The organism is Streptococcus sanguinis, from assembly GCF_001078705.1.
GTDB lineage: Bacteria > Bacillota > Bacilli > Lactobacillales > Streptococcaceae > Streptococcus > Streptococcus sanguinis_D.
This window is the reverse complement of record NZ_CDMW01000001.1, coordinates 481,774-537,954: the sequence shown is the minus strand read 5'-3', so window position 1 is coordinate 537,954 and position 56,181 is coordinate 481,774. Positions and strand designations below refer to the sequence as shown.

The following is a 56,181-nucleotide window of genomic DNA, read 5'->3' as shown; positions in this document are numbered from 1 at the left end:
CCCGCTCATCCTGTCTGAGCTTCCAAGCCAGCTGATTAGTACCGACATCTACTGCATAGACCAGCTTAGCTCCGTGCTGTAGCATGACATCTGTAAAACCGCCGGTCGAAGCTCCGATATCCAAGGTCACTCGATCAGTGACCGAAATATCAAAGACTTGCAAAGCCTTTTCTAGCTTGAGGCCACCTCGGCTGACATATCTGAGTTTCTCGCCTTTTAAGCGCAGCTCTGTGATTGTGTCAATCTTTTCACCTGGCTTGTCAAAACGCTGGCCATTGGCCGCAGCAATAACCAATCCAGCCATTACACCACGCTTAGCCTGCTCTCTGGTCTCAAAGAGCCCTTGTCTGTAGGCCAGCACATCTACTCTTTCCTTAGCCATTCATTCTCAAACTTTCTATTATCTTTTGAATTTCTTCGCCTGAAAACTCTGTCTTTTCTTCCAAGTCTTTCAGAATGTCCACAGCTTCATCAAGGGTCTGATTGAAAAAGTTCTTAGCTCCATCCAGTCCTAGAAAAGCTGGATAAGTCGACTTGGCTGCAGCTAAATCTTTCTGCGGGGTTTTACCCAGCTCTTCAAAGCTGGCTGTCACATCCAAAATATCATCCCGCACTTGAAAGGCCAAGCCCAAGAGCTCTCCAATCCTACGAAGCTTGTCTTGAACAGACTGCTCAGCCTGAGCAATCAAACTAGCTGCAACAAAAGGAAACGTTAGAAGTTTTCCAGTCTTATTGGCATGGATAGTTTTTAAATCTTCTAGACTAATTGCTTGTCCTTCGCCTTGCATGTCCAGAACTTGTCCTGCGACCATACCAAAGCTCCCTGCTGCCAGAGACAACTCAGAAATCAAGTCCACCTTGACCTGACTAGGCAGCTCGGCCCTTGCCAATAGTCCATAGGGGTCCAAAAAGAGAGAATCACCTGCCAAAATAGCCATATCCTCTCCAAACTTCTTATGGCTAGTCAAGCGGCCTCGGCGATAGTCGTCATCATCCATAGCCGGCAAATCATCATGGATAAGGCTGCCAGTGTGAATCATCTCAAGAGCCGCCGCAACCTGATAGTGGGCCTCAGCTAGCTCTAGGCCAAAAGCTTGAATCAATTCCAATAGCAGTAAGGGACGAATCCGCTTGCCGCCAGCCTGGACCGAGTACAAAATAACTTCTGATAAATCCGACGAAACTTGCTGAGACCTATAAAAATCCTCAATCGTCAGACCAATTTTTTCCAGTTTCTCGTTTCTTGTCATTCCATTTCCGTTTCTGTGCCGTCTGCCTGCATGACCTTAACTAAGGTCTTTTCTGCCTTATCCAGACTAGCCTGGAGTTCCTTTGAAAGTTTCATCCCCTTTTGGAATTCCGCAATCGCCTCTTCCAGCGCTACATCACCATTTTCCAGCTTTTGGACAATGGCTTCCAAGTCTGCTAAATTTTCTTCAAATTTCTTTTCTTTGGACATGTTTTACCTCTACTTCCAGCTGCCCATCCCGCATAAGCAGGGTCAGCTCATCTTTTTCTTCAATGCCTGCGCTTGACTCGACAACCTTTTGATTCTTTTGGACAATAGCATAGCCACGCGCCACGATTCGACTGGTATCCAGCATAAGCAAGGCCTCGGATAATCTCCTGACTTGAGCCACCTTGTTATCATAAATGACCGCCATGTTGCTGCGCAGCAAACGCTCCAGCTGGGCAGTCTGCTCTTGAAAACGCTGAACGCGACTGATCGGATTCAATGCTTCCAAACGATGCTGTAAGATTCTAACTCGCTGCAGCTCTTCACTATAATATTCGCGAATTTTTTGCTTGAGTCGCAGGTTGAGCTGATCCAACTTCTGCAGATGACCATCGTAAAGCCGCTCTGGCTGTCGGAAGATAACCGACTGGGTCAGTTTATTCAGTCGCTCCCGATAAAAGCTCAGACGATTAGAAATCGCGCGTGACATGCGATTTTCCTGCTGCTGCAAATGTCCCAGCAGGTCTAGCTTGGTGACCGGTGTTGCTAGTTCAGCCGCAGCCGTCGGAGTCGCAGCCCTGCGATCTGCCACAAAGTCGGCTAAAGTCGTATCTGTCTCATGGCCGACACTAGAAATAACAGGAATCCTAGACTCAAAAATAGCCCGAACTGTTTCCTCTTCGTTGAAAGCCCAGAGATCTTCGATAGAACCGCCACCTCGACCAATAATCAGTACATCCAAATCCGACCTCTCATTGGCCAGTCTGATGTGGTCAGCAACCTGAGCTGCAGCCCCATCTCCCTGTACCTTGGTCGGATAAAGGACAATCTCCACTCCCGGAAAGCGACGGCTGACCGTCGTGATAATGTCTCGGATGACCGCTCCGCTAAGACTGGTTACAACCCCAATTTTCTTAGGAAATTGGGGTAAGGCTTGCTTGAATTTCTCTTGAAAAAGCCCTTCTTCTCCCAGTTTTTTCTTGAGCTGTTCAAACTGGATAGCCAAGGCTCCGATACCATCCGGTTCTGCCTTTTCAATGATAATAGAATAGGAACCGCTCGGCTCATAGAGCTGCACCCGGCCAATGACATTGATTTTCATGCCTTCTTCCAGCTCAAAACCTAGCTTCTGGTAGACACCAGACCAAATCGTAACCTGAATGACAGCCTTTTCATCTTTCAATGAGAAATACTGATGGTTGGGGCGCCGGCGGAAATTGGACACCTGGCCAGTCAGATAGACCCGCTCCAAATAAGGATCCCGTTCAAACTTCATCTTCAGATACTTGGTCAAGGTCGAAACCGACAAATACTCTGGCATGTCCTTTTCCTTTCATTTCTAGTTTTTCCGTAACTTTTATTATAACAAAAAACTGCATAAAAAACCGATTACAAAGTCTAAAAATTCCCTGAAAAGCAAGAAAAAAAACTGGGCTTCATCAAAAGAACCCCAGCTGACTTAAAACCCAAGAAAAAGTCTACTGACTCATCTCCTTCATCCACCTTGGAATGGCCCTACTGATTGCCGTTGGCAGGACGACATAAGCTTCCCGACTTAATTCATCTGCGATAAGGGAGTGAAGAAGGGTTGCAGCCGCCACTCGCTCAAAGAGGCTGCTTGATTTAAACTGACCCGCAAAAGCAGCAATCATACCGGCCAGCGTATCCCCCATTCCACCAGTTGCCTGATAAGGTCCGCCTACTGTCAGCTCAAAGACCTGCTCTTGCCCACTTTGATAGATGGTCGTCCCATGCTTTTTCTGTACGACAATACTGCCCAGAGGCAGTTGATTGACCGCCGCCTGATTGGCTGCCGCTGTCTGATCTGACAAGCTCAAACCCGATAAGCCTTCCCACTCCTTCTGGTGAGGGGTAAAAACTGTTTGGGCTTTTGGAAATGGCAAAGCTCCTTTGCTAAAAAGTGAAATGGCGCCGCCATCCATGATAAGTATCTGCTGTTCTGCCACAGTCTGGATTACCTTTTGTAGGATATCTAGGCCTAGTTGATTCTCCGCCAAGCCAGGACCAATCAAGACAACATCTGATTTGGTCAGCTGCTCTGTCAATCGAACTTGCTCCTCTAGGTCAAAGGCCATGGCCTCCGGTAAATGGCTGTGCAGAGGGGCGATATTTTCTCTATCTGTAGCAACAGTCACCAGACCGGCCCCACTATTGACTGCTGCCAAAGCTGCCATGATAATGGCACCCCCATAAGGATAGGTCCCCCCAATCAATAAGAGACGGCCGTAGTCGCCCTTGTGGCTATCCAAGGGACGTTCCCTAATGACTCTTTTTAAAATATTTTCAGCATTTTTTGACATGATATTCTCCTAGATTAACTCCATCCTGCACTTGTCTCAAGATGACCAAACCTATCTTCATTATACACCAAAAGGCACCTAAACAGGTGCCTCGTATCGCAAGAAAGTTATTTTCTTCGGAAATCTGCAAATTTTTGTAAGATTCTTGCTGCGACTGCCTTGGGTAAATTTTCCTGAAAGGCAACCTGCTCATCCGCATAATCGCTCAAGCCTGGGAAATCCCCAACCTGCACAGCGTAGAGAGAATTCTTAAAGAGCTGGATATCATTTTGATCATTACCAAAAGCCACATAATCCGAACCGCAGAGTTCCTTTACAGTTGAAGCTTTATTGGTTTCAGCCGGATTGACATAAAAACATTTCTCATGTTCATGATAGTCTAGACTCAAGTTAGGCAAGCTTGCAAAACGAGCCTGTACATCATCTAAGAGCTGCTCATGATTCCCCATGTAAATAACAAGCTTAATAGGATGCTGGAGTTCAGTCAATTCCAGCCGTCTTGCCCGCTTGAGAGGATCTACACTGGCAATGAAAGGGATTTTTTCTAAAATCTGGCCGCTGTAATCAAAAGTATTATCAACGAAAAAAGGCAAATTATAGGTCAAACAAGTGTCTAGAATGGCTTGATAACTTGACTGATGCAGCTGACGCTCAAACATCAGCTGTCCCTTCTGATAAGCTACTCCGCCGTTCAGGCCAATCACTATCTGCTGGCTCAATTCCGGGCCTAATAGTCCCAGACAATCTCGATAGGAACGCGCCGAAGCAAACAGAACTTCATGCCCAAACTGAGGAGCCGTCAGCAGAACCTGCTTAATCTCCTCATCAATCGTCATATAATCAAAGGACAAGGTCCCATCCAAATCAAAAACAAATTTCATGATTCAAGACTCCGTTTAAAGGCTTGGTAAGTCTGCTCCATCAGCATAGTAATGGTCATAGGGCCAACACCTCCAGGTACAGGTGTAATCAGGCTGGCAAGTTCAGACACTTCATCAAACTTAACATCGCCAATCAGCTTGCCATTTTCATCTCGGTTCATACCGACATCAATGACCACAGCCCCCTCCTTGACAAAGTCCTTGGTCACAAAATGTCCACGACCGATAGCCACCACCAAAATATCTGCCCGCTTAGCAGTCTTGGCTAGATTGTGAGTCCGCGAATGTGTCAGAGTTACCGTCGCATTCTTAGCTAAAAGGAGCTGAGCCATGGGCTTACCGACAATATTACTCCGCCCGATGACGACTGCTCGCTTACCTTCCAGTTCAACGCCATATTCATGGAACATTGCCATAATGCCTGCAGGAGTAGCCGGAATCATAACAGGATGGCCGCTCCATAGCTTGCCCATATTAAGGGGATGAAAGCCATCAACATCCTTGTCTGGATCAATAGCCAACAGCACAGCTTCATCATCGATATGATCTGGCAAGGGCAGCTGGACTAAAATGCCATGCCAGTCAGGATTTTGATTATAAGTTTCAATCAAGCTCAAGAGCTCTTCTTGGCTGGTTTCTTCTGGCAGACGTTCTACCTTACTCCGAAAGCCAGCGGCCAAGGCTGAGCGCTCTTTATTACGCACGTAGATTTGACTGGCTGGATTATTTCCCACCACAATCACTACCAAGCCTGGTACCTGACCTGTCTTTTCTTTGAGGCGAGCCGTTTTTTCGGCTAATGTTTTCTGAAGCTTCTCTGCCAAACCTCTACCATCAATAATCTGCGCCATGTCATTCTCATTTCTTTTTCATTATCTTTTTCATTATACCAAAAAAATCTGTGCCCAGCCTATAACTTTTTCTTATACAAGGTTATAAGACGAGGATTCATTGGCAGCTAGTGGTATAATTTTCAGACCTACTAAATCTTTTTCAAAATAAGATAAAAAGGGTAAAAATAAAAAGCAGCTAAGTGCTTTTTAGTAGAGTAATTCATAAATTTCCATTGCAATCAAATCGATGCTGTCGAAAGTATAGGTCTCACGCGCTGCAACGTCACGCAAGGTGAAGACAGAGCCGTTTTCTTCGTCGTAACTGTAAGCTACTTCTGCTACAACCACTCCTTCACGCTCAAAATTACGTTTTAAATTTCCGCCATCCTTAGTCATAGCTTCTAAGCGGTTGATAATTCTAACTAAATGTGATTCCATTTTGTTTCTCCTATTTACTTAGTTCCCTCTTATTTTACCATAAATAGCGACTGAAATACCACTAAAAGCCAATTTTTTGTAATTTTTCAAGAATTTGTTTTCATTCTGCTCGGTCTAAGGGAGGATTTTGTAGTAAATTCTTGCAAAGTTCGAGAATACTGATATAATGAAACTATAAAACTTTGACTATTTTTGACCTTTAATTATTTCTATAAATAGCTTGCAAACTAAAAGAAAAGAGGTATCTGCATGCTTTGCCAAAATTGTAAAATCAATGAATCCACGATTCACCTTTATACCAACGTAAATGGCCATAAACAGCAGGTGGATTTGTGCCAAAACTGCTACCAAATCATGAAAACAGACCCCGAACATTCCTTGTTCGGTGGAATTGCTAATGCCAACAATCACGGAACAGATCCTATCGATGACTTCTTCAACAGTCTCAGCAATTTCCAACAGCCTCAGGAACCAACTACTCCTCCTACCCAATCTGGCGGAGCCTATGGGGGCGGTGGCGGCTACGGCTCCAATCCTAGCAAGGGTGGTCAGCCTCAGTCAAGTCCTCAAAAGCCAAAAGGCCTGCTGGAAGAGTTTGGTATCAACGTGACTGAATTGGCTCGCCGAGGCGAGATTGACCCTGTTATTGGCCGTGATGAAGAAATCGTCCGTGTCATTAAAATCCTCAACCGCCGCACCAAAAACAATCCTGTTCTCATAGGAGAGCCAGGAGTCGGAAAAACAGCCGTGGTGGAAGGCCTGGCCCAGAAGATTGTTGATGGTGATGTGCCTCATAAACTCCAAGGCAAAGAAGTTATCCGCCTAGACGTTGTCAGCTTAGTACAGGGAACTGGTATCCGTGGCCAATTTGAGGAGAGGATGCAGAAGCTCATTGATGAAATTCGTTCTCGTCAGGATGTCATTCTCTTTATTGATGAAATCCATGAAATTGTCGGAGCAGGCTCTGCTGGCGATGGCAATATGGACGCTGGGAACATTCTCAAACCAGCTCTGGCTCGCGGAGAACTCCAGATGGTCGGAGCGACCACCCTAAACGAATATCGTATCATCGAGAAGGATGCTGCACTGGAGCGCCGCATGCAGCCCGTTAAGGTAGATGAGCCAACGGTAGAGGAAACGATTACCATACTCAAAGGAATTCAGAAAAAATACGAAGACTACCATCACGTCAAGTACACAGATGCGGCCATCGAAGCTGCTGCGCTTCTCTCCAATCGCTACATCCAAGATCGCTTCTTGCCAGACAAGGCTATTGACCTCTTGGATGAGGCTGGTTCTAAGATGAATCTGACCCTCAACTTTGTCGATCCCAAGATCATTGACCAACGTCTGATTGAGGCCGAAAACCTCAAGGCTCAGGCGACTCGTGACGAAGATTTCGAGAAAGCGGCTTACTTCCGCGACCAGATTGCCAAGTACAAGGAACTCCAGCAGACAAGTGTGCTAGACAAGGACACTCCGATTATCAGCGAGAAAACGATTGAGCACATCGTAGAGCAAAAGACCAATATCCCAGTTGGCGACCTCAAAGAAAAGGAACAGTCTCAACTAGTCAATCTTGCCAGTGACTTAAAGGCTCATGTCATCGGTCAAGACGATGCCGTAGATAAGATTGCCAAGGCTATCCGCCGCAACCGGGTCGGACTAGGAAGTCCTAATCGCCCAATCGGCAGCTTCCTCTTTGTCGGACCAACTGGTGTCGGTAAGACCGAGCTGTCTAAGCAACTAGCCATTGAGCTATTTGGCTCGGCTAACAGCATGATTCGCTTTGATATGAGTGAATATATGGAAAAACACAGCGTGGCCAAGCTGGTTGGCGCCCCTCCGGGCTATGTTGGCTATGATGAAGCTGGTCAATTGACTGAGCGCGTCCGTCGTAATCCCTACTCGCTCATTCTGCTGGATGAGGTGGAAAAGGCCCATCCCGATGTTATGCACATGTTCCTGCAGGTTCTCGATGATGGCCGCCTGACCGATGGTCAAGGCCGGACTGTCAGCTTCAAAGACACCATTATCATCATGACATCCAATGCCGGAACTGGCAAAGCTGAAGCTAGCGTTGGCTTTGGAGCAGCGCGTGAAGGCCGCACCAACTCCGTCTTAGGTGAATTGGGCAACTTCTTCAGTCCTGAGTTTATGAACCGCTTTGACGGTATTATCGAATTCCAGGCGCTCAGCAAGGACAACCTGCTGCAAATCGTCAACCTTATGCTGGACGATGTTAATCAACGTTTGGCAACCAATGACATTCATCTGGATGTTACGGAGAAGGTCAAGGAAAAATTGGTTGACCTGGGCTACGATCCAAAAATGGGCGCTCGCCCACTGCGCCGTACCATTCAGGACCATATCGAAGATGCTATTACTGACTTTTATCTGGAAAATCCAAGCGAAAAAGAGCTCAAAGCTATCATGACCAGCAATGGCAAGATTCTCATCAAGTCAGCCAAGAAAACTGAAAGCACAGAGTCCGTTCATTCATCTCAAGAAGAAAAATGAATTTCGACAAAATAGAGCAGAAAACTAACTGTTTTCTGCTCTATTTCTTTATTTATCCTTCTGAACCTTGTAGCGCAGAATTGTTTTCAGCTTGCTAGGTTCTGTCCGATTCAGATTATTGAGATAGATTTCCCTATGAGTGTTTGAAATCCGTGTCAGCTGGTGATTCTGGCAAAAGGCATCCATTTTAGCGAAGGATTGAGGTTCTTCGTCAAAAGGTCCTAGGTGCAGCATGGCGACACACACTCCTTCCGTCATTTCTTCAAAACGAATCTCATCATAGAGAGGATTAGGCTTTTTGACACGAACTTGTTCTAGGGCCTTTTTCACCATCTCTCCAGTGATAAAGTCCGGCTGCCCAATCATAATAGTATAAATCAATTCTTCTTTAATGAGTTCTCCTGCTTGCTCTTGCTGCCAAAGTCCTTCCAAGGGATAAACTGTAAAATCAGTAAATTCTTGCTCAGACGCTGTCTTTTTGTAGTTCATCTTGATAGCATAGGCTAAGCTGTACAGAGCACCAACTCGTTCCGAAAAGTCAGCAGCATTAGGATTGCCCTTGCCGTCAATCATGATAAAAGACTGGGCAGGAAGATTTATGAGACAAGGTACAGACTTGATTTGATAGATTTCTCGATTGGTTTTTCTCCATTCATATTTCATGAGAGAGCCCTCCTTTCTTTACTACAAACAGTATAGCAAAGAAAAGCTGACAACCTCTGTCAGCTTTTATAAATATCGGCAATAGCTTTTAACTTTTCTTTGAATTCTTCCCGTAACCGAGGCGGCTCCATGATTTCAACTCCATCCAAAAAGGATAGCAAGTAGGTATAAAGACTATCGTGACTCGGTAAATGCGTTTGGACAGAAAGGCTCCCATCAGTCTCCTCTATCTCTGCTTCTGAAAACTCCTCGTACACTCTAAAGGCATGCTTCCGGTCAAATTTCAAGAGGACTTTTACAGTGCCTCCTAGCCGCTCTTCAGGACTAAATTTCTCATCCAAGACTCTCTGCTTAAATCGTTCCTCTAACATCTGACAGTCTCTCATTCTGTTGAGTTTAAAAAATCGCGGAGCTTGTCTTAAACGACAAAAGCCAGCAACATACCAATCTTGACTTTTAAATACTAACTTCAGTGCCTCTATCTTGCGCTGCTCTCTTTCTCCCCGCCCATTCAAGTAAAAAAACGACAAGACTCTTCTTTGCAAGATCGCCTGCTTAATCATATCAAACAGTTCTTTCTGATCTGCTTTCTTGCGCCAGTCAGTGAAATCCACCTCCAGCCAGAAAGTTGCCTGAACTTGAAACAAGGACTGCAGCTTAGACAAGGTCTCTACTTGCTCGCCATCTGTTAGAATCTGGAAGCCTTGAAGAGCAGCTAATAGCTCATCCCTCTCAGACTCTGAAAACAAGGCTTTGTCTAAGACAAAATCCTTCATCAGAAAAATGCCCCCGCCCTTGCCTGGGCTGCAGTATATGGGGATTCCTACCAAACTCAGCTTGTCTACATCTCGATAGATGGTCCGAATAGATACTTCAAATAGTGAGGCCAATTCGGGAGCTGTTGTGCTGCCTTGCTCTAAAAGAAGATATAAGATTTTAAAAAGTCTGCTTTCTGTCATAAAACCACCTCGCTACTATTATAACAATTTCTTCTATAAATGTTTTACCATTCCTATAAAGAGGAGTTTTTTTAAACGGTCGGAGGAAGGAATTTATCATTTGAAAGAGATTTCTTTCAAAGACTATCATTCTTTTTCTGTCCAATAAACTGAGTAAATTCTTGACAGCTGGTCCTTAGTCCATTATGATAGATAGTAAACTGACTAGAGATTGAGGATATTAGAATGACAAATCCAACCTTTGGTGAAAAGGAAGCAAATGTAGAATATGTGACCCGCTACGGAGTTTATGCCGTTATCCCAGACGAAAAGAAAGAAAAGATTATTTTGGTCCAGGCGCCTAACGGGGCTTGGTTTCTGCCCGGTGGAGAGATTGAAGATGGGGAAAACCATCAGACTGCCCTTGAACGCGAGCTGATGGAAGAACTTGGGTTCACAGCCCAGCTTGGACGCTATCTTGGACAAGCTGATGAATATTTTTACTCCCGCCATCGCGACACCTATTTTTACAACCCAGCCTACCTGTATGAGGTCACCTCTTTCCAAGAAGTCCAAAAACCGCTGGAAGATTTCAATCAGCTTGCCTGGTTCCCAGTCGAAGAAGCTATTGAAACACTCAAACGCGGCAGCCATAAATGGGGTATCCAAGCTTGGAAAAATGCGCTTAAAGCTTAAAGAAATCATTCACAATTTATAGCAAACATGTTATAATAATAGCAGGTATAAAGCAGGAGGAAATCGTATGAAGCTTATTAATACAACAAACAGTCATGCTGACCTTGTCAAAAGCCAATTGGAAAGCACCGATGCGATATTAGTCGAAGTTTATTCTGCTGGAAACAGCGATGTTGTTTTTACACAAGCTCCTCTTCACTATGAAATTTTGATTTCAAACATGCACCGTGCTGTACGCGAACAGGAAATCGAAAAAATTAGAGAATTTTTCTTGAAGAGAAAAATTGATGCAAATGCTATTGATAAAGCTGCTATCCGAACGATTTACGCTAATAATCTAATCGAAATTTCCATCCCTGTTAAACAGTAAAAACTAAGGCCTGGCCTTAGTTTTTTTATTGTTTATAGATCATGGTAATGTGAGGTGTGGATTCAAAAATAAAGGGTTGGCCAACTGACTTGAAGCCATACTTTTCATAGAGAGCAGCCACCTGCTCCTGAGCCTCTATTTCAATTTCCTTTCTTGGCCATTTTTCAGCACATAATTGTAAAATCTCTCTGATAAGCTGTCCCCCAAGCCCTGTCCTCGTACAGACCGAGCTGTAACCACTCGACCAAAGACTAAATGCACTCCCTCTTCAAAGACCCGAGCATAAGCATCAATTTCCCCTTTTCCATTAGCATGGTAAACATGCACTGCTTCTAGGTCTTTCTCATCCAGTTCATGATAGAGGCGCTCCTGCTCCACCACAAAGGTGTCAATGCGCAATTTTAAGATTTGATAAAATTCTATCGGGTTCAGCTCAGTTAATTTTTTCCTAGACCACATACTTGTTTCCTCTATCTTTTTAATGTATAATAAGTGTAAATGCAACTATCAAGGAGTTCCTATGGATTACCGTCAACTTTTCCGTCAAATGGGCTTTATTTCCAGACAGGCCATGATGAAAATGAATCAGAAAGCCGGTAACTATGGCCTAGACAATAATTTGTTTCTACTGCTCATTCGCATCGTCGAAAATGAAGGTCTCAGCCAATCACAACTGGCAGAGATGGTGCAGATTGACAAGACCACGCTCAGTCGATCCCTAGGAAAGCTGGAAGATAGGGGCTTGATTACCAAAAAGACCAAAGCTCAAAATAAGAAGTTCAAAGAGCTCTATCCTAGCAATCAGGCTCTCAAACTCTATGACCAGCTGATTGGCTTTGAAAATACCTACGCCAGTCAGGCGCTGCAGCAACTGACTTCCTCTGAGCTCTTTCAGCTCCAAAACATTCTAGCTAAAATAGACACTCCTAAGGTATAACTAGTATAACAAGAAACAGTTGTAAATGCAACTGTTTCTTTCTTCTAATCTAGCTCCAAACCAAAACATCCTCAAATCTATCTAAAAAATGGCTTACCACTAAAGGGCAAAGCCATTTTTTATTTTGGAAACTTACTTGCTCTCAAAGCCTTCTGAGACAGTTTGAGCAAAATTTTCTTCTAAAATTTCTGCACAGTGGTCACAGACAAGGGCTTGATAACTGCGCTCTTTAACTGTTGTGTCATTGCGACGGCAACGTTCACAGACTTGCCCCTGCGCATGCTCTACGACAAAAGCCACATCTTCAAAGACTAGAGCGCCTTCTGGAGCAGGTCCTTCAGCAATCGTTAATTGAGAAACGATAAGAAGCTGAGCCACATCGCTGTTGACCGCTTCCAGCAAGGTCTTGATGACTTCATTCGGATAGACAGTCAGGTGTGCTTCCAATGATTTCCCGATAAACTTCTCATTGCGGGCTTCTTCCAAGGCTTTCTGAGCCTGACTGCGGAAATCCATAAAGGCGGCCCAAGTGTCCAAGATTTCTTCTTGATTTGGGAAAGTCTGAGCTTCTGGCAATTCGGATAACTGAACAAATTCTTCCTTTTCGTGCTCTAGGTAAGACCAGATTTCTTCTGCTGTGTGCGGCAGAATTGGTGTCAACAGCTTAGTAATCTTGACCAAAATATCATAGAAGACAGTCTGCATCTGACGACGTTCCAATGATTTAGCTGCTTCGATATAGACGACATCTTTGGCAAAGTCCAGATAGAAAGCGGACAAATCAACGGTCACAAAGTTGACAATCGCTTTATAAATTGTCAGAAACTCAAAGTCTGCGTAAGCCTTGCGAATAGTGTCTACTAATTGATTGAAGCGGATAGTCATGTATTTATCAACAGAACGAAGCTCTTGGTAAGCTACAGCATCCTCAACTGGATTAAAGTCAGAGGTATTAGCAATCAAGAAACGCAAGGTATTCCGAATCTTACGGTAGGTTTCAGAAACTTGGCTCAAGATATCCATAGAGATACGAACGTCGTTGCTAGAGTCTACACTGGTTACCCAGAGACGCAAGATTTCCGCACCAAATTGTTTTTCCACATCACTTGGAGCAATTGTATTTCCAAGGGATTTAGACATCTTTTCACCCTTACCATCTAGGGCAAATCCTTGTGACAAGATTTGTTTGTAAGGAGCCACGCCATGGTTAGCAACTGATGTGATAAGAGATGAGTTAAACCAACCACGGTATTGGTCAGAGCCTTCTAGGTAAAGATCAGCCGGATAAGTCAATTCTGGACGGTTAACCAAAACCCCATTCCATGATGAACCTGAGTCAAACCAAACGTCCATGATATCCGTTTCCTTAGTAAACTCGCCGTTTGGAGAACCTGGATGAGTAAAGCCAGTTGGAAGTAAGTCCTTGGCTTCACGCTTCCACCAGACGATAGAGCCGTGCTCCTCAAAGAGCTGAGCCACGTGTTCGATGGTTTCTGCCGTCATGATTGGCGTTCCGTCTTCGGCATAGAAGATTGGCAATGGCACTCCCCAAGCTCGCTGACGAGAGATAACCCAGTCACCACGGTCACGAATCATATTGTAGAGGCGTACTTTCCCCCATTCAGAATGGAATTTAACCTTTTCAATTTCATCTAAAATTTCTTGACGGAATTTAGAAACAGATGCAAACCACTGTGGTACTGCCCGCCAGATGATTGGCTTCTTAGTACGCCAGTCAAATGGATAAGAGTGAGAAATTTCTTCCTGAGCAAGGAGCAAATCACCAAGCTTTTCAATAACCGTTGGCACAACCTTATCATAGAACTGGCCTTCAAAGTCAGGACCGGCATTTTCCATCATGATACCACGCTCGTTGACGGTTACAGCAACTTCCAGTCCATTGGCTACACCGACATGGTAGTCATCCTCACCAAAACCAGGCGCTGTATGAACGATACCAGTACCAGAGTCTGTCGTAACGTGGTCACCCAAAATGACCAACTCATCTACAGCAGTATCCCATGGGTGAGCCGTCACGATCTGGTTCAATTCTTGACCACGGTAGGTAGCTAAAACTTGAACATCGGCCCAGCTAAATTTCTCAGATAGGCTATTCAACAATTCAGACGCTACAATAAACTTGCGACTTTCACCCGCAGGCTGGACCAAAACATAGTCAATATCTGCTCCAACTGTCAAACCACGGGAAGCTGTAATGGTAAATGGAGTTGTTGTCCATACGACGATGTAAGTATCTGTGTCCAGTACCCCTTTTCCGTCTTTAACTCGGTTGGCATAGTAAAGAGATGTGGAAACCAAATCATGGTATTCAATTTCCGCTTCAGCCAAAGCTGACTCAGAAGACCAAGACCAGTAAACGGGCTTAGCGCCACGATAGATATAACCTTTTTTAGCCATTTCGCCAAAGACGCGGATCTGAGCGGCTTCATAATCGGGAGTTAAGGTCACATATAGATTTTCCCAATCACCTGACATACCTAAGCGCTTGAAATCATCACGTTGTTTGTACACTTGAGAAAGAGCGTATTCATGGCAAAGTTTCAAGTACTCAACCAAGTCCATTTCTTTACGTTTGACACCTTGCTTTGCCAAGACTTGCTCGATTGGCAAACCATGTGTATCCCAACCTGGAATATACGGTGCATAAAAACCAGTCATGGATTTTGAACGAATGATAATATCTTTAGAAATATGGTTCATGGCGTGGCCAACGTGAATATTCCCGTTAGCATAAGGAGGGCCATCATGTAGGACAAAATGTGGCTTGCCTTCATTCAATTCCTGACGGCGTTGATACAGCTTAGCTTGTTCCCATTCCTTTTGCCAGATTGGCTCCTTATTTGGAAGACCGGCCCGCATAGGGAAAGCAGTTTTCCCAAGATTGAGTGTTTCTTTCAGTTTCATTCTATTCCTCTTTATTTTTAAAATTACAAATTAAAAACCGCAAACTTCTCCAAAAAGGACGAAAATTCGCGGTACCACCTTTGTTTAGGCAAGACAATAGCATAATGCTCCTCTTGCCCCTCTTTGTCCGTAACGTGGACTGCCGTCTCATCCTACTGATTTCAGACGAAAGTTCTGTAAAATGATAGCCCAAGCAAGATGGACTGCAGATCTCTCACCATCATCTGCTCGCTGAAAGTATTTTGCTTGGTCTGTGTTTTTACAATCTTAGCTTCTTTAAAAATTATAAAATATTTACTGGAACTTTTTGTTCCCCATTTGTATCATCATCGTGATGGTCAGCTTCTGAGTTTTCCTCAGCTGCGTGAGCTTCTATATCTTCATCACTGAGCGGAGAAAAAGCTTGGGTCTCAGCTAATTCACGGTTAGCAGCTTCAATGCGCTCTTGCAACTCAGCCATTTCCTCTGGAGAAAATTGACGAGTAACATCCACTTCTTCCTCACGAACAACTGCTTCTTCTCCCAGAACCTCAGATACAACTTCCTTGAAAGCTTCATCGCTGGTTTGCAGATAAGTAGCTGTCGGACGAAGGATTTCTTCCCATTCAGACGAATCCACAATGCTGAGTTGGCTCTCAATGGTTGATTTCAAACGTTGATGGAAGACACGTGTTTTGTTTTTCAGTTCTTCTGTTTCAATGGCTACTTTCTTAGCATTGTCCGCTGCCTGACGCAAAATTTCATCAGCCTTATACTTAGCTCCATCCAACAAATGCTGTGCATCCTGCTCTGCCTGACGAACAATATTTGTAGATCGCTCATTGGCAGCAACCTTAACGCGCTCAGCCGTATCTTGAGCAATCAAAACAGACTGGCTGAGAGAGTCTTTCATCTCATCAAAATATGTCAGACGCTCTTCCAGATTGCGAATTTTTGCTTCTTTTTCGTGGTTTTCACGAACCAAGTCCTCATAATCGCGGACAACGATGTCAAGGAATTCATCTACCTCTTCAACATCATAGCCTCTAAATTTGGTTCCAAAGGATTTATCTTTAATTTCTAATGCTGTAAGTGTCATAGTTCCTCCTCATTTACTAGCTAATAATTCAACGGTTAACTTATGTTTTCCATTCTTGGAAAGGCCATTTTCTCTTAAAACCTTAAATCTTCCAAATCGTCTAACGCTAATCAAGTCTTCAAGCCCGACCTGCTGGCTGGGATTGTCATTAACAGCATAGTTCATTTTCACATGCTTGCCAGAAATCAGCTGAACAGCCTGGCTCCTTGATAACTTAAAAGTGCTGGCTACCAACTTATCCAAGCGAAGACTAGAGGCCAAAATATCTCTGGTAACAGCTTGCCTCTGCTCTTTCAACTGCTCTGCAAAGGAAACTTCCTTTAGTCTAACAGGCATCTTTGCTATTTTAGTGACATGATCTATAAAATACTGGGCCAGTCTTTTATCTACAAAGAACTGAGCACGGTCTCCAACCACAAGAATATCGCCAAAGGTCCGTCTTTCAATCCCTAATTGATTGAGAAGAGTGCCCATAATCTGCGAATGACTGATTTTATAAAATTTGCTTGCATAGGAAATTTCCAGCAAGCTCAATTCAAAATCATCCATATTCAGTTGATAATAAGAAGGCGCCACAAGAACTCTTGCCAGTTCACTTGGAAAATAATCCGAACTAGCAAAGACTTGCACATCATATTGCTTGCCAATATTCTTCAGGATTGAGACCTGATGGGGATTCAGAAAAGGCGTTGTTTCAAACGCATAGGTATCTTGAACCCGCTGAAGCAGCTCTATACTCCTATCAATAAACTCTCGATCCTCATGCGAAAAGTGTTGATATAAATCTTTCATCATAATAACATTAGTAAGACGCTTATTAAATAAAAGACCACACGATTTAAAAGGTTTAAAGCCAGAATTGCAACCCAAACGGTAAAGTCCAGCCCTGCAAACTGCAAGGGAAGACGGCGGAAAAGTTTTAAATACGGTTCTACAATTCGTGTTAGAAACTCTCCGAATTTGGTTTGATAGGCTCCTGGAAACCAAGATAGAAGTGCATAGACAATCAAGGCAATGCTATAAAGATCGAAAAGATTAGAGATGGCACGAATTACAAAATATAACATATCTCTTATCTACTGCGCTTCATATCAAAGTCGAATTCGCTGATTTCAACATCGTTTGGCAGGCGGATATCTTCCACATTTACCACTACATTAATCGGAGTCAGCAAATACATAGTGCTTGCAACTTTTTTCAAATTTCCAGCCAAGACATAACGCGCACCGTCTAAGTAGTCTAAACAGCGACGAGCCTGCACCTCAGTCATATACTGGAAGTCAATCAGGATGCTTTCATTGGCCAAAAGCAGGTCAACAATTTCAGTCGCTTCCTCATATCTCCTCGGATAACGAACATCAATCGTAATCTTTTCATCCGCATTTGCACGGTGCTGAGCCAATTCCTGCTGACGTGCATGCAGTCTGGTAATATTCTCTGTCGAAGATTTCTGTTGTGGCTGTGGTTTAGGCTGTGGCTTGGCTGCAGCAACCGGACGAGGAGCTGGCTTGCTCTCTCTGACTGGCTTAGGCTGAACCAATTCAGGCTTCTGCTTAACAGGCGCTGCAGGTCTGCTGACAGTTTGCTCCTGAACCTCAGTCTCATCTCCATCTTCTGTAAAATAATCTATAAATTTATCAAATCTATCTTTTAATGACATATTTCTTTCCTATTTAAAAAATGCTGTACCGATTCTGACATAGGTCGAGCCATGGGCAATTGCTTCTGGATAATCACGGCTCATTCCCATGCTTAATTCAGAAAAGGGCATATTATTTAACTGTTTCTTTTTTAATTCTTTTTGTAGTTGATGAGCCTTTTCAAAAATTTGGTTCAGCTCCTCATGACTAGCTTCAAACGGAGCCATTGTCATCAATCCCACAATTTGAATGTTTTCTAATTTTTCAAGCTCAGGCAGGACAATTTCTAAATCTTCAACTAAAAAGCCATGCTTGCTTTCTTCTTTAGAAATATTCACCTGCAGGAAACATTTAATCACATGTTGGGCTCGTTTGTCAATCTCCTTGGCCAATTTTACAGAATCTAAAGCATGAAAGTAATCAACATAGTTAATCACATCCTTGACTTTTCTCCTCTGCAAACTACCAATCAGGTGCCAGGTCAGATTCTCATCTTTCAGAGCATGGTATTTTTCTAGAAATTTATCTACCCGATTTTCTCCGATATGCTGAATACCTGTAAGGGCAAGCTCCTGAGTTGTTTCGCAGTCAACGTATTTAGTGACTGCAATGATATTTACCGAATCTTTCAAACGCTGGGCTTGCTCCGCCGCATGAGCGACGGATTGAAAGACCAACTCTTTATTATTCTGCAAATTCATGATCTAGATTAACGATTTCTGAAGAACGGAGGTGTTTCCAATTCATCATCATCTTCATTAGTTTCTGCATAGCGCTCCACGCGGGCTGAGGAACTTGGTTCTGCCTGACGAACAATCGCTTCGCGGCGAAGATCCCAATCACCAAAGGCTGAACCTTTAGGTGTATCCGTTCTTTGACGGCTTGGAGCAGGAATATCAACTGTTTCGGTCATATCAAAGTTTCGTTCAAACTGTCCTGAGCGAACTTCGCGATTTGGCTCAACTTGCTGCGGACGGCTTGGGCCAGTAGGCTGCTGGGTATGACGAATACCGCTGACCTTTTCAACCTTGTCCTGACGGACACCAGTAGCCACAACAGTCACGCGGATTTCATCCTTCATAGACTCATCAATCGCAGTACCGAGCCAGATGTTCACACCATGACCTGCTGCTTGGTTGACAATTTCTGAAGCTTCTTCAGCTTCAATCAAGGTCATATCTAGGCCACCAGTAACGTTGACAATTACGTCCTCTGCACCATCAATAGTTGTTTCCAAAAGAGGTGAGTAAATAGCTTTGCGAGCAGCTTCGATAACGCGTTCTTCACCGCTACCAACACCAATTCCCATCAAAGCATTACCCTTGTCTGCCATAACTGTTTTCACGTCGGCAAAGTCAAGGTTAATCAGTCCTGGGCTGGTAATTAAGTCAGTAATCCCTTGAACACCTTGGCGAAGAACATTATCTGCTTCACTGAGTGCTTCAAGAAGCGGAGTCTTCTTGTCTACAATCTCAAGCAGGTTGTTATTTGAGATAATCAAGAGTGTGTCTACATGCTCTCGAAGTTCGTTGATTCCTTCTACTGCAAATGTTCCACGCTTGCTTCCTTCAAAACCGAAAGGACGTGTAACTACAGCAACAGTCAGAGCACCAACATTCTTTGCGATACGAGCGATTACTGGAGCAGCACCTGTCCCAGATCCACCACCCATACCAGCAGTGATGAAGACCATATCTGCTCCTTGCAGAGCTTCAGTCAGGACTTCTTCGCTTTCTTCAGCAGCCTTGCGGCCAACTTCAGGCTGACCTCCGGCACCGAGTCCGCGAGTCAGCTTAGGACCGAGCTGAATAACTGTTTCAGCTTTGGCACTGCTAAGAGCTTGAACATCTGTATTTGCTGCGATGAATTCAACACCAGCAACACCTTCATCAATCATTCGGTTGATGGCATTACCGCCACCTCCACCGACACCAATAACTTTAATTACTGCGCCTTGTGCAGCAGCAGCGTCAAATGAAAATGTCATATTCTCTGTATTCTCCTTAATCAAACATTTTGCCAATTAGGTTGCGCATCCGATCTGTAATACCGGTTTTTGGTTCTTGGTTTGGCACATCAGTACTGGCAACTGGAACTTCTTGGACCGGCTCCTCAGGGATCTCATCAGCTGGTTGAGGTTCAAAGCGTGGTACTGACTGAGCAGGACGGTCAAAGGATACAGGTCGATGGCGCAGTTGCTCATCACCATGAACAGCAACCTGAGCCAGCATATCCACATCTGTTAAGTTTCCGGCATACTCTGACAAGCTGATAACATGTGCAAAGGCTGGATTGCGAATGCCGATTTGATTTGGCACATAAAGCTTGACATTCACGCCAAATACTTCCTGAGCCAGCTCAACCACTCCTGGAAGAATAGCTGCTCCACCAATAATCACAATGCCGCCTGGCAACTCGAGAAGATGCCTTCTATCCAAATCACGTTTGATTTGCTCAAAAATGTGTTGGATACGAGCAGAAATAATCTCAGCCAGATACTTTTCAGTTACTTCAACCGGCTCAATCTCGCCAATCACTTCTACTTGGAAGGACTCTGTGCCAGCTTCTGGAACATAAGCAGATCCATAGTTAAACTTGAGACTTTCAGCCAACTTTTGTGAAGTCTTCAAAACCTTGGAGATATCCTTGGTTACGTAGTCGCCGCCTTCTTGGTATATATTCGTATATTGAAGCTCTTGACCTCTAACAGAAGCCACTGTAGTTTGGCCGCCGCCCATATCAATAACAGTTGCACCAAACTCACGTTCCCCTTCGTTCAAGATTGATTTAGTCATAGCCAATGGGGAGATAATAACGTTCTCAAGCTGAACTCCCGCACGCTCCACTGTCTTGCGGAGGTTGTGGAGAATAGTCCGTGGTCCAGTGTAGAGAAGTCCCCGCATTTCTAAGCGAATCCCCATCATACCACGCGGATCACGAATCCCTTGGAAACCATCCACTACAAACTCTTCTGGGATGAAAGTAATCACTTCGCGGTCAGGAGTCATACTCTTAGTCAGAGCAGATCTAACAACATTCTCTACATCTGTATCTGTGATTTCCTTAGAATCACTAGTCACAGGAATCATACCCTGAGTAGGCTCAATCTGTAAGAGATTAGCCGGAAGTCCGACGTTAACTAAACCAATTGAAATGCCTGCCTTTTCTTCTGCTTGAGAAATAGCTGTCTTAATGGCAGCAGCAGCAGCCTCAATATCAACAATAATTCCATCTTTAACGCCAGCACTTTTTGCGTTGCTGACCCCAATAACATTCATTTCATCGTTGATGTGCTCTGCCACCAACACTTTAATTGAGCTAGTTCCTATATCTAATCCAGTAAAAAAGCCGTCTCTAGCCATTACACCAGTCCTCTCTATCTTCCATGTTTCCGGTCTATACTAATAACGCTAAAAATTAGAGTTATCCAAGCTTTATTATAACATAAAGAAAATGAAAATGCGCAGTTTTTCTACATATAATTTAGCGATTTTCGTTATTTACCGGGTTTTCTGTCGAATTTTGCGGCTCTGCAGGTTCTTCTTCCTGACTTTCTGTCACCTGCTCAGCCGCTTGCTCTGTTTGCTGTCCCGTCGGCTCCTCTTCTGTTTTCTGCTTTTCTTCGTCAGAAGAAGACGACTCGTTTTGAGCTCCTTCAACATAACTAAAAATCCCTGCTTCCATATCTACAACACTAGGTACATCCTCTTCCAGCTGTGATTGGATTCCCTTGTAATATGGCAGTTTCTTAGCAATATGCGAAATTGGTACCAAGACTTTGTTGCCATCATGCATGGTCAGCGTAACCAAGTCCGGTGTCACCTTGCTTGGAGTCAGCTGAACTGTCTTAATATTTTTCTTAACCGAAGCCGGTACCTTTTCAATTTGAAGGGCAAATTCCTTAATCAATTTTTTATCTGAAAACTCTATCGAAATATGGGTTTCTGGCAAAGAATCTGCAGCAGTCGGGTCCGAAATAACCTGCCCATTTGTCAGAATAGGATAATACTGACCACCCTCATGCAGATAGGCCAGAACTCCGTACTCCTTGACCTTTACCTGAAAAGTAATCGGAAACTGATAAGCCATCTCCAGATTGTTAATCCAAGGACTAGATGCTTTCATATTGCGGATATGATTGCCGCCATTGATAAAGGTTGTTAAAGTATAGTCCTTCTCATCAATCTTACTGCTTTTGAGCAGGTCTTCCTGACTGACCATTTGGTTCCCTGAAAATTTGATTGTCTTTATGGTCGCCAGTGGTGTCAAAAAATAGACTGACAGGAGAAAAATCAAGCCACTGCCAAGCAAAACCGGCAGCGCTCGATAAATATGAATCCTCGAGATATGCACCTTAGCAGCTTCTTTTTCTGCCTTTTTCTGAAGTTTCTCCAGTTTTTTGCGTTCTTTCTCGCTCAATTCGGTCTCTAGCTCAGGTTTAGATGAGTCATCTTCCAAATATTCTGTTTCTTCCTCTTCATAAAATGAGTCATCTTCTTCCGTCTCTTCAGCTATTTCTCCGCCTTCGATTGAGTCTTCAGCTTCTTTTGCTTCCTCTTCTTCCAGCTCCTTTTGTTTGCTGGCCTCTTCCTGAGCCTTCTTTTCAAGATATTCTTTGTTTCGTTTCTGCCATTCAGAGAGAGGCTCACTTACCTCTTCCTTTGGCTCATCGTGGTTTTTCTTGCTCATTTCTTTCCTTTGTCAATATCCGCTTTCAATAAAGCATAAAATTCATCTACAGACTTGATTTCCTGAGAATTTTGCATAGCTTGATGATAAGAAGCTTGATTAGCCAAAAGGTCATCAAGGGCTGTCTGTAAATTGCTCATATCCAGCTCTTCCTCTGCCAATTGCTTGGCATATCCCTTTTTTACAAAATAATCAGCATTTTCAATCTGATCACCGCGGCTGGCTTCGCGTCCCAGAGGAACGATAATATGCAGCTTAGCCATAGCCAAGAGCTCAAAGATTGTATTGGAACCGCCGCGTGTCACCACTACATCTGCCAAGTCCATCAAAGGCTGGTAGATGTCGGTCACATAGGCTCTGCGAAAGAGACGGTCAGACAAAACATCCAAACTTGCATCACCTGTCAGATTGATAACGTTGTAGCGTTCGGTCAGCGCAGCTTGATTCTGGCTGACAAAGTCATTAAAGACCTTAGCACCAGCAGAACCTCCGATAAAAAGCAGAGTAGGCAGCTCTTTATCAAAATACTGACGGATTTCTTCTAACTTCTGCGGTGCGACTGACTCTTGGTTGCCGACCTTAGTCACAGCTCCAATATGCTCAATCTTGGTCAGACTAGAACTTTGCTCAAAGGTCGCATACATCTTGGTCGCACACTTATAAGCGATTTTATTGGCCAAACCAATGGATAGATCCGACTCATGAACATAGACGGGAACTCCTGACAGCCGGGCTGCAATCACAGGCGGAACGGATACAAAGCCTCCCTTAGAAAAGAGGGCCTGCGGCCGTACCTTGAGCATGATGCCCAGCGACTGGAAAATGCCCCAAATAACCTTAAAGCCATCCAACAGATTCTGCCATGAAAAATAGCGACGAAGCTTGCCCGTAGCTACCGAATGGAAGGTCACGTCCAGTCCTGACTTTTGGATTTCCTGATACTCAATACCATGCTTATCGCCAATATAGTGGACCTGCCAGCCTTCTTTGATAAATTTCGGAATCAGGAGAAGGTTGAGGGTTACATGCCCAACTGTTCCTCCGCCTGTAAATACAATCTTTTTCATTTTAACCTTTTAATTCTTCAAATGCAGCGAGAAACTCATCGCCACGGACTTCAAAATTACTATACATATCCCAGCTGGCATTGGCAGGACTAAGCAAGACGATGTCTCCTGGCTTCGCTTGAGAAAAGGCCTTATGAGCTGCATCCCGGACATCAGTCGCATCTAGATAAGAAACGCCAGCCTGATCAGCCGCTCTCTTTACACGCGGAGCTGATTGGCCTAAGATTACCATCTTCTTGAGTCCTTTGAGGTCAGGCACTAACTCGTCAAATTCATTGCCACGATCCAAGCCGCCAGCAATCAGAATCACCTTGCTATTGTCAAAACCAGATAGGGCTTTCTGCGTTGCTAATATATTGGTAGACTTGCTGTCATTGTAAAAGGCAACCTCATTCACCTGCCCCACATACTGGAGGCGGTGCTTAACACCCCCAAAAGCTGACAAGACTTCTTTGATCGTCTGATTGTCAATACCACGCAGCTTGGCTACTGCAATCGTAGCCAGAGCGTTTTCAATATTGTGACTGCCAGGAACGCCGATTTCAGCCGCTTGCATAATCGCCTCTCCGCGGAAGGTCAAGACATCACCCTCTAGATAGGCACCATCCACCTTTTCAGTCGTTGAAAAAGGCACAACAGTAGCCTGAGCCTGGCTAGCCATTTCCTTGGCCCAGTCTTGATTGAAATTCAAAACCAGATAATCATCAGCTGTCATGTTTTTCTGGATATTCCACTTGGCAGCTGCATATTCCTCAACAGAGCCGTGATAATCCAAATGAGTCGGCATGAGATTAGTAATAACAGCGATTTGCGGATGAAAAGCTTCAATTCCCATCAACTGGAAGGAAGACAGTTCCATGACCAGTGTATCCTTGCTGCTGGCTGTTTGAGCTACTTGACTGGAAGGAAAGCCGATATTACCAGACAAGAGACCATTTTGACCGCCAGCTGTCAAGACTTGCGCAATCATGGTTGTGGTCGTCGTCTTACCATTTGAACCCGTAATACCAATAATCGGTGCTTCAGAAATCAGATAAGCCAACTCGACTTCAGTAATGACTGGAATCTTCTTCTCCAGAGCTCGAACGACCATGGCATTGTCATAAGGAATACCTGGATTTTTCACCATCAGTTCAAAATCTTCGTCCAGCAACTCCAAGGGATGACCTCCTGTCACCACTTTTATACCTTCTTCTAGCAAGGATTGGGCAGCAGGATTTTCCTCGAAAGCCTTCCCATCGTTAACTGTCACGATAGCTCCTAATTTATCTAAAAGGCGAGCAGCTGACTCACCCGACTTGGCCAATCCCAGAACCAAGACCTTTTTATTGGCAAAATTTGCTATATTTTTCATAAGCAACCTCTTCCATTCATACTTCATTCTATTTTACCTTTTTTTGTGGAAATAAAAAAGTCATAGGAGTCTTTTATTTTCGACTGTAAGCAAGTTTTGAAAAAAATGATATGTTTTCATCTATTTGAAATATTTTGTAACATAAGCCTATTGTTTTTGTAAAGAAAAAGAGCAAAAACTCAAAACGTCTATCCGACTTTCTAAGCTCTTGCTCATTTATTATTCTTCATCAAAATTCTTTTTTGATTTCTTAGGCGGCTTGAGACGATTAATATCCCGCAAAGCCAAGACGGTCACTACGGATAGGCCAAATCCTACAAAATATTCAGCTGGCAATTGGAAAATCTGAAAAATGCCTAAGCCAAATAAGATAATCAAGGTCACAATCAGTAAAACCATGGTCACAGCATTAACAGTGCCTTTAATACTGGACGGAACAGCAAAAATGTAGAAAAAGAGGATTAAAATTCCAATGATAAGGTAAACCATCTTGCTGCTCCTTTCCTTTTTGCTTATTCAGCTGCAGCTGTTTTTTTCTTTTTATTGGCTTTTTCGCGTTCTTGTTTGTTCAAAATTTGCTTGCGCAGACGAATGGATTCTGGCGTTACTTCCATGTACTCATCGTCATTCAAGAATTCCAAAGATTCTTCCAAGGTCAAGATCCGAGGTGTCTTGATAACCGCTGTCTGGTCCTTGGTTGCAGAACGTACATTGGTCATTTGCTTAGCCTTGGTGATATTAACAGTCAAGTCGTTTTCACGAGAATTTTCACCGATGATCATTCCTTCGTAAACCTCAGTACCTGGGTTGACAAAGATAGTACCGCGCTCTTCGATAGACATAATAGAGTAGGTCGTTGCCTTACCAGCATCGATAGATACCAAGGCACCGCGGTGACGGCCACCGATTTCACCTGGAATAAGTGGTAGGTATTGATCAAAGGTATGGTTCATTATACCGTAACCACGAGTCATGGATAAGAACTCAGTTGAGTACCCAATCAAACCACGGGCTGGAACCAAGAAGACCAAACGAGTTTGACCATTACCAGTTGAAATCATATCCAACATTTCGCCCTTACGTTCTGAAAGGCTTTGAATAACAGACCCTTGGTATTCTTCGGGTGTATCAATTTGGACACGCTCAAATGGCTCACATTTAACACCGTCGATTTCTTTCACGATAACTTCTGGACGAGATACTTGCAACTCATAACCTTCACGACGCATTGTTTCAATCAGGATTGACAAGTGCAATTCACCACGACCTGAAACGATCCACTTGTCTGGTGAATCAGTTGGTTCAACACGTAGAGATACATCTGTTTGCAGTTCAGCCTGCAGGCGTTCTTCAACCTTACGAGAAGTTACCCATTTCCCTTCGCGACCAGCAAATGGTGAGTTGTTAACCAAGAAGGTCATCTGCAGAGTTGGTTCATCAATATGCAGAATTGGCAAAGCTTCGACAGCATCCGTAGGCGTGATTGTCTCTCCGACAAAGATATCTTCCATACCTGAAACGGCAATCAAGTCACCTGCTTTTGCTTCTTGGATTTCACGACGCTCCAAGCCAAAGAAACCAAAGAGTTTTGTGACACGGAAGTTTTTAGTTGTACCATCAAGCTTAGAAAGGGTTACTTGGTCCCCAACTTTAACGGTACCACGGAAGACACGGCCGATACCGATACGGCCAACGAAGTCATTGTAGTCCAAGAGTGACACTTGGAATTGGAAAGGTTCGTCAGAATTATCCACTGGTGCTGGGATATGGTCAATGATGGTATCAAAAATCGGTGCCATGGTGTGCTCTTGATCAGCTGGATCATCAGACATAGATGAGGTTCCATTGATAGCTGAAGCATAGACTACTGGGAAGTCCAGCTGGTCATCATCCGCTCCAAGCTCAATAAAGAGTTCCAATACTTCATCCACTACTTCTGCCGGACGAGCAGACGGCTTGTCGATTTTATTCACCACTACGATAGGAACAAGGTCTTGCTCCAAGGCTTTTTTCAATACAAAGCGGGTCTGAGGCATAGTTCCTTCGTAGGCGTCCACAACCAGAACAACCCCGTCCACCATCTTCATAATCCGCTCTACTTCACCACCGAAGTCCGCGTGCCCTGGTGTATCCATGATATTGATACGAGTACCTTCGTAAGCCACGGCTGTATTTTTAGCCAAGATGGTAATACCGCGCTCCTTTTCAATATCGTTTGAGTCCATTGCCCGCTCTTGCAGCTCTTTACGCTCATCTAGTGTATGAGATTGCTTCAGCAACTCATCAACCAAGGTTGTTTTCCCGTGGTCAACGTGAGCGATAATGGCGATATTGCGAATATCTTCTCTTAATTTTGTCATGATTTCCTCTGAATTTTTAAATTTTATTTCTAACTGAACAATTATACCACAGACGCAGGCAAAAAACACAGCTTTGATAAGTGTAAATGTTTTCATTAAAAAATATGGGAGCGCCATGAGGATTTGCATTCCCCATCCTGAAAATTTATGATATGATTTAGAAAAAAACAAGGAAAACAGATGCGCCTCGACCAACTGCTGGCTACCAATCATATCAGCCGAAAAAAGATGAAACAAAGCCTTTTACAAAAACAGATTTTAGTGGATGGTAAGCCCGCCTGCAAACTAAGCCAAAACGTTGATACCGGCCTGCAGCAGATTACTTTTCAAGGAAAACAGGTCAGCGGTCCTGCCCACCGTTACTACATGCTGAATAAACCCGCAGGTGCAGTCACTGCCAATCGCGACGCTGAAAAATTGACTGTTCTGGATTTGCTGGACAAGGAGGTAGAGAAAGAAAATCTTTACTCTATCGGACGGCTGGATAGAGATACTGAGGGGCTTCTTCTGATTACCGATAATGGCCCTCTGGGATTTCAGCTGCTGCACCCTCAATATCATGTCGAAAAAACTTACTATGTAGAAGTCAATGGACCTTTAACTTCTAAGGACAAATCTTCCTTTAAAGATGGCATTCGCTTTATAGACGGCACCGTCTGTCAGCCCGCCCAGCTCTCTATCCTCTCTAGCAGCTCCATTCTAAGCCGTGCTACCGTCAAGATTTCCGAGGGAAAATTCCACCAGATCAAAAAGATGTTTCTGGCAGTTGGCGTCAAGGTTACTTATCTCAAGCGGATTCAGTTTGGAGATTTTACATTAGACCCAGACCTAGCAACAGGTGATTGTCGTCCTTTAAACCAAGAAGAATTAGGAATTATTAAAAAATATTTAGAGAAAAGTTGGTAAAACAAAAAAGCTTTTCAGAACGTAGACAAACTCTATCGGTAATTAAAAAAATGCCCTTATAGAGGTTAGTTGTCAAATAGTAAAAACTCTTAGGAATGCTGATCTAATGATTTTTTTATTTTCTCTAGTAAAAGAAAAAGATTGAAGAAAATTGTCCAAAATGGACTTTTTCTTCAATCTGAAAAGCATTTAAAAAATAAAGCTTTTTTGTTAGTAGCCTGCTCCGTTCATAAGCACCATGAAGCCTAAAATCCAAACGATTACAGAAATTACAATCCCTACGATACCCAGAATTTTTTCTGTTTTATAGTCTAATTTAGACTCTTTTTGATGTGAATTAGCTAACACCAAACCAATGATACCCAAAATAAGACCTACCAATGGCAACAAAAAACCAAAGACGATAGATAGGATACCTAAAACAAGAGAGGATTTTTTCTTTTCTTGCATGTTTCAAAAACTCCTTAAAATTAATATCAATTATTATAACATAAGAAACCAGCTTTGTATATATTATGCGACAAATTTTTGATTTATGTTAACTAGCTTTCACCTTGCCATTCCAAGAATCCAACCCATAAGAAAGAATATAGATTTCTTTAAATCCTTGTTTTTTCAGATACAGAGCCGCATTGGTTACGCGCTGGCCACGACTATTTTCATAGAGGAGAACAGCCTTGTCCTTGCGAAGTGCACCGACACTATCCTTCAGCTGCTGAGATGGAATATTGCGAGCACCTAAGATATGCTTCCGATGGAAATCAGCTGGATCCCGCAAATCAACCAACTGCCCTTGCCGAATCAAGTCTTCAAATTCCCCGTTATCCACGATTTTTGCTGCCTGACGAAGGCGCAGATAATTAAAGCCCATCCAGCCAAGTATTCCCAAAAGTACCGCCCACAAAATCCAAATTGTCATCTCAAGTCTCCTTTTTCTTTTCTAAATATTCTAACTCTAAGCGATGTTCTCGGCGCAAGACAGCCTCCGCCTCAAAATAAGCTAGCTTATCCATTAGACCGGCGTCGTAAATTCTCTTCAGCTCGATTTTCATCATTTCAATATCGTAAAGGCGTTTGCCCATATAGATAATGATTCCAAAACTTTTAAGAAATTGCTGAACATCATACAGGGTTTTCATGAGCTATATTTTATCAGATTTTCCAGCACTTTTCAAGACGAAAAAAAGCAGAAAGGAAAGCCTATTTCCTTTCTGCTTGGCATGGATAACTTTTTACAAACCTGGTGCTTGACCGATTTCAGCTGTCAGCATCCAGATAGTCTTTTCAAGGTCAGCCTTGGCACCGACAAAGATATCATTGGTTACATCGTCCCCTTCTTCATCAGTTACATCCAAAGCTTCTTGGTAAAGACCTGTCAGATAACGGAAAATCTCAATCACACGCGCTAAACTTTCTTCTACGTTTTTGCTAAATTCACCAGCTTTTTCTTCGATCTTACTATGTTGGATAAATTCTGTCAAAGTAGAGTATGGTTTACCACCCAATGTAATCAAACGTTCACTAACTTCATCCAAGGTTACATCCAAAGTTTCCATATATTCATCCATTTTTGGATGCCAAACCATGAAACCTGCGCCACGCATATACCAGTGAACTTGGTGAAGAGCGATATGAGCTGTATAAAGGTCTGCCACTACTTGATTAAGAATAGCCTTAGTCTTTGGCAAAGCCTTTTGATTGCTGAAAGTTGCTACGTCAGTTGCTGCACCATTTTTTACTTGTGTCATTGTATTTACCTCGTTTTTATTTATAATGATTCTAATCTTTTTAGATTATGGTTTAATTATAATGCTTCTAAATAAGAAAGTCAAGACAAAAGATTCAAAAAAAGACTTTATTAGAAAAGTTGCAAAATTTCAGAATTTTTCTGTTTAAAATTACGAATAAATAAGTATGATTCATCTATACTTTTTTCTCCTTGGCACTGTCTTCGCCTCATTCCTAGGCTTGGTCATCGACCGCTTCCCAGAGCAGTCTATCATCACTCCTGCTAGCTATTGCAATGCCTGTGGAAAAAGATTGGCACCGCGTGATTTGATTCCTATTTTTTCTCAAATCTTAAATCTTCTTCGTTGCCGCTTCTGTGGAGACAAGATTCCCTTACGCTATTTATTTTTTGAATGTATCTTGGGCGGTCTTTTTCTGGCAACCTCACTTGGCACGATTTCCATCAGTCAACTCCTACTACTCACCATGGGCTTAACCCTGGCCATCTACGATCAAAGAGAGCAGCAATATCCCCTGATGGTCTGGCTGATTTTTCAGCTCATGCTGATGGTGACAGCAGGCATCAATCTTCTCATGCTCTTCTTTTTAGCCCTAGGACTTCTAGCCTTCTTTTATAATCTTCGTATTGGAGCTGGCGACTTTCTCTTTCTGGCGTCCTGCTCAGCCATTTTCAGTCTGACGGAAATTCTCATTCTTATCCAAATCGCTAGCTTCTCCGGTCTCGCCTGTTTTTGCTTTAAAAAGAAAAAAGACAGGCTAGCATTTGTACCCTGTCTTTTGTTTGGTGTGGTGGTGATTATTTCTTATAAATCCCTACTCTTTTACTGAACTGGAACCCAAAGCTCAACTTCTGCATCCATAGGATTCCCGTTTAAAAGTATTTCTAAGATAATTCCATCTTGGTAAAGGGAACTGCTTTCTTCCTCAAAAAAGTTATCCTCCAATTGGTCAAACAGGAGTCTTGATTTTTCACCACTGGCTGAACTTACTAAATAATCTTTCTCTGGGACGAGAATGCTTTCGTAGCCTGCCACAGCATTCTTTGCCGCAACTCCTGCATAGTATTGAATACCATCTTTATGAGGAACAATCAAAGCATAGCCTTTTTTGTCTAGAGAATGGGGCATCAATTTCCCGAGCATTCCTTCTTTAAATAACTGAGCATAGAACGCCGTCTTCTCTTTAGAATAGTGCTGTTCATGAACCGTAGTTCCTTCTATCAAAATACTCCTGCCAATCAGGGTAAACGATGGTTTGGTTTGATGTTTCATTATATGAACTCCTTTCTTTATGGTATAATCATAACAAAAGTAATATGACATCTATCTGTCATATTCAAGGAGAAAATCATGAAAATTGACCGTCAAATGGGAATCATTTCTCATTTAGTAAATCAACGAAAAACAACAGCTAAAGAACTATCAGAACTTTTTAAAGTCAGCACCCGAACTATTATGAGAGATATTGATGATTTATCTCTTGCAGGAATTCCTCTCTATGTAATGAAAGGAAAAAACGGAGGCATTTTTCTTATGGAAGACTTCCAAACTGATAAACCTCCCCTGACCCAATCCGAACGACTTTCAATAGAATCCGGTTTAAAAAGTCGCTATCAAGTTTTGGAAGACGCCTCTACTTTCAACGCTATATTGAAATTAAATGCTACCAATACATACTCTGATTTCGAAATTGATTTGTCTCTATCTCAAGGGAACTTGGAAATACGCACTTTGATTTTTAAGTTATTGGAAGCTATTAGAGGTAGAGTAAAAATAAAATTTTCCTATATTAATTCACAAGGACTGGTAAGCCAAAAAAATTGTGAGCCTTACCGTATCGTCTATAAGGACCGGAGTTGGTATATGGATGCCTACGATACTGAAAAAGCGCATTTTTCTGTTTTTAAAGTTTCTAGAATTAGTGAACTTACTCTCTCCGATACTTTTTCAAAAAGACATTTTACACCACTTCCCTATGATGGTGGTACATGGATGAATGAAAACAAAGTACCTGTCATCCTGCATGTCCAGAAAATTGTCCTTGACCGGTTTGTGGAACTCTTAGGCTATAATGCCATAAAACCTATTAATAGCGATATTTACGAGATTACTTATCCATTAAACGACAATGATTGGGGATACAATACCTTGCTTGCTTTTGGAAAATACATCACTGTTATATCTCCTAAGCATTTCTTGAAACATTTCACCAGCTATATAGATACCATTCATAAGCAATATCCAAACTAATATTCAATCAACATAAAAAATCAAACGTTTCTTAAAAAATGAATTAGACGAAAGTTACTTTTTTTTGATGATAAAATTTAAGAACATGGAACAGATTCTCATTCTTATCCAAATCGCTAGCTTCTCCGGTCTCGCCTGTTTTTGCTTTAAAAAGAAAAAAGACAGGCTAGCATTTGTGCCTTGTCTTTTGTTTGGTGTGGTAGTGGCTATTTCTTATAAGCTGCTGCTTCTTGGATAAAGTCTGCTATACTGGCATACTTTTCATGAAGAGCTTTAACAATCTTAGATCCGACAATGACTCCATCTGAGACTTGATTGAAGCGGTCAACATCCTCTAAAGTCGAAACGCCAAAGCCCGTCAGTACTGGAATCTCTGCAATATCATGGAGTTTACTCAAATGCTGGTCCAAATCATCGCGGTAGCTTCCGCTCTTACCCGTCACACCATTGATGGCTACAGCGTAGATAAAACCTTCAGCTTCCTTGATCAGCTCCTGCTGACGTTCTAGACCAGTCGTCAGGCTCACTAAAGGAACTAGAGCTATATCTGAATCTTCCAGCAGGGGCAGAATAAAATTCCTGTGCTCGTAGGGAAGATCCGGAATAATCAATCCTTTAACCGGTGTCGTAGCCAAATCCTTGATAAAATCTTTGAGCCCGTACTGGAAGATAGGATTGAAGTAGGTCATGATAATGAGAGGCAGCTGAGTGTCCAGATTCTGCAAGCTTGCGACTAAAGACTTGGTTGAAGTGTGGTGACCCAGACTTCTCAGACCGGCTTCTTCAATAACTGGTCCGTCTGCAACAGGGTCTGAAAAAGGCAGACCGATTTCAATGGCTGACACACCCAAGTTTTCCAAAAATAAGATAGTTTCTGCTAATCCTGCTAAACCTTTCTCGTGATCACCAGCCATGATATAAGGAAGGAAAATTCCCTTGCCTGCTTTTTTGATGGTTTCTAAATGCTGAGTGAGTGTTTTAGTCATGGGCACCTCCTTTTTGAGCCGGTTCTTTTTCCAAGCATTCCTTTACCTGAACGACATCTTTGTCACCACGGCCGGATAGGCAGACAATCATTGATTTATTTGGTCCCAACTCCTTAGCCAGCTTAACTGCGTAAGCAATAGCGTGGCTAGACTCTAGAGCAGGGATAATCCCTTCGATACGAGACAGGAGCTGGAAGGCTTCCAAGGCTTCTTCATCTGTGACTGGCACATAAGTGGCACGCTGGATAGCATTAAAATGAGAATGTTCAGGACCGATACCTGGATAGTCTAGCCCAGCAGAGATAGAGAAAGCTTCTAGAATCTGGCCTTGCTCATCCTGCAAGACATCCATCAAGGCACCATGTAAAATACCCGGGCGGCCTTTGGTTAAGGTCGCAGCGTGTTCATCAGTATCCACGCCTCGCCCAGCTGCTTCTGTTCCATACATGGCAACTGAGCCATCGTCAACAAAGGGATAAAAGAGGCCAATAGCATTGGAGCCACCGCCAACGCAGGCGACTAAAGCATCTGGCAGGGCACCTTCATTTTGCTCAGCAAACTGGCGCTTGGTCTCACGCCCAATCACACTCTGATAGTCGCGGACAATCTCTGGGAAGGGATGGGGCCCCAAGGCTGAGCCCATAATATAGTGAGTATCATCGACCTGAGCCACCCAAGCTCGTAAAGCTGCATTGACCGCATCTTTGAGGACTCGAGAGCCATCGGTCACAGACTCCACCTTGGCTCCAAGAAGTTCCATCCGAAAGACATTGAGGGCTTGGCGCTTGACATCCTCTTCGCCCATATAGATAGTACAGTCCATATTGAAAAGAGCTGCAGCTGTGGCTGTGGCTACTCCGTGCTGACCTGCACCAGTCTCGGCAATAATTTTTTTCTTGCCCATCTGCTTGGCTAATAGAACCTGGCCTAGGGCATTATTGATTTTATGGGCCCCGGTATGGTTGAGGTCTTCCCGCTTCAGATAAATCTTAGCACCGCCAGCATAGGCTGTCAGATTTTTAGCAAAATAGAGAGGATTCTCCCGCCCTACATACTGCTTCAGCAACTCATCCAGCTCTGCCTGAAAGTTTGGGTCTTTTTTACTCTCATGGTAGGCTTTAGCCAGCTCCAAAACTGCTGTCATCAGCGTTTCGGGAACAAAGCGCCCACCAAACTCACCGTAAAATCCTTCTTGATTGGGTTGATTATATGCCATCTTTCACTCTTTCTATAAATTCTGTTATCTTTTCTAAGTCCTTCTGGCCGTCAGTTTCGACCCCGCTTGAGACATCAACTGCGTAAGGAGCGAAGTGCTGAATAGCTTCTCGAACATTTCCTGCATTCAAACCACCGGCGATAAAGAAGGGCTGGTGGATTTGACTCTTATCAAAAGCTTGCCAATCAAAGGTCTGGCCACTACCAGCAAGAGGTGCATCAAATAGCAGATAGTCCGACTGTTGGCTGACATCTTTTAACACTCCCTTGACCTGATAAGCTCGAATAACCGGACGGCCAATCTGAGTCAGAAGCTCTTGTTCAAAATCACCATGAATCTGCACCAAATCCAGATTTGCCACTGAAATAGCTTCCTGCAGCTCTGCCAAGCTCGGAGAGACGAAAACTCCTACCTTTCGGACAGCAGGCGGCACCAAGGCAGCTAGCTTCTGAGCTTGCTCCAAACTGACCCTCCGACGGCTCTCAGCAAAGACAAATCCAATGTAATCTGCACCAGCCTGACATGCAGTTTCCACAGCGCCGGCCGTTGATAAGCCGCAAATTTTAACCTTTGTCAATTTTTAGCTCCTTGATTTTTTTTGCCACATCTTCAGCCTGCATCAGGGCTGTTCCGACTAAAACCGCATGGAAATAAGGAGCTACTAGCTCAGAATCTTTCTTGCTGAAAATAGCGGACTCAGATACGTAAACCCTGCCATCTTTGAAATGGGCAGACAGCTGGAGACTTGTATTGATATCTGTCTCAAAAGTGACTAGATTGCGGTTATTAACACCGATAATCCTAGCTCCTATTCTATGGGCAATTTCCAGCTCCGCCAGATTATGGGTTTCGACCAGAACTTCCAAGCCTAGACCCGTCGCAAAATCATAAAGTTCTTGCAGCCGCTTTTCAGGCAAGGCAGCTACAATCAGAAGAATAACTGTCGCTCCGGCATTGCGGGCGCGAACAATCTGTTTTTCATCAATGATAAAGTCTTTATTGAGGGTTGGAATGGTCACTTGACTGGAAATCTCTCTCAGGTAATCCAGATGTCCTTTAAAGAAAATTTCATCTGTCAGGACCGAAATCATAGCTGCACCGCATCGTTCATAGGTGCGAGCCTGCTCCACAATATCCACACCGAGATTAATATCTCCCAGACTGGGGCTGGCTTTTTTAACCTCAGCAATCAGCTGCAGCTCTTGAGGATGGCTTTTGAGATAGTTATAGAGGGAATAGGTCGAGCGCAGAGGTTGCAGCTCTTCATAGGACATAGCCACCACTTCCTGCTCTTTTTGATTTAGAATGGTCGGGAGAAATTCTTTGCTCATTTCTGATACTCCTGTAGTTGCTTGAGTTTTTCATAAGCTGCGCCACTAGCGATCACTTGGCGGGCCAAAGCTATTCCTTCTTCTATGCTGTCTGATTTCCCATTAGCATAGAAGCCCAATCCCGCATTCAAAACTGTCGTTTCTAGATAGGGGCCGGCTTGATTTTGCAGGACAGATAGCAGAATTTCTGCATTTTCCTTGGCATTACCCCCACGGATCGCTTCAAGAGGTATTTCTTCCATATCAACATCTGACGGCAGAAAGCTGTGCAGGCTGATTTGCCCATTTTCCAGCAGAGCATACTGGGTACGGCCATGAAGACCGGCCTCATCTAGACCATCTGGACCCGACACGACTACTGCACGCTTGCGTCCCATATTTTTCAAGACTTCTGCCGTACTCTCTAACATATCCGGTCGGCTGGTCCCCAAAAGCTGAGTTTCCAGAGTCATGGGATGGATGAGAGGACCAGTTAGATTCATAATAGTAGGAATGCCGAGGCTAAGACGAGCTGGCATGATGTATTTCATGGCTGGGTGCATATTCTTTGCGAAGAGAAAGACGATACCTGTCTGCTCAAAAACCTTGCCCAAGCTAGCAGCGTCTAAGTCCAGATTAATTCCCAGAGCTTCTAACACATCAGCTGAGCCTGACTTAGAAGAAATGGAGCGATTGCCGTGCTTGGCCATCTTAATCCCGCCACCTGCTAGTACAAAAGCTGCGGTAGTCGAAACATTGAAGCTAAAAGACTTGTCCCCGCCCGTACCGCAATTGTCCATGGCAGTGCGAATAGTGGTCGGAATCTGCTTAGCATGGCCTCGCATAACCTGAGCCAAAGCCGTTCGTTCCTCAATCGTCTCCCCCTTCATCTTGAGCCCCAGCAAGAACGCTACAATTTGAGACTCTGTCACCCGTCCGGTGACAATTCGCTCAATCACATCTGTCATCTCAGCGCTGCTTAAATCCTTAAAATCAGCTAGTTTTGCAATAATCTCTTTCATACATCCTCCTTTACTTTACTAAGTCGATGAAGTTCTTGATAGACGACAAGCCGTCCGGCGTGCCAATACTTTCTGGATGATACTGAAAACCATAGATAGGCAGGCTCTTGTGCTGGATAGCCATGATTGAGTTGTCATCAACCGCTCGAGCTGTCACTTCAAAGTCCTCTGGCATCTCCTCAATCAAAATCGAATGATATCGCATGACCGGCTGCCCATCCTCTATCCCTTGATAAATAGGAGAGTTTCCCTCAAAGCGCAGAATACTTTGCTTGCCGTGCATGACTTTGGGAGCCAATCCTAGCTTTCCTCCAAATACTTCTGCAATGGCTTGATGCCCCAAGCAAATCCCTAAAATCGGCTTTTTACCAGCAAAATCACGGATAAGTTCTTCCATCCGTCCTGCATCTGCTGGCCAGCCTGGACCCGGAGACAGAACCAAAGCATCAGCTTCTTCTGCCGCTTGATAAAGACCTGCATCATCATTTCGCAAGACCTTAACTTCTGCGAAATTTCCAATATACTGGGCTAGATTGTAAGTAAAAGAATCATAATTATCAATCAATAAAATCATTGCATCTCTCCTATCTTGGTCATTGATTTGGCTTTGTTGATGGTTTCTTGGTATTCATTAGTAGGGATCGAGTCATAAACAATACCCGCTCCAGCTTGAACATAAGCTCTGCCATTTTTCAAAATCATGGTCCGGATAGCAATGGCAACATCCATATCTCCAGTCGCAGACAGATAGCCGATAGCCCCCGCATAAATGCCACGTTTTTCCTGCTCCAGCTCATAAATTCGCTTCATAGCTCGAATCTTAGGTGCTCCAGAGACAGTACCAGCCGGCAGGGTGGACTTGAGCGCATCCATGGCTGTCAGTTGAGGCAAAAGCTGACCACGGACTACACTGGTCAGATGCATGACATAGCGGAAATACTCTACCTCCATGTACTTCGTGATCTCCACGCTCTTATTCTGGGCAATTTTACCGATATCATTACGCCCCAAATCAACTAACATACGGTGTTCCGCCACTTCCTTCTCGTCAGCCAACAGCTCCTTCGCCAAGGCTTTATCCTCTCTCTCATCCTTCCCACGCGGTCTGGTCCCAGCAATAGGATTGGTCGTAACCTGACCTTGCTTGACAGACACCAGACTTTCCGGGCTGGCTCCGATAATCTGATAATCCCCGAAATCATAAAAATAGAGATAGTTGGAAGGATTGGTCACACGCAGATTGCGATAGTAATCTAGTGGTTTACCAGAATATTCTGCTGAAAAGCGTTGACTGAGAACACATTGGAACATGTCTCCCTGCCGAATCAAGCTACGCGCTTCTTCCACCATTTTTTCAAAAGATGCCTGCTCGATATGGCTCTGGAAGTTCAAACTGGACAGTTCCAGTGGTGAAAATTCATCTGCCGCAGGCTGCGCCAGCTCAGCCATGATACGCTCCAGACTATGAGCCATATCAGCTTCGCTTCTATTACTGTAGAGCGCCTCCTCAAGGATATAGACCTTATCTTTTTTATGGTCAAAAACCATGTAACTCTCATAGACGAAAAAGTGCATATCTGGCGTCCCAATCACATCAGCTGGAATCTGGCCAATCTTCTCATAGAGGGAAATCATATCATAGCCGACAAATCCGATGGCTCCACCACCAAAAGGCAGGTCTGAATGATGATCTTTCTTTACTGCTAACTCATGCAGATAGTCCATTGGATCTGCCTCGATTACTTGCCCGTTCTTTGTTAACTGGCCATTTTCATAGCGAACTTCAAAAACTGGATTATAGGCAAGGATAGAAAAGCGAGCTGTCTCGCTATCTCTCGGAATACTTTCCAAAATCACCTTGTGGTCGCCCTGAATCCGCATATAAGCCAGAATCGGCGATAAAATATCAGCTGGTAAAATCTTTTGCATAATGTTTCTTTCTATATTAATCAGAAGCGTTTAAGGAGGAGTAATTTGCTAGCCATGACCGCATTTCACAAGAACAGATAGCACCTGTTCACTGTCATAACTTGCTCCAGAACTACAGAAAAACGCCCGCACAGTTCATCCTGTGAGGGCGTATCATCGCGGTGCCACCTCAGTTATGGAGTTTTCAGGCTCCACATCTCATTTACCTATTTACAGTCATTTAGATTCCTTTTAGTAGAAGGCAGCACACCGAGTCATGGCAAAGTATGCTAACAAAATGATAAAAGATCAACTAAAGGACAAAATGTTGACTCCAGCAGCCCATTTCATAACTTCTCCTGCCTGTTTACAGCAACCACAGACTCTCTGAAAGGAGCGATGTTACTACTCTTCTGCTGGGATTTTATTTTCGTTTTTCTAGATAGTCGGCAATGGCTGCCACATCCTTGTCTCCACGACCAGATACGTTGATAACGATGATTTGGTCAGATGACAATTGCGGAGCTCGCTTGATAGCTTCAGCAATAGCATGAGAGCTTTCAATTGCTGGCAAAATTCCTTCCTTTTGCGTCAAGAGGAGCAAGGCATCCACAGCTTCATCATCTGTCGCTGCCACGTATTCTACTCGACCAGAATCTTTAAAGAAAGCATGTTCAGGACCAACTCCAGGATAGTCCAAGCCTGCCGAAATGGAGTAAACTGGTGCGACCTGACCATCTTCAGCAAAGACAGCGTAAGTCTTCATACCATCCACTACTCCGACACTTCCCTTGGTCATGGTCGCCGCATGCTGGTCTGTATCAAGGCCCCGCCCAGCCGCTTCAACACCAACCAGCTTAACTTCTTTATCTGCCACATACTGAGAGAAGGCGCCGATAGCATTGGAGCCGCCACCTACACAGGCAATGACATAGTCTGGCAAGCGGCCTTCCTTATCCAAAATCTGCCGACGAGATTCTTCACTGATCACCTTTTGGAACTCATGGACAATCGTCGGATAAGGGTGAGGACCGACAGCGGAACCCAAAACATAGAAGGCTTCCAAATCACTCATCCAAGCTCCAAAGGCTGCATCCACAGCATCCTTGAGGGTTTTGGTTCCTGTTTCCACAGCGTGAACAGTCGCTCCCATCATTTCCATACGGAAAACATTTAGGCGCTGGCGCTCTACATCCTCTGCACCCATGTAAACATCGCACTTCATACCAAACTTAGCTGCTGCTGCCGCAGTTGCCACACCATGCTGGCCAGCTCCAGTTTCAGCAATGACCCGGGTCTTGCCCATGCGCTTAGCTAGAAGAATCTGCCCCAAAACATTATTGAGCTTATGAGAGCCCAGATGATTGAGATCTTCCCGCTTCAGATAAATCTTAGCTCCGCCCAGGTGCTGGGTCAGACTTTCTGCAAAGTAGAGCGGAGTTTCCCGGCCTGAATAATCCGCCAAATAATGCCGGTATTCATTTAAAAATTCTGGGTCATCCTTATACTTCTCAAAAGTCGCTTCCAATTCATCTAGCAAGGCCTGGATAGGCTCCGGTACAAAGGAGCCACCGAATTGTCCAAAATATCCTTTAGTTTCTGTCATCTTAATTGCCTCTTTTCTTTATTTTCAAACAAAACAAAAGCCCACACACAGAAAAAACTCTGTGTGAGGGCGTAAAATCGCGGTACCACCTCAATTATGGAGCAAAGTATAGACTGCCTCCATATCTCTGTCTTGTCTAACAACAAGCTGCACTGTAAGGTGTGCTCACCGAATTTTTATTGCTTCAAATTCATTTTTTCCATCAGCCCACTTCATAATCTTCTACTGCCTGTTTCCACCAACCACAGGCTCCCTGAAAGTAGAAAAAATTATTACTTTTCTGATGATTTATTTTATTATAGGCCTTTCCCTTTTTCTTGTCAAGAAAAAATTTAATTTTTTCTCCTAAATCCGAACCTTTCTCTCGCTAATCTCTTTTGAAAGCGTCGTCTTGACGATTTTTCCAGATTTTTTGACCAAGCTGAAATGCCCGCCAAGCCAGATAACCACCCAAAGTATTGGTCCAGAGATCATCAATCTCAAAAACCCGATTGGCGTTGATAAGAAGGTCCAGCAGAATCTGAGTCGCTTCAATAGACAGACTCATCCCAAAGCTCAGCCATACAATCTTCTTGGTCTTCCGCAATGTTGGAAAGAGGCAAAGCAATTGAAAGATTAAAGGCGACAGCAGAAAGATATTGGCTAAATTTTGGATAAAGACCTTGACTAGCTGAATCCAAGAAGTAATCTCGCCAATGTTAACAAAGGAATTAAAAGGGATTAACAAAACCACTATTCGGCCAAAATACTGGATTCCCGGCGTCTCCATTCCCGGCTCTGGAACTTGAGGAATAAAGCACAAAATGCAAAGCATCAAGAAATAGAGCCAGCTTCCTCCTATCAGCAATCTCCGTCCCCTAGCAGTCAGCTCACCGTCTGAAGTCAGATAGTTCTTAAGGCTGAACATTTTCTACCAATGCTTTCTCGCGATCACGCTTCATAGTATTGGAACGCAGCTGGCCGCAGGCTGCGTCAATATCCGTTCCATGTTCCTGACGAACTACGCAGTTGACTCCGTTTTTCTTGAGGGTATCGTAGAAGGCCATCACGCGCTCTTTGGGACTGCGGCTGTATTGGTCGTGTTCGCTAACTGGGTTATAAGGAATGAGATTGACATAAGACAGTTTCTTGATATTCTTGAGCAGCTCAGCCAGTTCCTTGGCTTGCTCTACCCCGTCATTGACTTCATTGAGCATGATGTACTCAAAGGTCACCCGGCGGTTGGTCGTCTCAATATAGTATTCGATAGCTGCAAAAAGCTTTTCGATAGGGAAGGACCGGTTAATCCGCATGATGCTGGTCCGCAGATCATTATTCGGGGCATGAAGGGATACAGCTAGATTGACCTGCACACCTTCATTGGCAAAGTCACGAATCTTATGAGCCAGCCCTGATGTCGAAACCGTGATATGGCGGGCACCGATAGCCAAACCTTTGTCATCATTGACCGTCCGGACAAACTTGAGCACATTGTCATAGTTGTCAAACGGCTCGCCGATTCCCATAACCACGATGTGACTGACCCGCTCATCCTGACCACGCTCATCAAAATACTTCTGAACCAGCATAATCTGAGCTACAATCTCACCGTTATTGAGGTCGCGTTGCTTTTTAATCAAGCCGGAAGCACAGAAGGTACAGCCGATATTACAACCTACTTGGGTGGTCACACAGACAGAAAGTCCATAATGCTGGCGCATGAGCACCGTCTCAATCAGCATACCATCCGGCAGCTCAAAGAGGTACTTGACCGTACCGTCAGCTGACTCCTGAACAATGCGCTGCTTAAGCGGATTGACGACAAACTGATCGTCTAGCTTAGCAATCAAGTCTTTAGATAGATTGGTCATCTCTTCAAAAGACTGGACCCGCTTGCGATAGAGCCACTCCCAAATCTGGGCAGCACGGAATTTCTTTTCTCCCTGAGCTTCCGCCCATTCAATCATTTCCTGACGCGTTAAGCTATAAATAGATGGTTTCATTTTTCTCCTTTATTCTGGCGAATCACAAAATGGCGATTGCTGTCTTTTTGCTTTTTCTGCCTGTCTTGCTGGGAATTGTTGCGGGAGCGCTTATTATCCCTTTTAGAACGACTGTCTCGGTCTCGCTCGCTCCTGCGATTGCGATTGCCGCCTGAACGGCTGTTGCGAGAACGTTTTGACCGCCCCTCTGTCTCTTTCTTGCCATGCGATTTCTTATCAAAGGAAGCGCGCTGGGGATTTGGATTTTCCAAGACAAAATAAGCACAGCCATAACTGCAGTACTCTAGCAAATAGTCTTCTAAGCGGCTGATCTTCTCATCGCTCTCATTAGCCCGCTCGTCCTTGTAAAAACCACGCAGGCGCAGCTGCTCATTGCCCCAGTCACCGACAATATAGTCAAACTTGGTGAGAATTTCTGAAAAACGCTGATGAAAGGCCGTTAGGTCAAAGCCTTCCTTATAGTTCTCAATCAATTCAAACTCGAATTTTTCTGCAACAATCTTGCTGTCAATCTGTTTAAACTCCGGTCCTGGGAATTTATTATAATTATACAATTCAGGTGAAATATCTTTACGCATACTCTTCCTTTAACAATCTTGGATAGTTTATCTACAACAATTTATTCTATCATAAATCAGCCAGTATTTCGCGGACTTTTCATCAAAAATATCTTTCTGAAAAAAGTCAGACGATTTAAAGCAGAGAAGACCAGATGATTTTGTCTGTTTCACAAGAAAAATCTTAGCAAAAGCTAAGATCTTACTTGTTCTTTTTCAGATAGTCAATGGCGTCCTGCAGCGTTTTAACTGGAACAATTTTCATATCTGTTTTAATCTTCTTGGCTGTCTCTAGAGCCGTTTGGTAGTTATTTTTCCCATTCGGAGAAAGCTTCTTCTCTTCCTCTGTAAGTTCATTGTTAGGTGCAAAGAAAACATCTGCTCCACTTTGGGCTGCTGAAACGACTTTCTTATCAATTCCGCCGATTTCGCCAACTTCACCTTCCCGGCTGATACTGCCGGTCCCTGCAATATCACGGCCATCACGAAGGGTCGGATCAGCCAATTGTGTATAAATGGCTAAGCTGAACATAAGCCCAGCACTAGGACCGCCGATACCTTCAGTTGAAAATGTAATCGGAATATTACTGCTGACTTCCGTCCGGTCTATCAGACTAATCCCAATCCCGTTCTTACCGTTCTCCAACTTGATAATCTTTCCGGTTGCCGATTTCTCCTGACCATCTTCTTGGAAAGTCACCTTGACCTTGTCCCCAAGCTTCTGCGAGTTGACATACTTAACCAGCTCTTCAGAGCTTTCAAATGTCTTATCATTGACACCGGTTACCGTATCAGCAATATTGAGAACTCCTTTGAAGGTTGAGTTATCAGCTACCTGCAGGACATAAACCCCCAAATAGTCCATTTTGATCTCTTTACCAGCTGTCGTCAACCCCTGATATTTGGCCATATTTTGCGATGTTTCCATGTAAAATTGGTTGATCCGATTGAACTCATCGTCCGTGGAGCCACCCGTCATATCCTTGGCAGAATAAATATCTGTAAAAGGGGTCAGCCAAGCATAGACCAGATGAGCAAAGGTTGCCTGCTCTACTCCGACCGTCACAAAGTTGTAGGAACCCGCTTCCTTGTCAGCCTTATTATCAACCAGCAAGACCTGCCGAACATCCTCGGCACCACCAGGAACTTCTATATAATAAGGCAGACGAACCCAAAATGCTGCTATAAAAAAGGCAATCGTGACGCCAATGACCGTCGGCAATATAAACTTCTTAATTCTTTTCATGGTTGATTCTTTCTAATTCTTTGATTACACTTTGGGGCACATAGGCCGCGATATCCTGTTGAAAAGCAATCAGCTCACGAATACGTGATGAACTGATATGCTGATAGACTGGCTTGCTGAGCAAGAAAATCGTCTCCAGCTCTCCTGCCAATTCCTGATTGAAAAAGTTCATATTGGCTTCATAGTCTAGATCTTGGCTGTTACGAAGCCCACGCACAAAGGCCTTGGCTCCCAGTCTTCTGGCCACTGTCACTGCTAGCTCATTCTGAGAAGTGATTACCTCGACATTATCCAAATGCTGCAGAGCTTCTTTGACCATGCGCTCTCTGGCCTCAATTGTGAAAAAACCAGACTTTTCTCGGTTATAGAAAATCCCTACATAGAGCTTATCAAAGAGCCTGCTGGCCCGCTCAATCAGGTCCACATGGCCCTTGGTCATCGGGTCAAAAGACCCTGTGAATAATCCTATTTTATCTGACATACACCGTTACCTTTGAAATTCCATATATCTTCTGCTTCCAAATGCCCAGCCCTGCAATTTCCTCAGGTAATTCAACTTCCTTTTCTGTCTCACAGACTACTAGAACATCTTGACTCAAGAGCTGGCCTTCCTCCAGTTTCTCAAGGTCTGACACAATCTGCTCCTTAGCATAAGGTGGATCTAAGAGAACCAAGTCAAAAGCTCCCGTCAATATTTCCAAGGCTCGGCCAGACTCCATCTTGAGCAAATCAAAACGTTCCGGCTCCTTAGTCATCTGAATATTCTCTGAAATGATAGCCTGAGCTCTGCGATCCTTTTCGACTAAGATAGCTGTCTCCATACCTCGCGAAATAGCTTCAATGGCCAAACTCCCGCTCCCAGCATAAAGATCTAACACTCGTCCGCCATCAAAATAGGGACCAATCATATTAAAAATTGCTCCCTTGACCTTATCGGTCGTAGGTCTAGTCGTCTTGCCATCCAATGTCTTGAGGGGTCTGCCCCCGTATTTACCTGCCACAACTCTCATAAAAAACATTATAACACACATCGCACAAGAGGCCAATTTTTTGAAAACTTGACAGATAAAAAACAGAAGTCCCCCAAAATTAGAGACTTCTGTTTTCTTTTAGTTTTAGTAAAAAATCAATTAATTCAGGCTGACAGTCTGCCTTATCCAAGATCAGCCCTATTGACCGGCCAACCATAATATAAAAAGTTTCTGGCTTGTCTATAATCGCCACAATATCTTGATAGTCAAATCTGGCATTGTTATTACGATTAACGACACGAAAGTCTGTCTCATAGAAGCTAAACTCCTGCTCTATATCATGCCAGAGGGGGTTGCCTCTATAAAACTTTTTAATATGTCGATTCATGGACAGATAGTAAAGAAAAGGAAGGACAGCCACAGTAACAAGAAAAGCTACACCTGGCAAAGGTTCCCCAATAAAAAAACAGATTACACTGCATATCAGCACCACTATCTCAGGGAGAATCAGTGAGAAGATGCCATTCTTTTTATACCAGAAATTGGTCCAAGCGAAACGGCGGTAAGCTTCTTCTGTCATGATCGTTTTTGCTGTCATTGGAAACATCTCTCTACCTACAAGTTATATTCCTCCCTACAGTTTATCACATTCTTGCTAAGAATGAAAATGCTCAATAAAGAACTTGCTTTTCTCGATTTCATTTGTTATACTATATGTAACTTTTAAAACGTTACATAGGAGGTGTGATATGTTTTCGCATGAAAAATTAAAAAAACGCCGTTTGGAGCTTAATTTGACACAATCTTCCATTTACCAAGAGCTTGGAATTTCCAGAAAAACTTACTCTGCTTGGGAAAATGGTCTAGCAGAACCCCACGCAAAAAATCTCAGGAGGTTGGCCACCTGTCTCAAGGTCCAGGAGAACTACTTTGTGGATGAAACCAGTGCGCTCTACACCTACCCTTTACTAACCCCACCGCATAAAAAGGAAGTAGATCAGCTCGCTAGTCATCTCCTAGAGAGACAGCGCAAGGTTGGCTCTCTTACAGCCTATAAGGTTCTGTCCGTTGAGCTGGCTGCAGGGCTAGGTCATAGTTACTATGACAATGAAACAGACTACGAAACTGTCTACTTTGATCAAGATATCCAGCACGACTTTGCATCCTGGGTCTCTGGGGATTCTATGGAGCCCAAATATCCCAATGGCTCTGTTGCCCTTATGAAACAGACAGGATTCGACTACGATGGGGCAGTCTATGCTCTCATGTGGAATGGCAAGACCTATATCAAAAAAGTCTACCGCGAAGCTGAAGGTCTACGTTTAGAGTCTATCAATCCTGACTACGAGGATCTCTTTGCTCCCTACGAAGACCAGCCTAGCATTGTTGGTATCGTAGTTGGACATTTTCTGCCGATTGAGGTATAAAACTATGGTCCTATTTGATTATTCACGCGAGCCTCGTTCAGACATCGCTTTTGTGGATATGAAAAGTTTTTATGCCTCTTGCGAATGCATTTCCCTCGGCCTTGACCCTTTAAAAACCTCGCTCTGTGTCATGAGCCGAATTGAAAATTCTGCTGGACTGATATTAGCTGCCACTCCTCTCTTTAAAAAGAATTTCGGCAGCCAGAATGTCAGCCGAAGCTATAATCTTCCTTTTGATGTCCACACCCGCAAGTTCAACTATGCTGCTGCCCACAAGCAGGGACTACCAATTACAGCAGATTATGTGCGCTTTATTGAAGATGCTGCTCAAAAGACCTTATTGGTCCCACCTCGGATGAACTACTACATCCAGAAAAACATGGAAATTCAAAAAATTTTCCAGGATTTCGCAGCTCCCGATGATATTTTCCCCTACTCAATTGATGAAGGCTTCCTAGATTTGACAAGCTCTATCAACTACTTCATTTCCGATCAGACGCTGGACCGCAGGACCAAACTGGACCTGCTGGCTGCCCGCATTCAACAGGCTATCTGGAAGAAGACTGGGATTTATGCATCTATAGGCCTGAGCAACTCCAATCCTCTTCTCGCCAAGCTAGCCTTGGACATTGAAGCCAAACATACAAAAAAGATGCGGGTCAACTGGTCCTATGAGGATGTTCCCAGTAAGGTCTGGACTATTCCAAACATGACTGATTTTTGGGGCATCGGTCACCGAACGGCCACCCGTCTTAAGAAGCTAGGCATCCACTCCATTTATGATTTGGCTCACTTTAATCCCGATATTCTCAAAAAAGAAATGGGAGTCCTGGGCCTGCAGCTTTGGTTTCATGCTCACGGCATTGATGAAAGCAATGTTCACAAGCCTTATCAGGTCAAATCACATGGCCTGGGAAATTCGCAAATTCTCCCCCGAGATTACAGACAGCAGGCAGAGATCGAGCTTGTTTTCCGAGAAATGGCTGAGCAGGTCGCCATTCGGCTCAGACGTTCTGGTAAGAAATGCCAGCGAGTCTCCATCTATGCCCGCTATTCCAAGCAGGAGCGCCTGCCTTCCATTCATACACAAAAAAAAATTGAGCCCACTAACAACAGCAATCGATTGGCTCAAATCATCGTTCAGCTTTTTCGTTCCAAATACCTGGGCGGGGCTATCCGACAGATTGGCGTTTTTTACAGTGACTTTGTCGATCAAGGTTATGGTCTGATTTCTCTCTTTGACGATCCTCTGCAAATTCAAAAAGAAGAGGAGCTCCAACAGACGATTGACCGCATCAGAGATTGCTTCGGCTTTACCTCTTTGCTTAAGGGAGCCGCCTTGCTGGACTCCTCCCGTGCTATTGCTAGAAGCAAGTTAACTGGTGGCCATTCTGCTGGAGGTTTGGAGGGCTTATCATGACTGACCGCTCTTATCTCCCCTATCAGTCTGCTCGTGACTTTCAGGATCGGGGCATGGCTAAATGGGCTGGCTTTTTCCTCTCTGAGCATAGCACTGCTTTGGCCAAAAAAGAACTAGATATCAGTCGCCTGGCCCAGCTTGACAGACAGGAGAAATTCCAGTTACTCAACCAAGCCTACAGTCATCAAGTTCCCATCAGAATCACCTTTCTTAATCAGGGAAAGCTGACCGACATTACTGCTACCGTCTTTCATCTGGACTGCAAGCAGGTCCTCCTGCAGGAAGGTGACCATTACAAAGGCCTTGCTATCCATCAGATTCTTTCGATACAAGCTTCAGGAGGCGCAGATGACCACTCAAAATGTACATGAGGAACTTCAATTTGACTATTTTTCCCAGAATTACTATCAATTTCAAGAGGATTTTTATCAATTTTCCAATCTTCCCCAGCCTCTGATGGTCATGGAAGATGACATCCTACTCCACATGGCCAGTCGCCAGCTCACTTATTTCAAGCTATCCAAGACCAAAAGTTTGGACAAGAAGGACCATTACTTCCACTTTACCGTCAGTCGCCCAGACCAAGCAAACCGACTCTGCATTTACCACTATCAAGGCCAAACAGAAGATATAAAGCAATGAGCTCCCAAACTAAGTCTGGAAGCTTATTGTATGGAACTGATCATCTACTAGAATCTTCTCAATTATTTATTGCTTTAAGTCAGGCAAATAACATTAAAGATTTGAGCCCGCTATATTCGAACCCAAGAAACGCCATTCTTTTTAGGTTATATACCTAGTTTATGTGTATAACCTAATTTCATATTAAAAAACCCCAAAAGTTAGATTTTCTGTCTAACTTTTGGAGTGAAAGTCAAATCGATTTATCTTTTTTAACCGTTTCAAGATTTTTACAAGAATTATTCATCAAAAAGTCCTTGCAAACCGGCGAAAGGATTGTTCTTCTCTTTTTGAGCTTCTTGAGCAGCGGCAAATTCCTCTTCCGTCATAACCTGCCAGTCCTGACCAGACAGAAAGCCTTGACCGGCTTCTTCCTCAGCTGTTAGGATTTTCAGTGGAATATTCAGCAGGATATTATCAGCTACACTCTCGGCTACATTAATCTCGCCATTTTCAATCGGAAGCACCAAGTCCTGATCAATCACATCCTGCGATGTGGCCTGTCCTTCTTCCATGAAAATTTCGTTGACTAGATAAGACTCCTGGAGTTCCACTGGCTCCATACTGCGACTGGACGTCAGAGTGATGGTATAAGACAAGTCATAATCCAGAAAATAGAGGCCGTCTTCATATTGAACCTTTCCTTTGGCTAAAATATCCTGAACATCTAAAATCTCAGGATTGCGCTCTTTTAACTCCTCTGCCAAGTCCAGCTTTTTCTCAAAGGCTAGTCCATCTGGATTCTTCCGAATTTCTTGAATATGCAACATAAGTTCCTCTTTGCTTTTTTCTTTATATTATATCATGTTTGAGTGCTCCGCTGTTATTGAAAATTATTTTGTTATAATAAAATGCAAGGAGGGAATACAATGGAATATCTAGGACAAGTTTTTAGATTTTTTCGCGAGGCTAGGCATATCTCTTTATCCGAGGCGACTGGCGGAGAATTTTCAAAATCTATGCTCTCTCGCTTTGAAAATGGGCAGAGCGAACTATCGGCACAGAAACTTTTTAGCGCGCTCAGCGCCATCCACACGGAAACGGAAGAATTTACCATTGCAGCCGGCATCCAGAACCATCACTCTCACAAGGAACTCTTAAGCCAAATCCAAGACCTGTTGCAAGCCAATCAGCTTAATCTCTTAGAAGAACTTTATCTGGAAAAAGAAAAAATCACGCGAAAAAGTAAGAGCGCTAGCGATTGGGTTGAACGTCTGATTGTAAAGGCCTATCTCTGTGCCCTCAAGGAGTCTGAAAAGGCCTGCCCAGGCGAGCTGGATTTCCTGCATGATTACCTCTTTTCAGTTGATATTTGGGGCCGCTACGAGCTCAATCTCTTCTCTGTATGCACTCCGGTTTTATCTCTAGACTTGTTTTCCCAATACACCAAAGAAATCCTCTCAAGAAAGGATTTTGCCGCCTTGTTTGCCAACAATCGCAACACCCTGCACACTACTTTTCTTAATGGATATTTGCTGGCCATTAGTCAGGAAAACATCACACAGGCAGGCTATTTCCAACAAGTCATTGAGCGACACTTCTATGAAGAAAATGAGACTTACTTCCGAATTGTCTATCTCTTTGCTCAGGGAGAGTTAGCTTGTTTGAAAGGGCAAAAAGAAGAGGGACTCACTCAAATGAAGCAAGCTGTCGACATTTTCCGAATCTTGAACTGTCAGCATAGCGCTGACTATTATCAAGAAGCTCTTGATACTGCTTTTCAAAAATATAGCAAATAATGCAAATCTCCACTTTTAAACTCAGCGATTTTGAGTTGGGAAGTGGAGTTTTTTAATGCAAAATACACTCCAACTTACTCATTTTAACAATTGCACTCAAAAATCGTTGAATATATGCAATATTTCCTTCAGATTAGATTTTCTATTTTATACTAAAAGCAGAAAGAGCTATTGCAAGTCACTTTCAGAATTTTACCACTTACTTATGAGACCTGACCAGTTGCAGAAAAGCTCTTGTTTTTAGCTTTAAACGGTCTATAATGGTCATCAGAAAGAGAAAAAAAGCTAGATTACAGATGTGCCCAATCAGCGTTTATACAATCTTGCAGTTTAGAAAAGGAGCCTACAATGAAATTATTCTTTAAAAATGGGGTCTATGCCTCACTCAGCCTCTCCCGGATCTTCAACACCTTGGGAGCTTCTATTTTCAATATTGTTTTTGTGGTATTTGCGTCCAGCATGCCCAATCCCAAGTTTGCTATTGCTGTGGCTAATTTTATCGTTCTGGTTCCGACATTCTTTACTATCTTTGCTGGTATCAAAGCCGACAAGACCGTCCATAAGGCTCGCTGGTTGATTTATTTCGGCTATCTTCAAGCCCTGCTCTTTGTCCTTGTTGCCTTCATGACTCGCTCCAGCTCTTATCTAGACTTTTCAGCCGTCTGCTTGATGAATATTCTTTCAGATATCATCAGCGATTACCGCAGTGGCCTACAAATGCCGATTTTAAAAAAGAATGTTCCAGAGAAAGACCTTATGGAAGCCTTCTCTTTTACCCAACTTATCAGCTTTCTTTGTAGCCTGGCCGGACAAGCTTTGGGAGTTTGGCTCCTAACCGTCAGCCAGCAAGACTTTTTCTTAGTTGCTTTGGTTAACGCCTTGACCTTTCTCCTATCCTCCACCATCCTCTACCTAGTCCGCCACAGATTGACCCATGACCCTGTGGCAATTTCTGAGAGAAAAGCTCCTCTGAAAGAAGAGTTGAAGAAAATGTACACATCGTCCAAGCTCATCTTTGAGCAGGAAGGTTCTAACAATTTTCTCAAACTGCTGGCTCAAATCCTGATTGTCAACGCTATGGCAGGTTCTCTTATAGCTCTTTATAATCTCTACTTGCTGGACAACCCCATCTTCCAGCTATCCTTTAGCCAGTCTCTTTTGGTTCTTCAGACCACTCTTGTCCTAGCCATGATCGCAGCCAGTCTGACTCCCAACGATTACTTTAGCCGTCTCTCTCTAAATCAACTAACCCTCTGGGCTGCTCTTACAATGATTCTGCTTGCTGTCAGCAATTTCTTACACCTGCCTGTTTTCGTCGGCATTGCTTTTGGATTTTTACTAGCTTATATCTCCGGTAAGATCAATCCCAAAATCAACACCCTCTTACTGAGCAAATTGCCTTCTGATGTTCTCGCTCAGACTTCCAGCTTTCTGAGTCTGCTCTTTTCTTTCTCTGTCCCCTTTGGTACTATGGTCTTCAGCAGCCTGGCCATCTGGAATATGAACGCTAGCTGGCTCATCTTCAGCATTATCGGTGTAATTGCTCTGCTCCTATCTATTGAAAAAAAGAAAGGTGTTAAAGAAAGATGATAGATTCAATCTTGTTTCTATATTTGTCCTCCTAAAAGACAGCAAAAACGATAACTTTCAAATAAGAAGTTATCGTTTTTGTCTATTAGAAAGCTAAAGATTAAGTTTCAGCTATTTCTATTGCTATTAGTTCCAGCCGAAGCGTCTGCCTCTACCATTGCGGTCAAAGTACATCCAACTTCCATCTTCCAGCTGAATCCATTTATTGCGTGCCATTTCGCCTGAATTGGCATCAAAGTAACGGTTAGCACCATTGACATAGACAATCTTACCTTTGACTTGTTTGCCATTTTGGTCGAAGTAAAGGGTTTGTTGGCCAATCTGCTGCAAACCTGTCACTGCTTTACCAGACTGATCGAAGTAGTACCATTCGTTCTTGGTACCTTCAACAAACTTGTTGGCTGCCATTTCTCCTGAGTTGGCATCGAAGTAACGGATACTCTTGTCTGCAAGTGTCACGATTTTACCCTTGACTTGCTTGCCATCTTGGTCGAAGTAAAGTGTTTGCTGGCCAAGTTTTTGAAGACCTGTTACTGCAACACCATCTGCTCCGAAATAGTACCAGTCACTTGGATTATCACCTTGGGCAAAGCGGTTAGCAGCAGCATTACCTGAATCCTTATCAAAGTAACGAAGTTTACCATCTTTGGCACGCGCAATCTTGCCCTTGACTTGGTAGCCATTTTGGTCAAAGAATTGCTGATTGCCGCCCATGGTTACCAGGCCTCTAGCCATGACACCCTTGGCATCAAAGTAACGCCAGTTTTGGCCGTCAGTAGTATAGTAACGGTTGAGAACTTGGGCACCAGTCTTATCGTAGTAGTACTGATTGCCGTTTTCATCTTCACGGAGAGAGTCACGCAGCTGAATACCATTCTTGAGGAAATAAACTTGCTTGCCATCAATTTCATGAGCACCTGTTGCTAAATAACCTCGTTTATCGAAGTAATACCAATTTCCATTTTCATCTTGGATAAAGGAATTTCTAGCTTGATAGCCACTAGTTGAATAGTACTTGAATCCAGTAGTATCTTTGACAAATCCTGTGTAAGCATTCTTATTAACTAATTGCTTAGGCAGTACCATCTCACCATTCTTGTTGTTGAGATATTCGTTGCTAGCCCAGTCTTTAAGAACATAGTAAGCTCCGCGTCCTAAGATATTGGTACCGTTGAAGTGTTTAGCTGACCACTTGGTAATCTTCTCATCAGTCGTCATCTTTTGACCGTTGGAAATCTGTACTCGTTCAAAGATTTCTGGATATTTAGCTTTGAGTTCATCCAAGAAGACTCCACCATACTTGCCTTGATAGTCTGTACCATTCGTTTTAGTATTGGCAACGTAAAGATTTTCCTTGATTTCTGCGCCTTCACGGTAGGTTCCGTAGTTGTTGACACGAGTTGCTGTTACCACTTCCTTGCCTGGCAGGTTGTAGATTTGGTCTGGCACCCAGTCCGCAATGGCTTGGATATTGACACTGTGGAGAGCACGAAGAGCATTGAGCAGGTCATCTAAAGAACCATATTTATTGTTTTTGCTCATAGCCATATCATAGCGGTCTTCAAATGCATAACCATTCTGGATGATAGAATCTAGGAAAGTACCGTCTTGGCTAGATACATACTGAGGTGGCAGTTCAAATGATGTTACTCCCCATTCCTTGAAGAGGTTGACATTTTTGGCAATGACTTTATTGGTATATTGGTCATCACGAGTTGCAAAGTCTTGGAAGTTAGAGAAGCCTTCGTAAATCAGCTGAGAATCAAGAGCAGGGCTAGATTCGTAAACCTGACCGCTGGCATTTTTCTTCTTGCTGGCTGTTACACGAGCATCCTGATCCGCTTTAGCACCAACTGGTACCCAAACAGCCAGATAACCAGAAACTTGGACATTGCTGTAGCCAGCGATATCGTTCATATCAAAGGTCAAAATACCATTGGCATCTGTCTTCTTCCAGAGGGATTGAGGCACTTCTTCGTCAGTTAAATAGCGGGAAATACCATCTTTAGTCGTCAGGAGCACAGGACGGTAGTATTGATTCTTATGGGCTGCTCCCATATTGACTTGCAGTTTATCCCACTCATTCAGCTTGAGATTCGGATTATTAGATGCAATAACTGCCATCCCTTGGGTGCGAGTTTCTGCTGTTCCTTCATCTGTTGCTTCGTTAGCACCAGTACCGTAACGAACAGAAGTCAAAATTCCATTGTAAGACCATTTATCAGCCTCACGAGGCACACCCATATAGGTGACTTTCATGTCCTGTCCGCCAGCTACATACTTAATCCGAGCACGCAACAGGGCATCAATAGCGTCGTGGTAAGGAGATTTTTTCTCCATGTATTGACCGTCATCTGTATAGAGATCACCATAGTAGACCCGAGTGATGGAGTCTTTGTTGGAGAGCATAAGAGCATGAGCAGTTGGAATATTGAACTGCGTATACTTCTTGTCCGCCTTACGCATATCTTCGTTGTAGATCTTGAAGGCTTGCTTGAGCTCATCCATGGTAAAGGTCAAACCATCCGTATTTGGATTGATATTTTCCCGGATAATATCGGCAATAACGGTCTGCACTTCACTATCATGAGCCCGAACAAAGATATAGTTGGCCATCCGTTCGCCATTTTTCTTTTCAGTAGAACGGTCATTCAGACTATTCGTAATCGTTGGCTCTACACCACTACGGATAGAAAGCTTACGCATGAACGAATAAAGCAAGGACAGGCGAAGCTTATTATCAATTGGTAATTGTGCACCCTTGGTGTCTTTGTTGTAGTCAGGGTCGTTGTCAGACCAAGCTTCCAAGATAGACAAATGCTTGATGGCTTCTTCTTCACTTTCTCCAACCTTGTAGCGAGACTTGAAGTAGTCAGAGGCAATTTGGAGCAAGTCCGCATTGACATTATCCACCGCATCGACACGGACTCCGTCAAAGTTAGCAGTCGGATCATTGGCTACGATGCTTCCGAAGTTCATCATAAAGTGCAGCCAGTTGAGTTGCTCAGCCTGAACAGCTGGATTAGAGTTGTCAAAGTCGTTAGCTAGCAGGAACTCATAACCGCCAGTTGACTTGTCAATGAAGTACTTAGGTGTACCAGTTTGGTTGGTAGGTGTGCGGTTCAGGATGCGGTACTTAGAATTAGCATGAGAAGTCTTATCACTATTGGTATAAAGCAGAGCTCCGCCTTGCAAGTGGTCCTTATTCGTACCAGTTGTTTCAGACTCTGTCTTAATGTTCCAGTTTGGCTGAGTTTTGACAAATGCGCCCATCAGTGTTCTCAGCCATTTAGTATCGCCTTCTTTACCGATTCTTTCTTCGATTTTGCGCTGAACCTGCTGAGAAGCACCTGTCAGGATAGCTTGTTCCACTTTGTTTTCAAAAGCTCCTGCTCCCAGACCTTGCTGGTTCATATAGTTGAGATAGCTAACCTGCGTTTGCTTATCAGGCCACCAAGCCATCAAAAGCGGACGTAGGTCTGTTTCTGTCGATGCTGTCCATGTTTTTCCGTCTTTCAAGATGAACTTTGGACGATACCAGCTATCTGCTGTCAGGTAGCCGTCAACTGTTTCAATATCCTTTTCCGTAGTGCCATGGAAGGCATTCTTTTGAGTGAATTCATTATTGAGACTGCTAGTACCTTGCTGGAATTGATACTCAGCTGAATCAATCAATGCTCCAGTCTCTGCATCGAAATAAAGAACTTTTCCATTGAGCTCAACAGCGAAATTCTTTTTAACTGTACCGTCGTCCTGAACATAGTATTTCTTGCCATCAATCGTCTTGATGTGAGATAAGACATCATCATCATGCTCAGTATTAACAGGCGCCGCTTGGGCTTGAGCAGCCACCATTCTTTCAGCTATCGCTCCCTGTCTTTGAGCAGGTTCTGGCAAGCGATCTTTCTTTGCAACCTTTGGATTTGCAACAATCTTGTCTGTAACAGTCTTCTTTGCTTGTTTGTCAGCAGTTGCTGGACTTGCTTGTCTATCCTGATCAGCTGCTTCTGGTTTAGCAGTTTCTGATGTTGCATTAGCTGCTTTTGCTTCTTCAGCAACGGCTGCCTTTTCTGTAGTTGCTGCTTCTGCTACTGCCGGCTTAGCTGGCTCTTGAGCATCTGTTTGAGCCGCTGCTTCCGTATTGGATGCAGTTTCAACAGTTTTTTCACTGGCTACAGCAGCATCAGTCACCTTGTCTGCAGAAGTTGCTTTTTCTGCTTCCAGCGGAGAAGCTGAGTTGGCTTGTACTTGAACCGGCTGCCCAGAACTGCTATCCTGAGCTGAAGCTGGTTCTTGAACTGCCACCTGCTTAACATCATCAGCGTGGACAAGACCTGCTTCGAGACCAAGTACTTTTGGTGCTACGATAAGTGCTAAGGTAGTCACACCGATGGCTACCCAGTTCTTCTTAACTTTATGCATCTTATAATGAATTTTTTTCTCCATCATA

The 56,181-nt window shown here is 43.7% G+C and carries 58 protein-coding genes, 3 pseudogenes and 1 other annotated feature (1 of these 62 only partly in view); of the genes and pseudogenes, 14 read left to right on the top strand and 47 right to left on the bottom strand.

Annotated features, from left to right (window positions below; translation table 11 throughout):
• The 9 genes and pseudogenes from SSV_RS02915 to SSV_RS02875 form a co-directional block, all read right to left on the bottom strand.
• A protein-coding gene (locus SSV_RS02915) for a TlyA family RNA methyltransferase (protein ID WP_072073617.1) crosses the window boundary here: on the bottom strand, nt 1-382 show its 5' end (the start). Its footprint begins 434 nt before the window's first position; 382 of the gene's 816 nt are visible here — the first part of the coding sequence; its start codon is at nt 380-382; its stop codon lies beyond the left edge, outside the window.
• Nucleotides 375-1,250 (bottom strand): polyprenyl synthetase family protein, encoded by an 876-nt coding sequence (locus SSV_RS02910; protein WP_072073616.1) that lies wholly within the window; start codon nt 1,248-1,250, stop codon nt 375-377. The genes SSV_RS02915 and SSV_RS02910 overlap by 8 nt, the downstream gene beginning before the upstream one ends.
• A complete protein-coding gene (locus tag SSV_RS02905) occupies nt 1,247-1,459 on the bottom strand; it encodes an exodeoxyribonuclease VII small subunit (RefSeq protein ID WP_072073615.1) in 213 nt (70 codons plus the stop codon). The genes SSV_RS02910 and SSV_RS02905 overlap by 4 nt, the downstream gene beginning before the upstream one ends.
• On the bottom strand, nt 1,437-2,777 hold the full coding sequence (gene xseA, locus SSV_RS02900) for an exodeoxyribonuclease VII large subunit (RefSeq protein ID WP_072073614.1): 1,341 nt from the start codon (nt 2,775-2,777) through the stop codon (nt 1,437-1,439). The genes SSV_RS02905 and xseA overlap by 23 nt, the downstream gene beginning before the upstream one ends.
• Nucleotides 2,722-2,959, bottom strand: a pseudogene (locus SSV_RS12355) (initiator RepB protein). The gene xseA and the pseudogene SSV_RS12355 overlap by 56 nt, the downstream one beginning before the upstream one ends.
• Nucleotides 2,935-3,777, bottom strand: coding sequence for an NAD(P)H-hydrate dehydratase (locus SSV_RS02890; RefSeq protein ID WP_072073613.1), 843 nt, complete (start codon nt 3,775-3,777; stop codon nt 2,935-2,937). The pseudogene SSV_RS12355 and the gene SSV_RS02890 overlap by 25 nt, the downstream one beginning before the upstream one ends.
• Before the next feature lie 107 nt (nt 3,778-3,884).
• A complete protein-coding gene (locus SSV_RS02885; protein WP_072073612.1) occupies nt 3,885-4,658 on the bottom strand; it encodes an HAD hydrolase family protein in 774 nt (257 codons plus the stop codon).
• Complete coding sequence (locus tag SSV_RS02880) at nt 4,655-5,509, bottom strand: bifunctional methylenetetrahydrofolate dehydrogenase/methenyltetrahydrofolate cyclohydrolase (protein ID WP_072073611.1); 855 nt, start codon at nt 5,507-5,509, stop codon at nt 4,655-4,657. Before SSV_RS02880 ends, SSV_RS02885 begins: the two co-directional genes overlap by 4 nt.
• A gap of 189 nt (nt 5,510-5,698) precedes the next feature.
• Nucleotides 5,699-5,929: a DUF1797 family protein gene (locus tag SSV_RS02875; RefSeq protein WP_072073610.1), complete on the bottom strand. Its 231-nt coding sequence runs from the start codon at nt 5,927-5,929 to the stop codon at nt 5,699-5,701.
• 249 nt (nt 5,930-6,178) lie between these two features.
• On the opposite strand from SSV_RS02875, the gene SSV_RS02870 reads away from it, so the two are divergent.
• Nucleotides 6,179-8,449 (top strand): ATP-dependent Clp protease ATP-binding subunit, encoded by a 2,271-nt coding sequence (locus tag SSV_RS02870; protein WP_072073609.1) that lies wholly within the window; start codon nt 6,179-6,181, stop codon nt 8,447-8,449.
• A 48-nt stretch (nt 8,450-8,497) separates the two neighbouring features.
• On the opposite strand, the gene SSV_RS02865 is transcribed toward SSV_RS02870, so the two are convergent.
• Both SSV_RS02865 and SSV_RS02860 read right to left on the bottom strand, forming a co-directional pair.
• Complete coding sequence (locus SSV_RS02865) at nt 8,498-9,112, bottom strand: GyrI-like domain-containing protein (protein ID WP_072073608.1); 615 nt, start codon at nt 9,110-9,112, stop codon at nt 8,498-8,500.
• Between the two features lie 59 nt (nt 9,113-9,171).
• The gene (locus SSV_RS02860; protein WP_072073607.1) at nt 9,172-10,071 is read right to left on the bottom strand and encodes a helix-turn-helix transcriptional regulator; all 900 of its coding nucleotides are present in this window, start codon (nt 10,069-10,071) and stop codon (nt 9,172-9,174) included.
• A gap of 225 nt (nt 10,072-10,296) precedes the next feature.
• On the opposite strand from SSV_RS02860, the gene SSV_RS02855 reads away from it, so the two are divergent.
• Both SSV_RS02855 and SSV_RS02850 read left to right on the top strand, forming a co-directional pair.
• Nucleotides 10,297-10,746: an NUDIX hydrolase gene (locus tag SSV_RS02855; RefSeq protein ID WP_072073606.1), complete on the top strand. Its 450-nt coding sequence runs from the start codon at nt 10,297-10,299 to the stop codon at nt 10,744-10,746.
• 67 nt (nt 10,747-10,813) lie between these two features.
• On the top strand, nt 10,814-11,116 hold the full coding sequence (locus tag SSV_RS02850) for a DUF1827 family protein (protein WP_002919443.1): 303 nt from the start codon (nt 10,814-10,816) through the stop codon (nt 11,114-11,116).
• 25 nt (nt 11,117-11,141) lie between these two features.
• Here SSV_RS02850 and SSV_RS02845 read toward each other — a convergent pair.
• Nucleotides 11,142-11,575: pseudogene (locus SSV_RS02845) on the bottom strand (GNAT family N-acetyltransferase).
• Between the two features lie 22 nt (nt 11,576-11,597).
• Here SSV_RS02845 and SSV_RS02840 point away from each other — a divergent pair.
• A complete protein-coding gene (locus SSV_RS02840; protein ID WP_072073605.1) occupies nt 11,598-12,053 on the top strand; it encodes a MarR family winged helix-turn-helix transcriptional regulator in 456 nt (151 codons plus the stop codon).
• A 132-nt stretch (nt 12,054-12,185) separates the two neighbouring features.
• On the opposite strand, the gene ileS is transcribed toward SSV_RS02840, so the two are convergent.
• The 13 genes from ileS to typA all read right to left on the bottom strand — a co-directional run bounded on the left by ileS (nt 12,186) and on the right by typA (nt 27,166).
• Nucleotides 12,186-14,978, bottom strand: coding sequence for an isoleucine--tRNA ligase (gene ileS / locus SSV_RS02835; protein ID WP_072073604.1), 2,793 nt, complete (start codon nt 14,976-14,978; stop codon nt 12,186-12,188).
• A 283-nt stretch (nt 14,979-15,261) separates the two neighbouring features.
• Nucleotides 15,262-16,056, bottom strand: coding sequence for a DivIVA domain-containing protein (locus SSV_RS02830; protein ID WP_072073603.1), 795 nt, complete (start codon nt 16,054-16,056; stop codon nt 15,262-15,264).
• A 9-nt stretch (nt 16,057-16,065) separates the two neighbouring features.
• Nucleotides 16,066-16,851: a YlmH family RNA-binding protein gene (locus SSV_RS02825; RefSeq protein ID WP_072073602.1), complete on the bottom strand. Its 786-nt coding sequence runs from the start codon at nt 16,849-16,851 to the stop codon at nt 16,066-16,068.
• A complete protein-coding gene (locus tag SSV_RS02820; protein WP_002896162.1) occupies nt 16,848-17,123 on the bottom strand; it encodes a YggT family protein in 276 nt (91 codons plus the stop codon). Before SSV_RS02820 ends, SSV_RS02825 begins: the two co-directional genes overlap by 4 nt.
• A 5-nt stretch (nt 17,124-17,128) precedes the next feature.
• Nucleotides 17,129-17,716, bottom strand: a complete 588-nt coding sequence (locus SSV_RS02815) for a cell division protein SepF (protein ID WP_002896164.1) — start codon at nt 17,714-17,716, stop codon at nt 17,129-17,131.
• 9 nt (nt 17,717-17,725) lie between these two features.
• Nucleotides 17,726-18,397 (bottom strand): YggS family pyridoxal phosphate-dependent enzyme, encoded by a 672-nt coding sequence (locus SSV_RS02810; protein ID WP_072073601.1) that lies wholly within the window; start codon nt 18,395-18,397, stop codon nt 17,726-17,728.
• Between the two features lie 8 nt (nt 18,398-18,405).
• On the bottom strand, nt 18,406-19,683 hold the full coding sequence (ftsZ, locus tag SSV_RS02805; RefSeq protein WP_072073600.1) for a cell division protein FtsZ: 1,278 nt from the start codon (nt 19,681-19,683) through the stop codon (nt 18,406-18,408).
• Nucleotides 19,684-19,699: 16 nt separating this feature from the next.
• On the bottom strand, nt 19,700-21,058 hold the full coding sequence (ftsA, locus tag SSV_RS02800; RefSeq protein ID WP_072073599.1) for a cell division protein FtsA: 1,359 nt from the start codon (nt 21,056-21,058) through the stop codon (nt 19,700-19,702).
• Nucleotides 21,059-21,179: 121 nt separating this feature from the next.
• Complete coding sequence (locus SSV_RS02795) at nt 21,180-22,385, bottom strand: cell division protein FtsQ/DivIB (protein WP_072073598.1); 1,206 nt, start codon at nt 22,383-22,385, stop codon at nt 21,180-21,182.
• On the bottom strand, nt 22,382-23,452 hold the full coding sequence (locus SSV_RS02790; protein WP_072073597.1) for a UDP-N-acetylglucosamine--N-acetylmuramyl-(pentapeptide) pyrophosphoryl-undecaprenol N-acetylglucosamine transferase: 1,071 nt from the start codon (nt 23,450-23,452) through the stop codon (nt 22,382-22,384). The genes SSV_RS02795 and SSV_RS02790 overlap by 4 nt, the downstream gene beginning before the upstream one ends.
• Before the next feature lies 1 nt (nt 23,453).
• Nucleotides 23,454-24,806, bottom strand: coding sequence for a UDP-N-acetylmuramoyl-L-alanine--D-glutamate ligase (murD, locus tag SSV_RS02785; protein WP_072073596.1), 1,353 nt, complete (start codon nt 24,804-24,806; stop codon nt 23,454-23,456).
• A 219-nt stretch (nt 24,807-25,025) separates the two neighbouring features.
• On the bottom strand, nt 25,026-25,295 hold the full coding sequence (locus SSV_RS02780) for a DUF3165 family protein (protein ID WP_072073595.1): 270 nt from the start codon (nt 25,293-25,295) through the stop codon (nt 25,026-25,028).
• 23 nt (nt 25,296-25,318) lie between these two features.
• A complete protein-coding gene (typA, locus tag SSV_RS02775) occupies nt 25,319-27,166 on the bottom strand; it encodes a translational GTPase TypA (RefSeq protein WP_141640126.1) in 1,848 nt (615 codons plus the stop codon).
• Between the two features lie 180 nt (nt 27,167-27,346).
• Here typA and SSV_RS02770 point away from each other — a divergent pair, with 180 nt between their 5' ends.
• Entirely contained in the window at nt 27,347-28,072 is a 726-nt protein-coding gene (locus SSV_RS02770) for a pseudouridine synthase (protein ID WP_072073593.1), read from the top strand.
• 210 nt (nt 28,073-28,282) lie between these two features.
• Here the strand turns inward: SSV_RS02770 and SSV_RS02765 are convergent, their stop codons facing one another.
• The 4 genes from SSV_RS02765 to SSV_RS02750 form a co-directional block, all read right to left on the bottom strand.
• Nucleotides 28,283-28,522: a DUF4190 domain-containing protein gene (locus tag SSV_RS02765; protein ID WP_072073592.1), complete on the bottom strand. Its 240-nt coding sequence runs from the start codon at nt 28,520-28,522 to the stop codon at nt 28,283-28,285.
• An 88-nt stretch (nt 28,523-28,610) separates the two neighbouring features.
• Nucleotides 28,611-28,991 carry a rhodanese-like domain-containing protein gene (locus SSV_RS02760; protein WP_072073591.1) on the bottom strand — a complete coding sequence of 127 codons (381 nt, stop codon included), beginning with the start codon at nt 28,989-28,991 and terminating at the stop codon, nt 28,611-28,613.
• 1 nt (nt 28,992) lies between these two features.
• On the bottom strand, nt 28,993-29,211 hold the full coding sequence (locus tag SSV_RS02755) for a YqgQ family protein (protein WP_002898045.1): 219 nt from the start codon (nt 29,209-29,211) through the stop codon (nt 28,993-28,995).
• Between the two features lie 93 nt (nt 29,212-29,304).
• Nucleotides 29,305-29,820: a Dps family protein gene (locus SSV_RS02750; RefSeq protein WP_072073590.1), complete on the bottom strand. Its 516-nt coding sequence runs from the start codon at nt 29,818-29,820 to the stop codon at nt 29,305-29,307.
• Nucleotides 29,821-29,986: 166 nt separating this feature from the next.
• Here SSV_RS02750 and SSV_RS02740 point away from each other — a divergent pair, with 166 nt between their 5' ends.
• Nucleotides 29,987-30,649: a prepilin peptidase gene (locus SSV_RS02740; protein ID WP_072073589.1), complete on the top strand. Its 663-nt coding sequence runs from the start codon at nt 29,987-29,989 to the stop codon at nt 30,647-30,649.
• Here the strand turns inward: SSV_RS02740 and SSV_RS02735 are convergent.
• Nucleotides 30,643-31,092, bottom strand: coding sequence for an effector binding domain-containing protein (locus SSV_RS02735; RefSeq protein ID WP_072073588.1), 450 nt, complete (start codon nt 31,090-31,092; stop codon nt 30,643-30,645). The genes SSV_RS02740 and SSV_RS02735 overlap by 7 nt on opposite strands.
• 78 nt (nt 31,093-31,170) lie before the next feature.
• Between SSV_RS02735 and SSV_RS02730 the strand changes: the two genes are divergently transcribed.
• Together SSV_RS02730 and SSV_RS12165 are read left to right on the top strand one after the other, a co-directional pair.
• On the top strand, nt 31,171-32,070 hold the full coding sequence (locus SSV_RS02730; protein ID WP_072073587.1) for a helix-turn-helix transcriptional regulator: 900 nt from the start codon (nt 31,171-31,173) through the stop codon (nt 32,068-32,070).
• Nucleotides 32,071-32,152: 82 nt separating this feature from the next.
• Nucleotides 32,153-32,308, top strand: a pseudogene (locus tag SSV_RS12165) (prepilin peptidase); the annotation flags it as partial.
• On the opposite strand, the gene trpA reads toward SSV_RS12165, so the two are convergent.
• The 15 genes from trpA to SSV_RS02650 form a co-directional block, all read right to left on the bottom strand.
• Complete coding sequence (gene trpA / locus SSV_RS02720; RefSeq protein ID WP_072073585.1) at nt 32,277-33,056, bottom strand: tryptophan synthase subunit alpha; 780 nt, start codon at nt 33,054-33,056, stop codon at nt 32,277-32,279. The pseudogene SSV_RS12165 and the gene trpA sit on opposite strands and share 32 nt — an antisense overlap.
• Nucleotides 33,049-34,272: a tryptophan synthase subunit beta gene (gene trpB, locus SSV_RS02715; protein ID WP_072073584.1), complete on the bottom strand. Its 1,224-nt coding sequence runs from the start codon at nt 34,270-34,272 to the stop codon at nt 33,049-33,051. The genes trpA and trpB (SSV_RS02715) overlap by 8 nt, the downstream gene beginning before the upstream one ends.
• Complete coding sequence (locus SSV_RS02710; RefSeq protein ID WP_072073583.1) at nt 34,262-34,849, bottom strand: phosphoribosylanthranilate isomerase; 588 nt, start codon at nt 34,847-34,849, stop codon at nt 34,262-34,264. Before SSV_RS02710 ends, trpB (SSV_RS02715) begins: the two co-directional genes overlap by 11 nt.
• Complete coding sequence (gene trpC, locus SSV_RS02705; protein ID WP_072073582.1) at nt 34,836-35,603, bottom strand: indole-3-glycerol phosphate synthase TrpC; 768 nt, start codon at nt 35,601-35,603, stop codon at nt 34,836-34,838. The genes SSV_RS02710 and trpC overlap by 14 nt, the downstream gene beginning before the upstream one ends.
• Nucleotides 35,600-36,604: an anthranilate phosphoribosyltransferase gene (trpD, locus tag SSV_RS02700; protein WP_072073581.1), complete on the bottom strand. Its 1,005-nt coding sequence runs from the start codon at nt 36,602-36,604 to the stop codon at nt 35,600-35,602. Before trpD ends, trpC begins: the two co-directional genes overlap by 4 nt.
• A 10-nt stretch (nt 36,605-36,614) precedes the next feature.
• Entirely contained in the window at nt 36,615-37,178 is a 564-nt protein-coding gene (locus SSV_RS02695) for an aminodeoxychorismate/anthranilate synthase component II (protein ID WP_072073580.1), read from the bottom strand.
• Nucleotides 37,175-38,533 (bottom strand): anthranilate synthase component I, encoded by a 1,359-nt coding sequence (gene trpE, locus SSV_RS02690; protein ID WP_072073579.1) that lies wholly within the window; start codon nt 38,531-38,533, stop codon nt 37,175-37,177. The genes SSV_RS02695 and trpE overlap by 4 nt, the downstream gene beginning before the upstream one ends.
• A gap of 403 nt (nt 38,534-38,936) precedes the next feature.
• Complete coding sequence (trpB, locus tag SSV_RS02685; protein WP_072073578.1) at nt 38,937-40,118, bottom strand: tryptophan synthase subunit beta; 1,182 nt, start codon at nt 40,116-40,118, stop codon at nt 38,937-38,939.
• Between the two features lie 62 nt (nt 40,119-40,180).
• Nucleotides 40,181-40,410, bottom strand: a binding site (T-box leader).
• A 75-nt stretch (nt 40,411-40,485) separates the two neighbouring features.
• Nucleotides 40,486-41,025 (bottom strand): VanZ family protein, encoded by a 540-nt coding sequence (locus SSV_RS02680; RefSeq protein WP_072073577.1) that lies wholly within the window; start codon nt 41,023-41,025, stop codon nt 40,486-40,488.
• Nucleotides 41,012-42,100 carry a dual-specificity RNA methyltransferase RlmN gene (rlmN, locus tag SSV_RS02675; RefSeq protein ID WP_061597644.1) on the bottom strand — a complete coding sequence of 363 codons (1,089 nt, stop codon included), beginning with the start codon at nt 42,098-42,100 and terminating at the stop codon, nt 41,012-41,014. Before rlmN ends, SSV_RS02680 begins: the two co-directional genes overlap by 14 nt.
• Nucleotides 42,097-42,678, bottom strand: coding sequence for a YutD family protein (locus tag SSV_RS02670; protein ID WP_002904019.1), 582 nt, complete (start codon nt 42,676-42,678; stop codon nt 42,097-42,099). The genes rlmN and SSV_RS02670 overlap by 4 nt, the downstream gene beginning before the upstream one ends.
• 181 nt (nt 42,679-42,859) lie before the next feature.
• A complete protein-coding gene (locus SSV_RS02665; protein WP_072073576.1) occupies nt 42,860-43,903 on the bottom strand; it encodes a SepM family pheromone-processing serine protease in 1,044 nt (347 codons plus the stop codon).
• Nucleotides 43,890-44,384, bottom strand: a complete 495-nt coding sequence (coaD, locus tag SSV_RS02660; protein WP_072073575.1) for a pantetheine-phosphate adenylyltransferase — start codon at nt 44,382-44,384, stop codon at nt 43,890-43,892. The genes SSV_RS02665 and coaD overlap by 14 nt, the downstream gene beginning before the upstream one ends.
• Complete coding sequence (gene rsmD / locus SSV_RS02655; protein WP_176693537.1) at nt 44,374-44,922, bottom strand: 16S rRNA (guanine(966)-N(2))-methyltransferase RsmD; 549 nt, start codon at nt 44,920-44,922, stop codon at nt 44,374-44,376. The genes coaD and rsmD overlap by 11 nt, the downstream gene beginning before the upstream one ends.
• A gap of 70 nt (nt 44,923-44,992) precedes the next feature.
• Nucleotides 44,993-45,481, bottom strand: a complete 489-nt coding sequence (locus SSV_RS02650; RefSeq protein WP_072073574.1) for a YcxB family protein — start codon at nt 45,479-45,481, stop codon at nt 44,993-44,995.
• A 142-nt stretch (nt 45,482-45,623) separates the two neighbouring features.
• On the opposite strand from SSV_RS02650, the gene SSV_RS02645 reads away from it, so the two are divergent.
• The 4 genes from SSV_RS02645 to SSV_RS02630 are packed head-to-tail and all read left to right on the top strand — an operon-like array spanning nt 45,624 to nt 48,363.
• Nucleotides 45,624-46,301 carry a helix-turn-helix domain-containing protein gene (locus SSV_RS02645; RefSeq protein ID WP_072073573.1) on the top strand — a complete coding sequence of 226 codons (678 nt, stop codon included), beginning with the start codon at nt 45,624-45,626 and terminating at the stop codon, nt 46,299-46,301.
• A gap of 4 nt (nt 46,302-46,305) precedes the next feature.
• The gene (locus tag SSV_RS02640) at nt 46,306-47,721 is read left to right on the top strand and encodes a Y-family DNA polymerase (protein ID WP_072073572.1); all 1,416 of its coding nucleotides are present in this window, start codon (nt 46,306-46,308) and stop codon (nt 47,719-47,721) included.
• Nucleotides 47,718-48,092: a hypothetical protein gene (locus SSV_RS02635; protein ID WP_002898070.1), complete on the top strand. Its 375-nt coding sequence runs from the start codon at nt 47,718-47,720 to the stop codon at nt 48,090-48,092. The genes SSV_RS02640 and SSV_RS02635 overlap by 4 nt, the downstream gene beginning before the upstream one ends.
• The gene (locus tag SSV_RS02630; RefSeq protein WP_072073571.1) at nt 48,070-48,363 is read left to right on the top strand and encodes a DUF5960 family protein; all 294 of its coding nucleotides are present in this window, start codon (nt 48,070-48,072) and stop codon (nt 48,361-48,363) included. The genes SSV_RS02635 and SSV_RS02630 overlap by 23 nt, the downstream gene beginning before the upstream one ends.
• 278 nt (nt 48,364-48,641) lie before the next feature.
• Here SSV_RS02630 and SSV_RS02625 read toward each other — a convergent pair whose 3' ends face one another.
• Nucleotides 48,642-49,172, bottom strand: coding sequence for a YceD family protein (locus SSV_RS02625; protein ID WP_072073570.1), 531 nt, complete (start codon nt 49,170-49,172; stop codon nt 48,642-48,644).
• Nucleotides 49,173-49,271: 99 nt separating this feature from the next.
• On the opposite strand from SSV_RS02625, the gene SSV_RS02620 reads away from it, so the two are divergent.
• Together SSV_RS02620 and SSV_RS02615 are read left to right on the top strand one after the other, a co-directional pair.
• Nucleotides 49,272-50,141 (top strand): Rgg/GadR/MutR family transcriptional regulator, encoded by an 870-nt coding sequence (locus tag SSV_RS02620; protein WP_072073569.1) that lies wholly within the window; start codon nt 49,272-49,274, stop codon nt 50,139-50,141.
• Nucleotides 50,142-50,489: 348 nt separating this feature from the next.
• A complete protein-coding gene (locus SSV_RS02615) occupies nt 50,490-51,731 on the top strand; it encodes an MFS transporter (protein WP_072073568.1) in 1,242 nt (413 codons plus the stop codon).
• Between the two features lie 126 nt (nt 51,732-51,857).
• On the opposite strand, the gene SSV_RS02610 is transcribed toward SSV_RS02615, so the two are convergent.
• Nucleotides 51,858-56,180: a glycoside hydrolase family 70 protein gene (locus SSV_RS02610; RefSeq protein ID WP_072073567.1), complete on the bottom strand. Its 4,323-nt coding sequence runs from the start codon at nt 56,178-56,180 to the stop codon at nt 51,858-51,860.
• Nucleotide 56,181 lies beyond the last annotated feature (1 nt).

Excerpts from the sequence above, each read along its gene's own strand:
- murD (WP_072073596.1), bottom strand. The coding sequence starts at position 24,806 with ATGAAAAATATAGCAAATTTTGCCAATAAAAAGGTCTTGGTTCTGGGA.
- SSV_RS02820 (WP_002896162.1), bottom strand. The coding sequence starts at position 17,123 with ATGTTATATTTTGTAATTCGTGCCATCTCTAATCTTTTCGATCTTTAT.
- SSV_RS02615 (WP_072073568.1), top strand. The coding sequence starts at position 50,490 with ATGAAATTATTCTTTAAAAATGGGGTCTATGCCTCACTCAGCCTCTCC.
- SSV_RS02630 (WP_072073571.1), top strand. The coding sequence starts at position 48,070 with ATGACCACTCAAAATGTACATGAGGAACTTCAATTTGACTATTTTTCC.
- SSV_RS02680 (WP_072073577.1), bottom strand. The coding sequence starts at position 41,025 with ATGTTCAGCCTTAAGAACTATCTGACTTCAGACGGTGAGCTGACTGCT.
- rlmN (WP_061597644.1), bottom strand. The coding sequence starts at position 42,100 with ATGAAACCATCTATTTATAGCTTAACGCGTCAGGAAATGATTGAATGG.
- SSV_RS02880 (WP_072073611.1), bottom strand. The coding sequence starts at position 5,509 with ATGGCGCAGATTATTGATGGTAGAGGTTTGGCAGAGAAGCTTCAGAAA.
- trpB (WP_072073584.1), bottom strand. The coding sequence starts at position 34,272 with ATGGCATATAATCAACCCAATCAAGAAGGATTTTACGGTGAGTTTGGT.
- trpA (WP_072073585.1), bottom strand. The coding sequence starts at position 33,056 with ATGACTAAAACACTCACTCAGCATTTAGAAACCATCAAAAAAGCAGGC.
- SSV_RS02790 (WP_072073597.1), bottom strand. The coding sequence starts at position 23,452 with ATGAAAAAGATTGTATTTACAGGCGGAGGAACAGTTGGGCATGTAACC.
- SSV_RS02905 (WP_072073615.1), bottom strand. The coding sequence starts at position 1,459 with ATGTCCAAAGAAAAGAAATTTGAAGAAAATTTAGCAGACTTGGAAGCC.
- SSV_RS02770 (WP_072073593.1), top strand. The coding sequence starts at position 27,347 with ATGCGCCTCGACCAACTGCTGGCTACCAATCATATCAGCCGAAAAAAG.
- SSV_RS02825 (WP_072073602.1), bottom strand. The coding sequence starts at position 16,851 with ATGATGAAAGATTTATATCAACACTTTTCGCATGAGGATCGAGAGTTT.
- ileS (WP_072073604.1), bottom strand. The coding sequence starts at position 14,978 with ATGAAACTGAAAGAAACACTCAATCTTGGGAAAACTGCTTTCCCTATG.
- xseA (WP_072073614.1), bottom strand. The coding sequence starts at position 2,777 with ATGCCAGAGTATTTGTCGGTTTCGACCTTGACCAAGTATCTGAAGATG.
- SSV_RS02740 (WP_072073589.1), top strand. The coding sequence starts at position 29,987 with ATGATTCATCTATACTTTTTTCTCCTTGGCACTGTCTTCGCCTCATTC.
- SSV_RS02865 (WP_072073608.1), bottom strand. The coding sequence starts at position 9,112 with ATGAAATATGAATGGAGAAAAACCAATCGAGAAATCTATCAAATCAAG.
- trpE (WP_072073579.1), bottom strand. The coding sequence starts at position 38,533 with ATGCAAAAGATTTTACCAGCTGATATTTTATCGCCGATTCTGGCTTAT.
- trpD (WP_072073581.1), bottom strand. The coding sequence starts at position 36,604 with ATGAAAGAGATTATTGCAAAACTAGCTGATTTTAAGGATTTAAGCAGC.
- ftsZ (WP_072073600.1), bottom strand. The coding sequence starts at position 19,683 with ATGACATTTTCATTTGACGCTGCTGCTGCACAAGGCGCAGTAATTAAA.
- SSV_RS02650 (WP_072073574.1), bottom strand. The coding sequence starts at position 45,481 with ATGTTTCCAATGACAGCAAAAACGATCATGACAGAAGAAGCTTACCGC.
- SSV_RS02890 (WP_072073613.1), bottom strand. The coding sequence starts at position 3,777 with ATGTCAAAAAATGCTGAAAATATTTTAAAAAGAGTCATTAGGGAACGT.
- SSV_RS02910 (WP_072073616.1), bottom strand. The coding sequence starts at position 1,250 with ATGACAAGAAACGAGAAACTGGAAAAAATTGGTCTGACGATTGAGGAT.
- coaD (WP_072073575.1), bottom strand. The coding sequence starts at position 44,384 with ATGTCAGATAAAATAGGATTATTCACAGGGTCTTTTGACCCGATGACC.
- SSV_RS02760 (WP_072073591.1), bottom strand. The coding sequence starts at position 28,991 with ATGACAATTTGGATTTTGTGGGCGGTACTTTTGGGAATACTTGGCTGG.
- SSV_RS02665 (WP_072073576.1), bottom strand. The coding sequence starts at position 43,903 with ATGAAAAGAATTAAGAAGTTTATATTGCCGACGGTCATTGGCGTCACG.
- trpC (WP_072073582.1), bottom strand. The coding sequence starts at position 35,603 with ATGAGCAAAGAATTTCTCCCGACCATTCTAAATCAAAAAGAGCAGGAA.
- SSV_RS02640 (WP_072073572.1), top strand. The coding sequence starts at position 46,306 with ATGGTCCTATTTGATTATTCACGCGAGCCTCGTTCAGACATCGCTTTT.
- SSV_RS02840 (WP_072073605.1), top strand. The coding sequence starts at position 11,598 with ATGTATAATAAGTGTAAATGCAACTATCAAGGAGTTCCTATGGATTAC.
- SSV_RS02860 (WP_072073607.1), bottom strand. The coding sequence starts at position 10,071 with ATGACAGAAAGCAGACTTTTTAAAATCTTATATCTTCTTTTAGAGCAA.
- SSV_RS02755 (WP_002898045.1), bottom strand. The coding sequence starts at position 29,211 with ATGAAAACCCTGTATGATGTTCAGCAATTTCTTAAAAGTTTTGGAATC.
- typA (WP_141640126.1), bottom strand. The coding sequence starts at position 27,166 with ATGACAAAATTAAGAGAAGATATTCGCAATATCGCCATTATCGCTCAC.
- SSV_RS02795 (WP_072073598.1), bottom strand. The coding sequence starts at position 22,385 with ATGAGCAAGAAAAACCACGATGAGCCAAAGGAAGAGGTAAGTGAGCCT.
- SSV_RS02695 (WP_072073580.1), bottom strand. The coding sequence starts at position 37,178 with ATGATTTTATTGATTGATAATTATGATTCTTTTACTTACAATCTAGCC.
- SSV_RS02735 (WP_072073588.1), bottom strand. The coding sequence starts at position 31,092 with ATGAAACATCAAACCAAACCATCGTTTACCCTGATTGGCAGGAGTATT.
- SSV_RS02645 (WP_072073573.1), top strand. The coding sequence starts at position 45,624 with ATGTTTTCGCATGAAAAATTAAAAAAACGCCGTTTGGAGCTTAATTTG.
- SSV_RS02625 (WP_072073570.1), bottom strand. The coding sequence starts at position 49,172 with ATGTTGCATATTCAAGAAATTCGGAAGAATCCAGATGGACTAGCCTTT.
- SSV_RS02610 (WP_072073567.1), bottom strand. The coding sequence starts at position 56,180 with ATGATGGAGAAAAAAATTCATTATAAGATGCATAAAGTTAAGAAGAAC.
- SSV_RS02750 (WP_072073590.1), bottom strand. The coding sequence starts at position 29,820 with ATGACACAAGTAAAAAATGGTGCAGCAACTGACGTAGCAACTTTCAGC.
- SSV_RS02875 (WP_072073610.1), bottom strand. The coding sequence starts at position 5,929 with ATGGAATCACATTTAGTTAGAATTATCAACCGCTTAGAAGCTATGACT.
- SSV_RS02765 (WP_072073592.1), bottom strand. The coding sequence starts at position 28,522 with ATGCAAGAAAAGAAAAAATCCTCTCTTGTTTTAGGTATCCTATCTATC.
- ftsA (WP_072073599.1), bottom strand. The coding sequence starts at position 21,058 with ATGGCTAGAGACGGCTTTTTTACTGGATTAGATATAGGAACTAGCTCA.
- SSV_RS02670 (WP_002904019.1), bottom strand. The coding sequence starts at position 42,678 with ATGCGTAAAGATATTTCACCTGAATTGTATAATTATAATAAATTCCCA.
- SSV_RS02885 (WP_072073612.1), bottom strand. The coding sequence starts at position 4,658 with ATGAAATTTGTTTTTGATTTGGATGGGACCTTGTCCTTTGATTATATG.
- SSV_RS02780 (WP_072073595.1), bottom strand. The coding sequence starts at position 25,295 with ATGGTTTACCTTATCATTGGAATTTTAATCCTCTTTTTCTACATTTTT.
- SSV_RS02810 (WP_072073601.1), bottom strand. The coding sequence starts at position 18,397 with ATGAATTTGCAGAATAATAAAGAGTTGGTCTTTCAATCCGTCGCTCAT.
- SSV_RS02730 (WP_072073587.1), top strand. The coding sequence starts at position 31,171 with ATGAAAATTGACCGTCAAATGGGAATCATTTCTCATTTAGTAAATCAA.
- SSV_RS02830 (WP_072073603.1), bottom strand. The coding sequence starts at position 16,056 with ATGACACTTACAGCATTAGAAATTAAAGATAAATCCTTTGGAACCAAA.
- rsmD (WP_176693537.1), bottom strand. The coding sequence starts at position 44,922 with ATGTTTTTTATGAGAGTTGTGGCAGGTAAATACGGGGGCAGACCCCTC.
- SSV_RS02815 (WP_002896164.1), bottom strand. The coding sequence starts at position 17,716 with ATGTCATTAAAAGATAGATTTGATAAATTTATAGATTATTTTACAGAA.
- trpB (WP_072073578.1), bottom strand. The coding sequence starts at position 40,118 with ATGACAGAAACTAAAGGATATTTTGGACAATTCGGTGGCTCCTTTGTA.
- SSV_RS02855 (WP_072073606.1), top strand. The coding sequence starts at position 10,297 with ATGACAAATCCAACCTTTGGTGAAAAGGAAGCAAATGTAGAATATGTG.
- SSV_RS02635 (WP_002898070.1), top strand. The coding sequence starts at position 47,718 with ATGACTGACCGCTCTTATCTCCCCTATCAGTCTGCTCGTGACTTTCAG.
- SSV_RS02620 (WP_072073569.1), top strand. The coding sequence starts at position 49,272 with ATGGAATATCTAGGACAAGTTTTTAGATTTTTTCGCGAGGCTAGGCAT.
- SSV_RS02850 (WP_002919443.1), top strand. The coding sequence starts at position 10,814 with ATGAAGCTTATTAATACAACAAACAGTCATGCTGACCTTGTCAAAAGC.
- SSV_RS02870 (WP_072073609.1), top strand. The coding sequence starts at position 6,179 with ATGCTTTGCCAAAATTGTAAAATCAATGAATCCACGATTCACCTTTAT.